44 protein-coding genes, 3 tRNA genes, 1 rRNA gene and 1 pseudogene are annotated in these 53,783 nt (G+C 63.0%); 30 read left to right on the plus strand and 19 right to left on the minus strand.

The genetic code is table 11. The features are described 5' to 3' along the window. The 3 genes from rrf to FHE74_RS09220 form a co-directional block, all read left to right on the plus strand. Positions 1–77, plus strand: a 5S ribosomal RNA gene (rrf, locus tag FHE74_RS10870); the annotation flags it as partial. Positions 78–273: 196 nt separating this feature from the next. Next, positions 274–1,122 carry an ABC transporter ATP-binding protein gene (locus FHE74_RS09215; protein WP_139466227.1) on the plus strand — a complete coding sequence of 283 codons (849 nt, stop codon included), beginning with the start codon at positions 274–276 and terminating at the stop codon, positions 1,120–1,122. A gap of 21 nt (positions 1,123–1,143) precedes the next feature. Further along, a complete protein-coding gene (locus FHE74_RS09220; RefSeq protein ID WP_180339734.1) occupies positions 1,144–3,681 on the plus strand; it encodes an ABC transporter permease in 2,538 nt (845 codons plus the stop codon). Here FHE74_RS09220 and FHE74_RS09225 read toward each other — a convergent pair. Genes FHE74_RS09225 through FHE74_RS09235 form a run of 3 tightly spaced genes read right to left on the minus strand, consistent with a single transcriptional unit; the run spans position 3,671 to position 5,752 of the window. Further along, positions 3,671–4,006 (minus strand): CrcB family protein, encoded by a 336-nt coding sequence (locus FHE74_RS09225; protein ID WP_139466229.1) that lies wholly within the window; start codon positions 4,004–4,006, stop codon positions 3,671–3,673. The genes FHE74_RS09220 and FHE74_RS09225 overlap by 11 nt on opposite strands. Then, on the minus strand, positions 4,003–4,308 hold the full coding sequence (locus tag FHE74_RS09230; protein ID WP_139466230.1) for a fluoride efflux transporter family protein: 306 nt from the start codon (positions 4,306–4,308) through the stop codon (positions 4,003–4,005). The genes FHE74_RS09225 and FHE74_RS09230 overlap by 4 nt, the downstream gene beginning before the upstream one ends. Before the next feature lie 13 nt (positions 4,309–4,321). Then, complete coding sequence (locus tag FHE74_RS09235) at positions 4,322–5,752, minus strand: alanine/glycine:cation symporter family protein (RefSeq protein ID WP_139466231.1); 1,431 nt, start codon at positions 5,750–5,752, stop codon at positions 4,322–4,324. Between the two features lie 194 nt (positions 5,753–5,946). On the opposite strand from FHE74_RS09235, the gene pgm reads away from it, so the two are divergent. Beyond that, positions 5,947–7,605, plus strand: a complete 1,659-nt coding sequence (pgm, locus tag FHE74_RS09240) for a phosphoglucomutase (alpha-D-glucose-1,6-bisphosphate-dependent) (RefSeq protein WP_139466232.1) — start codon at positions 5,947–5,949, stop codon at positions 7,603–7,605. Between the two features lie 4 nt (positions 7,606–7,609). On the opposite strand, the gene FHE74_RS09245 is transcribed toward pgm, so the two are convergent. Beyond that, positions 7,610–8,128 (minus strand): hypothetical protein, encoded by a 519-nt coding sequence (locus FHE74_RS09245; RefSeq protein ID WP_246049264.1) that lies wholly within the window; start codon positions 8,126–8,128, stop codon positions 7,610–7,612. A gap of 179 nt (positions 8,129–8,307) precedes the next feature. On the opposite strand from FHE74_RS09245, the gene FHE74_RS09250 reads away from it, so the two are divergent. From FHE74_RS09250 to FHE74_RS09270, 5 genes are all read left to right on the plus strand, one after another. Next, positions 8,308–8,757: a MauE/DoxX family redox-associated membrane protein gene (locus FHE74_RS09250; protein ID WP_246049270.1), complete on the plus strand. Its 450-nt coding sequence runs from the start codon at positions 8,308–8,310 to the stop codon at positions 8,755–8,757. A 108-nt stretch (positions 8,758–8,865) separates the two neighbouring features. Then, positions 8,866–9,606: a DsbA family protein gene (locus tag FHE74_RS09255; protein WP_139466234.1), complete on the plus strand. Its 741-nt coding sequence runs from the start codon at positions 8,866–8,868 to the stop codon at positions 9,604–9,606. Between the two features lie 93 nt (positions 9,607–9,699). Further along, a tRNA-Ala gene (locus FHE74_RS09260) sits at positions 9,700–9,772 on the plus strand. 24 nt (positions 9,773–9,796) lie between these two features. Continuing rightward, positions 9,797–9,869, plus strand: a tRNA-Ala gene (locus FHE74_RS09265). A 66-nt stretch (positions 9,870–9,935) separates the two neighbouring features. Continuing rightward, a complete protein-coding gene (locus FHE74_RS09270; RefSeq protein ID WP_139466235.1) occupies positions 9,936–10,682 on the plus strand; it encodes a fructosamine kinase family protein in 747 nt (248 codons plus the stop codon). A 4-nt stretch (positions 10,683–10,686) separates the two neighbouring features. On the opposite strand, the gene nadE is transcribed toward FHE74_RS09270, so the two are convergent. Then, entirely contained in the window at positions 10,687–11,502 is an 816-nt protein-coding gene (nadE, locus tag FHE74_RS09275) for an ammonia-dependent NAD(+) synthetase (RefSeq protein ID WP_425456343.1), read from the minus strand. 56 nt (positions 11,503–11,558) lie between these two features. Between nadE and FHE74_RS09280 the strand changes: the two genes are divergently transcribed. From FHE74_RS09280 to nrdE, 5 genes are all read left to right on the plus strand, one after another. Continuing rightward, positions 11,559–12,923, plus strand: a complete 1,365-nt coding sequence (locus tag FHE74_RS09280; RefSeq protein ID WP_139466237.1) for a sugar porter family MFS transporter — start codon at positions 11,559–11,561, stop codon at positions 12,921–12,923. Between the two features lie 125 nt (positions 12,924–13,048). Beyond that, positions 13,049–13,171, plus strand: a complete 123-nt coding sequence (gene ykgO / locus FHE74_RS09285; RefSeq protein ID WP_012732041.1) for a type B 50S ribosomal protein L36 — start codon at positions 13,049–13,051, stop codon at positions 13,169–13,171. A gap of 366 nt (positions 13,172–13,537) precedes the next feature. Continuing rightward, positions 13,538–13,771, plus strand: a complete 234-nt coding sequence (nrdH, locus tag FHE74_RS09290; protein WP_139466238.1) for a glutaredoxin-like protein NrdH — start codon at positions 13,538–13,540, stop codon at positions 13,769–13,771. 125 nt (positions 13,772–13,896) lie between these two features. Beyond that, a complete protein-coding gene (gene nrdI / locus FHE74_RS09295; RefSeq protein ID WP_139466239.1) occupies positions 13,897–14,325 on the plus strand; it encodes a class Ib ribonucleoside-diphosphate reductase assembly flavoprotein NrdI in 429 nt (142 codons plus the stop codon). Between the two features lie 49 nt (positions 14,326–14,374). Then, the gene (gene nrdE / locus FHE74_RS09300) at positions 14,375–16,534 is read left to right on the plus strand and encodes a class 1b ribonucleoside-diphosphate reductase subunit alpha (protein ID WP_139466240.1); all 2,160 of its coding nucleotides are present in this window, start codon (positions 14,375–14,377) and stop codon (positions 16,532–16,534) included. Here the strand turns inward: nrdE and FHE74_RS09305 are convergent. Continuing rightward, positions 16,531–17,259, minus strand: coding sequence for a FadR/GntR family transcriptional regulator (locus FHE74_RS09305; protein ID WP_139466241.1), 729 nt, complete (start codon positions 17,257–17,259; stop codon positions 16,531–16,533). The two genes, nrdE and FHE74_RS09305, sit on opposite strands and share 4 nt — an antisense overlap. Positions 17,260–17,561: 302 nt before the next feature. Here FHE74_RS09305 and nrdF point away from each other — a divergent pair, with 302 nt between their 5' ends. The 4 genes from nrdF (at position 17,562) to FHE74_RS09325 (ending at position 22,856) form a co-directional block, all read left to right on the plus strand. Further along, complete coding sequence (gene nrdF / locus FHE74_RS09310) at positions 17,562–18,566, plus strand: class 1b ribonucleoside-diphosphate reductase subunit beta (RefSeq protein WP_139466242.1); 1,005 nt, start codon at positions 17,562–17,564, stop codon at positions 18,564–18,566. Between the two features lie 373 nt (positions 18,567–18,939). Next, the gene (gene ctaD, locus FHE74_RS09315) at positions 18,940–20,688 is read left to right on the plus strand and encodes an aa3-type cytochrome oxidase subunit I (protein ID WP_139466243.1); all 1,749 of its coding nucleotides are present in this window, start codon (positions 18,940–18,942) and stop codon (positions 20,686–20,688) included. A gap of 141 nt (positions 20,689–20,829) precedes the next feature. Then, positions 20,830–22,116 carry a phosphoserine phosphatase SerB gene (gene serB, locus FHE74_RS09320; RefSeq protein WP_425456344.1) on the plus strand — a complete coding sequence of 429 codons (1,287 nt, stop codon included), beginning with the start codon at positions 20,830–20,832 and terminating at the stop codon, positions 22,114–22,116. 26 nt (positions 22,117–22,142) lie between these two features. Beyond that, positions 22,143–22,856: a peptidyl-tRNA hydrolase gene (locus FHE74_RS09325; RefSeq protein WP_139466245.1), complete on the plus strand. Its 714-nt coding sequence runs from the start codon at positions 22,143–22,145 to the stop codon at positions 22,854–22,856. Here the strand turns inward: FHE74_RS09325 and FHE74_RS09330 are convergent. From FHE74_RS09330 to FHE74_RS09340, 3 genes are read right to left on the minus strand one after another with little or no spacing between them, the layout of a single operon-like run. After that, on the minus strand, positions 22,830–23,324 hold the full coding sequence (locus FHE74_RS09330; RefSeq protein WP_139466246.1) for a GNAT family N-acetyltransferase: 495 nt from the start codon (positions 23,322–23,324) through the stop codon (positions 22,830–22,832). The two genes, FHE74_RS09325 and FHE74_RS09330, sit on opposite strands and share 27 nt — an antisense overlap. A gap of 11 nt (positions 23,325–23,335) precedes the next feature. Then, complete coding sequence (locus tag FHE74_RS09335) at positions 23,336–25,303, minus strand: ATP-dependent DNA helicase (protein ID WP_246049265.1); 1,968 nt, start codon at positions 25,301–25,303, stop codon at positions 23,336–23,338. Between the two features lie 10 nt (positions 25,304–25,313). Then, the gene (locus FHE74_RS09340) at positions 25,314–26,642 is read right to left on the minus strand and encodes a nicotinate phosphoribosyltransferase (protein WP_281279423.1); all 1,329 of its coding nucleotides are present in this window, start codon (positions 26,640–26,642) and stop codon (positions 25,314–25,316) included. A gap of 175 nt (positions 26,643–26,817) precedes the next feature. Between FHE74_RS09340 and clpS the strand changes: the two genes are divergently transcribed. Genes clpS through rdgB form a run of 7 tightly spaced genes read left to right on the plus strand, consistent with a single transcriptional unit; the run spans position 26,818 to position 31,411 of the window. Further along, positions 26,818–27,105, plus strand: a complete 288-nt coding sequence (clpS, locus tag FHE74_RS09345) for an ATP-dependent Clp protease adapter ClpS (protein WP_139466265.1) — start codon at positions 26,818–26,820, stop codon at positions 27,103–27,105. A gap of 17 nt (positions 27,106–27,122) precedes the next feature. After that, complete coding sequence (locus tag FHE74_RS09350; protein WP_139466249.1) at positions 27,123–27,686, plus strand: DUF2017 domain-containing protein; 564 nt, start codon at positions 27,123–27,125, stop codon at positions 27,684–27,686. Between the two features lie 4 nt (positions 27,687–27,690). Then, positions 27,691–28,362 (plus strand): rhomboid family intramembrane serine protease, encoded by a 672-nt coding sequence (locus FHE74_RS09355; protein ID WP_425456345.1) that lies wholly within the window; start codon positions 27,691–27,693, stop codon positions 28,360–28,362. 23 nt (positions 28,363–28,385) lie between these two features. Beyond that, a complete protein-coding gene (gene murI, locus FHE74_RS09360; RefSeq protein WP_246049267.1) occupies positions 28,386–29,180 on the plus strand; it encodes a glutamate racemase in 795 nt (264 codons plus the stop codon). A 57-nt stretch (positions 29,181–29,237) separates the two neighbouring features. Beyond that, a complete protein-coding gene (locus FHE74_RS09365) occupies positions 29,238–30,005 on the plus strand; it encodes an MBL fold metallo-hydrolase (RefSeq protein WP_139466251.1) in 768 nt (255 codons plus the stop codon). Positions 30,006–30,050: 45 nt separating this feature from the next. Continuing rightward, positions 30,051–30,794 carry a ribonuclease PH gene (gene rph / locus FHE74_RS09370; RefSeq protein ID WP_139466252.1) on the plus strand — a complete coding sequence of 248 codons (744 nt, stop codon included), beginning with the start codon at positions 30,051–30,053 and terminating at the stop codon, positions 30,792–30,794. A gap of 8 nt (positions 30,795–30,802) precedes the next feature. Further along, positions 30,803–31,411 (plus strand): RdgB/HAM1 family non-canonical purine NTP pyrophosphatase, encoded by a 609-nt coding sequence (gene rdgB / locus FHE74_RS09375; protein ID WP_139466267.1) that lies wholly within the window; start codon positions 30,803–30,805, stop codon positions 31,409–31,411. Positions 31,412–31,518: 107 nt separating this feature from the next. Here the strand turns inward: rdgB and FHE74_RS09380 are convergent. Together FHE74_RS09380 and FHE74_RS09385 are read right to left on the minus strand one after the other, a co-directional pair. Beyond that, a pseudogene (locus tag FHE74_RS09380) lies at positions 31,519–31,875 on the minus strand (DUF3817 domain-containing protein); the annotation flags it as partial. A 17-nt stretch (positions 31,876–31,892) separates the two neighbouring features. After that, positions 31,893–32,285, minus strand: a complete 393-nt coding sequence (locus FHE74_RS09385) for a hypothetical protein (RefSeq protein ID WP_139466254.1) — start codon at positions 32,283–32,285, stop codon at positions 31,893–31,895. A gap of 74 nt (positions 32,286–32,359) precedes the next feature. On the opposite strand from FHE74_RS09385, the gene FHE74_RS09390 reads away from it, so the two are divergent. The 3 genes from FHE74_RS09390 to acpS all read left to right on the plus strand — a co-directional run bounded on the left by FHE74_RS09390 (position 32,360) and on the right by acpS (position 41,977). Next, positions 32,360–32,441 (plus strand) — tRNA-Leu (locus tag FHE74_RS09390). A gap of 189 nt (positions 32,442–32,630) precedes the next feature. Then, on the plus strand, positions 32,631–41,579 hold the full coding sequence (locus FHE74_RS09395; RefSeq protein ID WP_246049268.1) for a type I polyketide synthase: 8,949 nt from the start codon (positions 32,631–32,633) through the stop codon (positions 41,577–41,579). Positions 41,580–41,599: 20 nt separating this feature from the next. Then, the gene (gene acpS / locus FHE74_RS09400) at positions 41,600–41,977 is read left to right on the plus strand and encodes a holo-ACP synthase AcpS (RefSeq protein WP_139466269.1); all 378 of its coding nucleotides are present in this window, start codon (positions 41,600–41,602) and stop codon (positions 41,975–41,977) included. Positions 41,978–41,982: 5 nt separating this feature from the next. Here the strand turns inward: acpS and bcp are convergent, their stop codons facing one another. After that, entirely contained in the window at positions 41,983–42,471 is a 489-nt protein-coding gene (gene bcp / locus FHE74_RS09405) for a thioredoxin-dependent thiol peroxidase (protein ID WP_139466255.1), read from the minus strand. 138 nt (positions 42,472–42,609) lie between these two features. Here bcp and FHE74_RS09410 point away from each other — a divergent pair, with 138 nt between their 5' ends. Beyond that, positions 42,610–42,894, plus strand: a complete 285-nt coding sequence (locus tag FHE74_RS09410; RefSeq protein ID WP_139466256.1) for a DUF3618 domain-containing protein — start codon at positions 42,610–42,612, stop codon at positions 42,892–42,894. A gap of 67 nt (positions 42,895–42,961) precedes the next feature. Here FHE74_RS09410 and FHE74_RS09415 read toward each other — a convergent pair whose 3' ends face one another. The 7 genes from FHE74_RS09415 to FHE74_RS09445 form a co-directional block, all read right to left on the minus strand. Then, positions 42,962–43,525: a nicotinamidase gene (locus FHE74_RS09415; RefSeq protein ID WP_281279424.1), complete on the minus strand. Its 564-nt coding sequence runs from the start codon at positions 43,523–43,525 to the stop codon at positions 42,962–42,964. 46 nt (positions 43,526–43,571) lie between these two features. Next, complete coding sequence (locus FHE74_RS09420) at positions 43,572–44,081, minus strand: gluconokinase (protein WP_139466258.1); 510 nt, start codon at positions 44,079–44,081, stop codon at positions 43,572–43,574. Between the two features lie 50 nt (positions 44,082–44,131). Then, positions 44,132–46,369 (minus strand): cytidylate kinase family protein, encoded by a 2,238-nt coding sequence (locus tag FHE74_RS09425; RefSeq protein WP_246049269.1) that lies wholly within the window; start codon positions 46,367–46,369, stop codon positions 44,132–44,134. Positions 46,370–46,398: 29 nt separating this feature from the next. Beyond that, on the minus strand, positions 46,399–48,225 hold the full coding sequence (gene uidA, locus FHE74_RS09430; RefSeq protein WP_139466259.1) for a beta-glucuronidase: 1,827 nt from the start codon (positions 48,223–48,225) through the stop codon (positions 46,399–46,401). A gap of 3 nt (positions 48,226–48,228) precedes the next feature. Next, positions 48,229–49,614 carry a mannitol dehydrogenase family protein gene (locus FHE74_RS09435; RefSeq protein WP_139466260.1) on the minus strand — a complete coding sequence of 462 codons (1,386 nt, stop codon included), beginning with the start codon at positions 49,612–49,614 and terminating at the stop codon, positions 48,229–48,231. After that, complete coding sequence (gene uxaC, locus FHE74_RS09440) at positions 49,611–51,017, minus strand: glucuronate isomerase (RefSeq protein ID WP_139466261.1); 1,407 nt, start codon at positions 51,015–51,017, stop codon at positions 49,611–49,613. Before uxaC ends, FHE74_RS09435 begins: the two co-directional genes overlap by 4 nt. A gap of 278 nt (positions 51,018–51,295) precedes the next feature. Beyond that, positions 51,296–52,354, minus strand: a complete 1,059-nt coding sequence (locus FHE74_RS09445) for a LacI family DNA-binding transcriptional regulator (protein ID WP_139466262.1) — start codon at positions 52,352–52,354, stop codon at positions 51,296–51,298. Positions 52,355–52,388: 34 nt separating this feature from the next. On the opposite strand from FHE74_RS09445, the gene FHE74_RS09450 reads away from it, so the two are divergent. Continuing rightward, on the plus strand, positions 52,389–53,633 hold the full coding sequence (locus tag FHE74_RS09450; protein ID WP_139466263.1) for a glutaminase: 1,245 nt from the start codon (positions 52,389–52,391) through the stop codon (positions 53,631–53,633). The last annotated feature ends 150 nt before the right edge of the window (positions 53,634–53,783 follow it).

Consider the following 53,783-nt stretch of genomic DNA (forward strand, 5'->3'; position numbering starts at 1 on the left):
CGAACCCGGAAGCTAAGCCTGTCCACGCTGATGGTACTGCACTCGGGAGGGTGTGGGAGAGTAGGTTACCGCCGACCAAAAAAGAAAGATAAGTAAATATGATGTGGGGTGTGTTACCTGGACTTGTAGGTCTTGGTGGCACACCCCACTTGCGCGTCTGAAGGTAGGGAAACATTCCCTTCATACAAATAGGTAGAACCCCTGATGCGTGAACCAGAGTCAGCCAAGTACGGTTGATAAGGAAAAGTTTAAGGTTCACAGAGGAGCGCCATTATGGGATCATCGCCCGCATCGGGGAATCAGGACCGTTCAGAAGGCGATTCTCGGCCGCGCCACGCATTGAGTGGCGACGTCACTGGTGCCGCCACTCAGGTGGACAGCCCCGCAACGCCCGTAAAGAGCGTGGCGGCCCGCGCAGTCCAGCTCTACAAGAGCTACGGCTCAGGCGACACCGCAGTGACTGCCCTCGATCACGTCAACGTCGAGTTTGCTGCACATGAGTTCACGGCGATCATGGGGCCGTCGGGAAGCGGAAAGTCCACTCTGATGCACACGATGGCAGGGCTGGATTCGGCCACCTCCGGCGACGCGATCATCGGCGAGACCAATCTCTCCGGAATGGGGGACAAGCAGATCACTGCGCTGCGCCGTGACCGCCTGGGATTCATCTTCCAATCCTTCAATCTCGTGCCCACGCTTACTGCGGCTGAGAACATTACGTTGCCCAGCGATATTGCTGGCAAGAGCGTCGATAAGCAGTGGTTTGAAGAAGTAACGACTCGCCTGGGCTTGTCTAAGCGCCTGAGCCACCGCCCGGCGGAGCTCTCGGGTGGTCAGCAACAGCGCGTGGCCTGTGCTCGTGCGCTGGTCTCTCGCCCGGACATCATCTTCGGCGACGAGCCCACGGGCAACCTGGATTCCAACTCGTCGGCGGAGGTGCTGAGCATCCTGCGCACGGCGGTGGACCACGACGGCCAGACCGTGGTGATCGTTACGCACGATCCCCGCGCGGCGTCCTACGCGGACCGGGTGATCTTCCTCGCTGATGGACGCATCGTCGACGAGTTGCGTGAGCCCACCACTGAGAAGATCCTGGCCAAAATGAGCAGCATCGAGGGATAGACGGTGGCTAAGAAATCAACAATGCGCAGGGTCTCTCTGCGCAACATTGCAGCGCACAAGCTGCGCCTGGCCCTGACAGTGCTGGCCGTGGTGCTGGGCACTGCGTTCATTTCTGGTGCCTTCATGTTCACCAACTCGCTCAAGAGCAGTTTCGACGCGGCCGTCAATAATGCGTTTACTGGCGTCGATGCGGTGGTGTCCAAGGAAGCAACCGTCGAGGACCGCGAAACGGTCGAGGCGAACCCAGACGTCGCCGGCACGAACGTGTCCACCAGCCAGACGATCGTGCTTGCTCGCGACGGCGCGGAGCCGGAACCGATCCAAACTGGTTCGGGAACGGCGTCGCTTGGCGTGTGGTACGAGCCGGATGAGCAGGTAGGCGACACTAAGACGATCGTTGAGGGCAATGCACCGACCAACGCTCAAGAAGTGATCATCAACGAGAAGGCCGCCAAGGAGAAGAACCTTCACCCCGGCGACAAGCTCATCGTGGTCGACCCGCAGGCTCGGCATCAGGTCACCCTGACCGGACTCTTTGATAGCCCGATCGATCAAGCGGGCCAGCTCAAGGTTCTCATCCCGGAGCAGGATTATCTGGCCTCCTACGCCAAGGACGGCGTGGTGGACCAGTTCATCGTGGATGCTGCCGAAGGCGTTGCGCCCCAGAAGGTCGTTGATGAGCTCAAGCAGGCCCTGCCAGAGCGTGACGTAGAGACTGGCCAGAAGCTCGCCGATGACACCTCTAAGGCCGTCACCAGCGCTCTGAGCTTCATTAATTACTTCCTGGTCGCCTTCGGCCTGGTGGGTCTGCTGGTGGGCACGTTCCTGATCGCTAATACCTTCTCAATGATCGTCGCGCAGCGCACCAAGGAATTCGCGTTGTTGCGCGCGCTAGGTGCTTCGCGGGGACAGATCACTCGGTCGGTTGTTTTGGAGTCAGTCATCATCGGCGTTCTGGGCTCCGCCATCGGTGTTCTCGTGGGCATGGGCCTGGTCGCAGCGATCAAGGCAGTGATGACCTCCCGCGGCATGGCTCTCCCTGATTCCGGGTTGGGGTTGAGCCCGACGGCAGTCCTCGTCCCCATTTTGCTGGGCACCGCGGTGACTGTCGTATCTGCTTGGGCACCTGCTCGTCGTGCCGGCGACGTGGAGCCGGTGGAAGCTATGCGGGCGAACGAGTCGTCGACAAGCCAACCTCTCCTGGGGCGCACCACTGCGGGTGTGATCCTGTTGGCATTGGGTGTTCTGGCTGCACTCGCGGGTGTGTTCTGGGACGAGCAGGAAACCAAGACGCGCGCGATCGCTGTGGGGGTGGGCGCCGTACTTTTGGTGATCGGATTCTTCTTGGCGGCGCCAGCGCTCTCGCTGCCGGTGGTGCCCACCTTTGGCCGGCTTCTGGGGCTGCCCTTTGGCGCGGTGGGCCGGCTGGCGTCGACGAATACTCGGCGCAATCCGCGTCGGACCGCCACAACCTCGTTTGCACTGGCGCTGGGGGTGGCGCTGGTAACGGTGATCGGCATGTTGGGCGCCACGATGAAGCAGTCGGTTGCGGACCAGATGGAGTCCAACCTGGAAGCTGACTTCGCGCTGACGGCTCCGGCGGCCGGTGGTTTCCCCGTCCCGGCAGAGGTTCCCGATGCCGTACGCGGGGTCGAAGGCGTTGAACGGGCAACCACGCACATGGTGGCTCCGGTGTCCCTCGACGGGGTATTTTCCTCCCAGCTGGGACCGCACGGTGGGTTTACGGACGTGGTTGATGGGGACCCGGGGAATATCGGCAAGCTGACGGTAGCCGAGGGGACGAGTGACCTCAGCAATGGCGGCGCCCTGGCGACGCGCTCACTTGCCGACGCTCACGGCTGGCGGGTTGGTCAACAGCTGCAGCTCGCAGGGCCAAATCCGGCCGCGCCCACCAAGCCAGTCGAGCTCGTGGGAATCCTCGATGACAGTCAGATGTTCCGCTCCATCGTGGTGTCGCACGCCGAGGTCACAGACGTCGTCCCCGCAGACGCCCTGCGCATACGCATGGTGGGTGTTCAAGTTGCCGAGGGAGTCAATCCCGACGACGTGCGTCCCCGCCTTGAGCAGGCAGTCAAGCCGTTCCTCGTGGTTCAGGTTATGAGTAGCGAGGACATGGCGGGCATGGTGGCTGGTCTGATCAACCAGATCCTCTCGCTGCTGTATGGGTTGCTCGCGCTCGCGGTGATCATCGCGATCCTGGGCATCGTGAATACGCTGACGCTGTCGGTCATCGAGCGCCGCCAGGAAATCGGCATGCTACGCGCGGTGGGTAGCTACCGCGGGCAGATCCGCCAACTGATCACCCTGGAGTCGGTCCAGATCGCGCTCTTTGGTGGCCTGGCTGGTGTGTTGCTGGGGCTGGGCATCGGTTATGCCTTCATCACGTCCCTGGACGGTCAGGGACTAGGGGATCCGGTTATCCCGTGGCCGTTGGTCGCGGCCATGCTGGCTGGTTCTGTACTCATCGGACTGTTCGCTGCCATTTGGCCAGCCCAGCGGGCGGCAAAGACTCCGCCCCTCGATGCGATCAGCGACTAAGTAGGATCACAATCAATTCGGACAAACCCACCGTGGCGCCCAAGTACAGCAGCGCCGCGGGGGTTTTTCGCTTTTCGACGTCCTCCGCAACCTGATTGGCCACAGTCGACAGCGTGGAGCACGCACCCGCGAATCCCACGCCGATAGCGGTTTCCACCAGCCCGGACAGGTGCACGATTGCCCAAGCAAGGACGGCGCAGGCCAACAAGTTTGCAAGCAATAGACCGACCTTGGGCCACAAAATGCGGGTGAGTGCCCAACGGGTTAGGCCACCGAGCATGGCTGCACCAAAGACCGCCGCGGTAGGAAGAAGTGCGCCGATCATGCGGACAACCTACGACCGAGGAGTGCGGCGGCCACGCTGCCCACCATCGTCAGCAAAACATAGAAGATTGCCGTGCCTGTGGGCAGGTCTGCGGCCAGCAGGGCAAAAGTGCTCAGGGTGGTAAAACCGCCAAGCACCCCGGACCCCCAGAAGGGGCCGGGGCGAAATAGTCCGAAGGCAAAGCATCCGACCAGGTTGATGGCCAGAGTGATGGATAGAGGGGCGTCGAGAAGCGAACTCAACCAAAAGCGTGCGGTGGCGCCGAGACCCGCGCCGAGAGCAACGACCAACCCATCTTTCACAAGTCTTTAGATTTTAGCGCCACTGCATTTCTTGGCGATCCACGAACTCTCGGACGGTGGCTGCCGGCTTGTTCAAGCCCGGATCGAAGCGGAGGTACTCGCGTGTCTCACGAGCAACGAGGCCGGAGAGCAGAAGCAGACCAATGAGGTTGGGCAGCGCCATCAGGCCGTTGGCCAGGTCAGAGAAGGTCCAGGCGAGTTTGATCTCGGAGATTGCACCGACGAACACGATGACCGTGAACAGCATGCGGTAGGGGACCGAGGCCCACTGTCCCACGAGCGAGGTGAGTGCGCGCTCTCCGTAGTAGGACCACCCGATGATGGTGGAGAAGGCGAAGAAGATCAGAGAAACCGAGACGATCGTTCCGCCCCAGTGGCCAGGCAGGCCGGCGCTGAAGCCGTCGGCGGTCATGGTGGCTGCGGACTCTTCACCCTGGGTCCATACGCCCGAGGTGACGATCACCAGGCCGGTGATGGAGACGACGATGATGGTGTCGATGAACGTCTGCGTCATGGAGACCAGCGCCTGGCGGGCCGGGTGCGAGGTGCGGGCGGCGGCCGCGGCGATGGCAGCCGAACCCATGCCAGACTCGTTAGAGAAGATGCCGCGGGCCACGCCATAACGCACGGCCAGCATGATGGTGGAGCCGAGGAACCCGCCGCCAGCTGCGGTGCCAGTGAAGGCGTCAGAGAAGATGGTGGCCAGAGCCGCCGGGATGTCCTCGGCCAGCAGGATGAGGACCACGATGCCGCCGACGACGTAGAGAACCACCATGAGCGGAACAAAGGCACTGGTGATGCGACCGATTCCCTGGATGCCGCCGAGGAGGACGGCGCCGACGCCGACGAACATCAACACGCCGGAGAGAACCGGGGAGATGCCAAAGGTGTCTTCCATTCCGGCAGCTACCGAGTTGGCCTGCGTGAGGTTGCCGATGCCGAAGGACGCGAAGAAGGCGAAAAGCGCGAAGAGGAAGGCCAACACGCTGCCGACGGGGCCGGGGATGCCGCGCTTGAGGTAGATCTGCGGGCCACCCATCTGGTTGCCCTTCTCGTCGGTAACGCGGAAGCGGACACCGAGGTAGGCCTCGGCGTACTTGGAGGCCATGCCGAGCAGGCCGGTGACCCAGATCCAGAAGAGTGCGCCGGGGCCGCCGACGGAGATTGCCGTGGCCACGCCCACGATGTTTCCGGTTCCCACCGTGGCTGCCAAGGCAGTAGTCAGCGCCTGGTAGTTCGAGATGTCTCCGGCGCCAGCCTCGTTGTCTCTCTCGGAGGTATCGAAGAAGGCGTGTCGGAGGGCCCGACCGAGGGTACGAAACTGGATGCCACCCAGGCGGATCGTGAGGTAGACGCCGGTGCCTAGCAAGAGGGGGATGAGGACGAACGGTCCCCAGACGACGGAGGATATCGCGCTCAGCGTGTTATTTAGGGTCTCGACCATGGACTGAATTTAAGTGGCAACTGTGGCGAAAGTAACTATTTCTAGCCAATAGGCTGATAGGTATTACAAATGATTCCCCCGAGCGGGGGTAGAGCCGGGGTGGGTTGCTCCGTGAACCCGCTGCAGGTAATAGACCGCCGGACAACAATGGAGCGTGGAAAACGCCCACATTCATCCCGCTTCTTAGGAGTTCCATGGCACACGAGCGCGCCGGGCAACCCGCCCGCGAGTCCGACCTCATCGACGTTCCGGCGCTGGTGAGTGCCTATTACACGCGGGAGATCGACCCGAGCGATGTGGCACAGCAAGTCAGCTTTGGCACCTCAGGCCACCGAGGATCTTCCTTGGACAACGCGTTCAACGAGGCCCACATTCTGGCCACCACCCAGGCGATCGTGGACTACCGCCGTGAGCAGTCGATCGGTGGCCCGGTGTTCATCGGTCGCGATACGCACGCGTTGAGCGAGCCGGCAATGATTTCCGCGCTGGAGGTATTGCTGGCTGCCGACGTGACGGTGCTTGTCGACGCCGCCGGGCGCTACACGCCCACGCCCGCTGTGTCTCACGCGATCCTGCGTCACAATGCCGAACTCGACGAGGGGACTGCAGGCAGTGCACCTGGCTGGGCAGATGGCATTGTGATCACCCCCTCGCATAACCCGCCGCGCGACGGCGGCTTTAAGTACAACCCGCCGACTGGTGGACCCGCTGGTGCAGACGCCACGGATTGGATTGCCGAACGCGCTAACGAGTATTTGCGCGCCGGTCTCGAGGGCGTGGGACGCGTATCGGTGAACGGCGTCCTGGACGAGCGCGCGCAACGATATGACTACCTCAACACGTATGTGGCGGATCTGAAGAATGTGGTGGATATGGATGCCATCGCATCGTCCGGCCTGCACATCGGCGCCGACCCGATGGGTGGAGCCTCGGTCGACTACTGGGGTGCGATTGCTGAGGCCTACGGCCTGAACCTCGAGGTGGTCAACCCCCGCGTTGACCCCACCTGGCGCTTCATGACCCTCGACACCGACGGTGCCATCCGCATGGATTGCTCCTCGGCCAACGCGATGGCGAGCCTGATCCACAACGTGTCCCGCTTCGACCTGGCCACCGGAAATGACGCCGACGCCGACCGGCACGGAATCGTCACCCCGGATGCGGGCCTGATGAACCCCAACCACTACCTCGCCGTCGCGATCGAGTACCTGTTCTCGCATCGCGAGGGCTGGCCCGAGAGCGCGGCCGTGGGCAAGACGCTCGTGTCCTCCTCGATGATCGACCGAGTCGTCTCCTCGCTGGGACGAAAGCTCGTGGAAGTCCCCGTTGGGTTCAAGTGGTTCGTGCTCGGGCTTGTCGACGGCTCCCTGGGATTCGGAGGAGAAGAATCCGCCGGTGCGTCATTCTTGCGTCGCGACGGCTCGGTGTGGTCGACCGACAAGGACGGCCTGATCATGGATCTCTTGGCCGCGGAGATCACCGCGGTCACGGGTGAGACTCCCTCCCAGCGCTACGCCAAGCTGGCAGACCGCTTCGGAGCCCCGGCCTATGCCCGTACCGATGCTCCAGCTAACCGGGAGCAAAAGGCCCTGCTGAAGAATCTGAGCGCCGACTCGGTCAGTGCGAGCGAGCTTGCTGGAGAGGCAATCGTCGACAAGCTCACCGAAGCTCCTGGAAACGGTGCTCGCATTGGCGGTCTGAAGGTGACTACCGAGAATGCGTGGTTCGCCGCGCGCCCCTCGGGTACGGAAGACAAGTACAAGATCTACGCCGAAAGCTTCCGTGGGCCCGAGCACCTCAAGCAGGTGCAGGAGGAGGCACGGGAACTCGTGGAGCGTGTGCTGGGGCAGTAGCTGTTTACTGCTCCAAGGCTGCGCACTGAGAAGGGCTAGCGGTTCCGTTCTCACACGCGTGGCGCAGTTGAATTTCCCCACTGCTGGGGCGCGGGTTCCCGTTTTCGTCGTATCCGTAACCACAGAGGAAGGCAGGACACGAGACTGTCGTCGGAATTTCTGACGGGTCCAGGCCGGCGGCCGCCTCAGCTGCGAGGTAATCCTTTGCCCAGGGCTGATTGAGGCAATACTCCGTGGTTTGAGTGGTTCCGTCGGACATAAGCGATGGGCCTGGCGTGCCCACTAGGCACTCTACGACGTAGGGCTCGGTAGCTGCCTGGTCGGTAGCAAGCGTGGGCGCCGCGGGAACGGGTGACGGCTCGGAGGTAGTCGATATGCGGGGACTGGTTGTGGTAACCGTTGTGCTCGATGGCTCAGAGCTCACCGAGCTAGGGGTGGGCTCGGGCGTGGGTGGTTGGCCGCAAGAGTTTAAGGCAATTAGCGGCAGGGTGGTGCACACCAGCCAGATGCGGAACTTGTGCATGGGCCATCTCCTCTTAACAGGTTGTGTTCAGCAAATTGACTGGAAATGACCATAGTTGGCAAGGTGGCAATACCCGTCGGCCTAAATCGCACATGTGTTGCATAGAGAATTGGCGACCGGCGCTTCTTTTCCGTCGGCCTCAAGTAGCATCACCAAGGGTGAGCACTTCCACAGTCAGCATGAAGACCCGCATTCTCGACGGAGTGAGCTTTGTCGCACGCTTCTTCATGGCATACATCTGGATTACCGCGGGACTGCACAAGATTGGCAACAATCTCAACGTCACGCAGTCGATCCAGGCCTACGACATTTTCACTCCAGCCTGGAATCACATCCTCGCCCAGCTCATTGGCCCGTTGGAGCTGGCAGGTGGCCTGATGCTGTTGATGGGCTTGTATCTGCGCAAGAGTTCCCTGGTTAGCACGATCGTCCTGGTGCTGTTCATTATCGGCATCTCCCAGGCGTGGATCCGCGGCCTCGAACTCAACTGTGGTTGTTTCGGGCCAGAGGAAGCAACCACCAATTACCCGAAGCAGTACTTCGAGACGATCGTGCGTGACCTGGTGTTCATCGCGCTTTCTGTGTGGACGATGGTTCGACCGTTTACGCGTTGGGCTGTGCGTCCGTAGTCGGATCGCACCTCGGCTGATACCTTTGGGCACAGTGCCCGTCCACCTTTCGTAGGGGGAGTGGGCGGTGTAGCTCATCAAATACCTACTGTGAAAGGACGAGCGCTTATGTCGAGTACCAAGACTCGCTCAGTCTCTGATCCCAACAAGAAGTCCTCGGCTAATTTCCTCTGGGTGCTGCTGGCGCTGCTGCTCGTTGCTGCGCTGGTTATCGGCCTGGTGGTGTGGCAGTCGCAGGGCAAGCGCACCTCCCACCTCGCGGAGCGTGACAACACCGAAGTCAATGCGGTGATGGAATACAACCCGGCCGATGGGGCAATCACCCTGAAGTCGCAGAGCGCTGGGGAGAACGCCGAGGAAGTTGGGTTGTACGAGGATTACTCGTGCCCTCACTGTGGAGAGCTCGCTAATGCTACCGACGAGCGCATGCTGCAGGAGATTGATAACGGCAAGCTCGTTGTCAACGTGCACCCGCTGAACTTCCTGGATCGTAACGCCGAAGGACACTCCACCGCCTCGCTGGCGGCGCTGTTGGCATTGGCCGACAAGGGTGAGACCAACGCCTGGTGGAACCTGCGCGAAGTTATTTTTGAAGAGCAGCAGGACATCTACAACCAGTGGAGTGATGACGACTTCGCTAATGCAGCCAAGGAACTCGGAGCCTCGGAGGATGCCGTGAAGGCCATCCGCGACGGTGCTTACATCGATGAGGCCAAGAAGATCGCCGAGACCAACGCCAACTACCTGCAGGAGAAGACCGGCAACGTGTCTTCCCCGCGCATCCTGCAAGACGGCAAGGATGTTGAGGTACAGGATCCGGCCCAGTGGATCGATAAGGTCCTGAGCTAGCCTTTAGCTTGCTGTTTGACGCCTCCAAATCGCTACCTGCTGATTTGGAGGCGTTCGCTTGCCCGGTGTAGGTTTAAACGAGTCGCATGACGCGGGGCTATGGCGCAGCTGGTAGCGCACCACACTGGCAGTGTGGGGGTCACGGGTTCGAGTCCCGTTAGCTCCACTCCACAATTCAATATTTTCCTAAGGGGCTATGGCGCAGCTGGTAGCGCACCACACTGGCAGTGTGGGGGTCACGGGTTCGAGTCCCGTTAGCTCCACGTCTAAAAAGGCCATCACATTACCGTGATGGCCTTTTTCATGCCTAGGGCCGTACCGTTAAGCCCATGGACACTCTGACGAAGCGACCTCCAGGAGACCGAGCAGCACTAGCGGAGGCCGCAGGCCTGCGTTGGTTGCGGGAGGGCAGTGACATCGTCGTAAAAGTCATAGCCGCGGACGAGCACAGCCTGACGATTGAAAGGATCGCGTCGTCACGCCCCACCCCCGAACACGCGCGGATTGCTGGGCGGGAGCTAGCCAAGATTCACGATTGCCCAGTAGCTGGCTTCGGGGCGCCACCCGAGGGGTGGGACGGTCCCAATTACATCGGGCGTCGGCAGCAACAATGCCAGCTGACAGAGGAGTGGGCGCCGTTTTACGCCGAACAGCGAGTTTTGCCTTTCGCCCAGGTAGCAGTGGACAACGGAAATCTGGATCAAGCAGGGATGCGCACCGTCGAGAAGGCGCTAGAAGCGCTGTGCGCAGCCGACATGAAAGCCGAACCCGCGCGAATCCACGGCGACCTCTGGGCAGGAAACCTACTCTTCGGTCCCCAAGGGCCCGCACTCATCGACCCGGCGGCACATGGCGGGCATCGCGAAACTGACCTGGCAATGCTGGCGCTATTCGGTGCGCCTTACCTGGAGGAAATTCGCGCCGGTTATCAGGAAGTCCACCCGCTAGAACCGGGGTGGCTGGAGAACACCCCCATTCACCAGTTGCACCCACTAGCGGTTCACGCCGCTGGCCATGGACCGTCGTACGGGCACGAGTTGGTCCAGGCCGCAGAGGCGACCTTGCACCTGGTCTAGGGTGCTATCGCCACCACGAGCTGTGGGGGCCAGGCGGGAGGTGGCGCTTGTGCTGGCCTACCCGCCAGAGGTGCTCGATGCGTTCCTTCGCCTCCTGGGGAACATCTGCCCCCTCCAGGTAGTCGTCGATGTGCTGGTAACGCACGCCGAGCGCTTCTTCGTCGGGAAGCGACGGGCGATCGTCCTCTAGGTCCGCGGTGGGGACCTTCTGCCAGGTGGACTCAGGTGCATCTAATGCTTGGAGCATCTGTGCGCCTTGGCGCTTGTTCAGTCCCTCCAGCGGTAAGACGTCCGCGGCGCCATCGCCGTGTTTGGTGAAGAACCCGGTGACGTTCTCGGCAGCATGGTCGGTTCCAATTACCAAGAGACCCCGCTCGCCGGCCAACGCGTATTGCGTGGTCATGCGCATGCGTGCCTTGAGATTCCCGCGGTTGAAATCGCCGAGGTCGGAGTTGCCCAGTGCTTGGGCGCAGGCGTCGTCAAGCGCGTCGACCGCGTCCTTGATGTTGACCGTTACTGACTCGTCGGGTCGGATGAAAGAAAGAGCGATCTGCGCGTCAGCCTCATCCGCCTGCACCCCATATGGCAAACGAACCGCAAGAAAGTGCGCTGAGTCTCCTTCAGCTCGGACTCGCTCGACTGCCAGCTGGGCGAGGCGACCGGCCAGCGTGGAGTCCTGCCCACCGGAAATTCCCAGGACAAAGCCCTTGGCTCGGCTAGCGCGGAGATAGTCCACGAGGAAATCGACGCGCGAGCGGACTTCAGCTTCTGGATCGATAAAGGGGCGAACATGCAGGGAGTTTCGGATCTCGTCTTGCATGTTTCTCGAGGTTTCAACCATGTGAGTCATCGTAGTGTCAGGCACTATCTCTTCTCATGGCAACTGCAGCACAATCGCGGCGCTACGTCCGCCTCGTCTCCTGGATCGCCGCCTTGGGCGGTCTTCTTTTTGGCTATGACACCGGAGTGATGTCCGGAGCATTGCTCTTTATTGGCCCAGAGTTTGGCATGACCCCAACCCAGGAAGGCTGGGTTACTTCCATGCTCCTGGTAGGCGCAGCAATAGGAGCGATGAGCGGCGGGCGTGTAGCTGATGCAATTGGGCGCCGCACCACACTCATCATTGGAGGCGTGGTCTTCGTGCTGGGCTCCCTGTGGTGTGCAGTGGCTGGTTCGGTAGCGTCCCTCGGCGCAGCTCGCACCCTGCTCGGCGTAGCGGTGGGTGCCGTGAGCATCGTGGTGCCGATGTACCTGTCGGAGCAGGTACCCGCCGCAGTGCGCGGGCGCATGGTGTCGCTGAACACCCTCATGATCGTCGTGGGGCAGTTGGTGGCGTACCTGGTCAACTCGGCCTTGGCGCACACGGGAAACTGGCATCTCATGCTGGGGCTGGCCGCTGTACCGGGAGCGATGCTGGCGATCGGCATGGCGTTCTTGCCGGATACCCCGGTGTTCTACGCGCGCACCCACCGGTCCAACAAAGCTAGCGCGGTTGCCTCACGAGCAGGAATGAGCCAACAGGAAGTCGACGAGATTATTGCTGATCATGCTGCGGCCGAGGGGCGTGGGCAGTGGCAAGCTCTGCGTTCCTCGCGGTGGTTGTACCTGACGGTGGCGGTGGCAGCGGTGATCGGAGTGATTCAGCAGGTTACAGGCGTGAATGCGATCGTTTACTTCGCCCCGACGCTGATGAATCAGGTGGGGATGTCTACGACCAATTCCGTATACACCTCAATCGTGATCGGACTGGTCAGCGTGGTTGCCTGCTGGGTGGGTCTGCAGATCATCGACCGAGTGGGGCGCCGTCGCCTGCTCCTGGGCGGGCTGATGATTAACGTGATCTCCCTGGTGGTGCTGGCGGTGGTCTACGGCCAGGCCAAGGGCCATCCGGGGTTGGCTCTGCTCTCGTTGGTGGTTATGGCCATCTTCATTGCTTCCCAGCAGGCGGCTGTCTCACCCACCACCTGGCTGTTGATTTCGGAGATCGTGCCCATGCGCGTTCGGGGTGTGGGCATGGGGTTGGCTGGACTGGCGCTTTGGGGAGCCAACTGGGCAGTGGCGCAATTCTTCCTCCCACTCGTGTCGCTGCTGAGCGCGGGGGCGACGTTCCTGATCTTTGCCACGTTGGGTCTGGCAGCCTTCGCCTTTGTGCGCGTGATGGTGCCGGAGACCAAGGGGCGGAGCCTGGAAGCAGTAGGGGAGCAGTTCAGGCAGCGCTTCGAGCGGGCCACCCGCAGCTAGCTGCCACGCCGGTTTGGAGTACTGCGCCACGCCGGGGTATCTTTATCTTTCGTGTTCTGGCTACCCGCGTGTAGTCAGTGTGTTTTTTACTCGCTAGTTACAGCGCAATCAGAAAGGAGCGCCCGATGAAGGTTCGCAAGTCGCTTCGGTCGCTGAAGAACAAGCCGGGCGCCCAGGTTGTCCGTCGCCACGGCAAGGTCTTTGTGATCAACAAGAAGGACCCGCGCTTCAAGGCTCGCCAGGGCTAAGCGTCGCGGTTACCGCTTGCTTAAAAGCCGGCTGTTTCTTCCCATGGGAAGGGCAGCCGGCTTTTGCTTTGGGGGAAGATTACAACGTTGTAGTTTCTCGATCCCTACATCTGGGGTTGCGGGATTTCCTGTCCTGGGAATTTCAGGGGTGTAACTACTATATGTAGTATCTGTTGCACATTTCGGCCACAACGTATAGTGTCTTTGGTGTTGCCGCGAGACGCGGTGAACGCTTTTGAAACTCGTTATAAACGTGTCTCGCTTCAGCGCCGGACTGATCCCCTTTTTGGCATGGCATGCCCGGTTCGCTGCTTGCAGCCATTGACCAACAAAACGTTCCAGCTTTAGTTCCAAGGAGTCTGTGCCATGGCCATCACCGTCTACACCAAGCCCGCTTGTGTTCAGTGCAACGCTACGAAGAAGGCCCTGGATCGTGCTGGGCTGGAGTACACCATGGTGGACGTCTCTGTGGACACCGAGGCTCGCGATTACGTCATGGCACTGGGCTACCTGCAGGCTCCGGTCGTAGAGGTTGACGGCGAGCACTGGTCCGGCTTCCGCCCGGACCGCATCCGCGAGATCGCCGCCAAGGCAGCCTAAGCATCTCCTATAGCCGTACCTAGTCGCCGTGATCATCTGAACTCGGCGGCTTTCTCTTTTTCCTGGACACACGCTTCCAGGGGTTAAGAAACACCACTTCACTCAGCTTGCATAAGGGGCGGGCCATGCTCATCGTCTACTTCTCCTCCGTCACGGAAAACACCCGACGTTTCGTGGACAAGCTCGGGTTTCCGTCCAAGCGCATCCCACTCCAGCGCACAGACGAACCCCTCGTAGTGGATGAGCCCTATGTGCTTGTCTGCCCCACGTACGGAGGAGGGGCGTCGATAAGCCGACAGGAGTCACGTCCGGTTCCGCCGCAGGTGATCAAGTTTCTCAATAACGAGCACAACCGCGCACTTCTGCGTGCAGTAATCTCCGGGGGTAACACGAACTTCGGGGCCGACTACGGTAAAGCAGGTGACGTCATCGCTGCGAAGTGCAAGGTGCCGTATGTGTATCGCTACGAGCTCATGGGTACTGAAGAGGACGTCGCCATCGTTCGTTCCGGTCTCACCGATAACGCCCACAAACTGGGCCTCATATCCGCTTAAAAACTTAAGTTCCACGTCAGCAGTCATCTAGAAAGGCATTGATTTCGCCGTGACCACAACTGTTTTGGGCCAGTCCAGCTCCGAGCACTCGCCACACGACCAGCTTGACTACCACGCACTCAACGCGCTGCTGAACCTGTACGACGATCAGGGGCGCATCCAGTTTGATAAGGACCGCGAGGCGGCCAACCAGTACTTCCTGCAGCACGTCAACCAGAACACCGTCTACTTCCACGACCTGGAAGAAAAGATCAAGTACCTGGTAGACAACAAGTACTACGAGCCGCACGTGCTCAAGCAGTACAGCTTTGAGTTCGTCAAGACCCTGTACAAGCGCGCTTACTCCTACAAGTTCCGCTTCAAGTCCTTCCTGGGCGCGTACAAGTACTACACCTCCTACACGCTCAAGACCTTCGACGGAAAGCGCTACCTGGAGCGCTTCGAAGATCGCGTGTCCATGACCGCTCTGTTCCTCGCGCGTGGCGACGAAAAGCTCGCTGAGAACCTGGTTGACGAGATCATGGGCGGACGCTTCCAGCCGGCCACCCCGACCTTCCTTAACGCGGGCAAGGCGCAACGTGGCGAGCTGGTCTCCTGCTTCCTGCTGCGCATCGAGGACAACATGGAGTCCATCGGGCGTTCCATCAACTCCGCCCTGCAGCTGTCCAAGCGCGGCGGCGGCGTGGCATTGCTGCTGAGCAACATCCGTGAGTCGGGCGCGCCGATCAAGCACATCGAGAATCAGTCTTCCGGTGTCATCCCGGTGATGAAGCTTCTGGAGGACTCCTTCTCTTACGCCAACCAGCTGGGTGCTCGCCAGGGTGCCGGTGCGGTGTACCTCAGCGCTCATCACCCGGACATCATGCGCTTCCTGGACACTAAGCGCGAGAACGCGGATGAGAAGATCCGCATCAAGACGCTCTCACTGGGTGTGGTCATCCCCGACATCACCTTCGAGCTGGCTAAGAACAACGACGACATGTACCTGTTCAGCCCGTACGACGTCGAGCGCGTCTACGGCAAGGCCTTCTCCGACATCTCCGTGACCGAGCACTACTGGGAGATGGTCGAGGACGATCGCATCCGCAAGGCCAAGATCAACGCCCGGCACTTCTTCCAGACCCTGGCTGAGATCCAGTTCGAGTCCGGTTACCCGTACATCATGTTCGAGGACACCGTTAACCGCTCGAACCCGATCGCCGGGCGCGTGAACATGTCCAACCTGTGCTCGGAGATCCTCCAGGTCAACTCCCCGTCGGTGCTCAACGATGATCTGACCTACGACACCATCGGTCACGACATCTCCTGCAACCTGGGATCCTTGAACATCGCGATGACGATGGATTCCCCGGACTTTGCCCAGACCGTCGAGACCGCTGTGCGTGGCCTGACCTCGGTGGCAGACCAGACGGCCATCCACTCCGTGCCGAGCGTGCGCGAAGGTAACGACTCCGCTCACGCCATCGGCCTGGGCCAGATGAACCTGCACGGTTACCTCGGTCGCGAGCACATCGAGTACGGATCCGAGGAGGGATTGGACTTCACCAACGCCTACTTCGCTGCCATCATGTACGCGGCCATCAAGGCCTCGAACAAGATCGCGCGTGAGCGAGGGGAGACCTTCGGCGACTTCGCTGACTCCGAGTACGCCTCGGGTGCATTCTTCGACCGTTATGACCCGGCAGACTTTGCTCCAAAGACGCAGAAGGTCAAGGACCTCTTCGCTGCTTCGTCGATCACGACTCCGAACGCGGAGGACTGGGCACAGCTCAAGGCTGATGTGCAGGAGCACGGACTGTACAACCGGTACCTGCAGGCGGTGCCACCGACCGGTTCCATCTCCTACATCAACAACTCCACGTCCTCTATCCATCCGATCGCCTCCAAGATCGAGATCCGCAAGGAAGGCAAGATCGGCCGCGTCTACTACCCGGCGCCGCACATGGATAACGAGAACCTGGAGTACTTCAAGGACTCCTACGAGATCGGCTACGAGAAGATCATCGACACGTACGCCGAGGCCACCAAGTATGTTGACCAGGGCCTGTCGCTGACCCTGTTCTTCAAGGACACGGTGACCACCCGCGACATCAACCGCGCCCAGATCTACGCCTGGCGCAAGGGCATCAAGACGCTGTACTACATCCGTCTGCGTCAGATGGCGCTGGCCGGCACCGAGGTCGACGGCTGCGTGAGCTGCATGCTCTAAGCGGATTGATTAGGCACCAGCGCCGTACGCACCTCACCAATGAGGGCGCGTGCGGCGCTTTCTGCTGCCTGTGCTTCTCCGCGTGCGATAGCTTGGGCGAGCTCCTCGTGGGCGTCTAGGGCCTCGGACGCCGGCGTCTCCGGCTGCAAGCCAAATTCGGTGCGTCCGTACAGAGCGCGCATCAGCGACGGGGCGAGCATGGCAAACATTTCGTTGCCGCTGGCCTCGAGCAGCAGGGAGTGGAAGCGCATATCCGCCTCCAGGAAGTCCTGCGTAGCGCCATGTGTGTGCTCGCCGAGCTCACGCATCGTCGTGGCCAGCTCCTTGAGCTCCGCGCGCTGCTCCGGGGTAGCCGCGGTGGCGGCGTTGTAGGCGGCAATCGGCTCTACCGCCACGCGCAGCTCCGTCAACGAGTTGAGCTGACGGGCACGCTCGCTCTCGGTCTGCAGGCGCCACGTAATCACAGTGGGGTTAAACACAGACCAGCGTTGGCGGGGCAGGACCGTGATGCCGACGCGCCGCGAGGAACTGACCAGGCCCAGCTGTTCGAGTGCGCGCATAGCCTCGCGGGCCACTGTGCGCGAGATCTGGAAGCGCTCGCCGATGCTTTGCAGCGTGAAGGTCTGGCCGGTCTCTAGACGGCCAGAGATGATATCGCGCCCCAGTTCGTCCAGCACGGACGTCAACAGTGGTTCGGTTGAGGCAGCGGTCTTGTCGTGTGCCATCTGACCGGCACGTCCTTTCCTCATTCATCGCAGGAGCAAACACGGTGGTCAACCTCCTGGGTCCACAGTGCGCTGCGGGATTGATAAATGAAAGTATTTTACATCGAACTCCCAGGTATCCCGCCTCTAGTGGGAAAGATTGTCCCTGTTAAGGGGTGAGGTGTGGGAAAGGAGGGCGTCGAAAAGCGAGAAATCTCATCTTCCGGCGCGGATTGGAGCTGCCCGGTGCATCGGTAGGATAGGGCGCATTCGTAAGAACGATTTTTCCCATTTCCATTCCTCTATCTCTAGGGAGCACGTCCTTGACTGCGTTCGATGAGTCGCATGACTATGACGCCTACATTGCAGACCACACCCGCCCGGTGAAGGCCATCAACTGGAACACGATTCCGGATGAGAAGGACCTCGAGGTGTGGGATCGTCTGACGGGCAACTTCTGGCTGCCGGAGAAGATCCCGGTATCCAACGACATCCCCACGTGGAACAAGCTCACCGACAAGGAGCGCGAGACCACGATGCGGGTGTTCACGGGTCTGACGCTGCTGGACACGATCCAGGGAACCGTCGGTGCGGTGTCGCTTCTCGACGACGCCAAGACCCTGCACGAAGAGGCAGTGCTCACCAACATTGCCTTCATGGAGTCAGTGCACGCTAAGAGCTACTCCAACATCTTTATGACCCTGGCCAGCACTCCGATGATCAACGATGCCTTCCGTTGGTCGGAGGAGAATGACAATCTGCAGCGCAAGGCCAAGATCGTCATGAGCTACTACGAGGGTGCGGATCCGCTGAAGAAGAAGGTGGCCTCCACGCTTCTGGAGTCCTTCCTCTTCTACTCCGGCTTCTACCTGCCTATGCACTTCTCTTCGCGCGCGAAGCTGACCAATACCGCGGACATCATTCGCCTCATCATCCGCGACGAGGCCGTCCACGGGTACTACATTGGCTACAAGTACCAGCGGGGTCTGCGCGAGGAGTCCCAGCAGCGTCAGGACGAGCTCAAGGAGTACACGTTCGATCTGCTTTACGACCTCTACGACAACGAGATCCAGTACACCGAGGACCTCTACGACGAGCTCGGCTGGTCCGAGGACGTCAAGCGCTTCCTGCGTTACAACGCCAACAAGGCCCTGAACAACCTCGGCTACGAGGGTCTGTTCCCGGCCGATGAGACCAAGGTCGCGCCCGCAATCCTCTCGGCACTGAGCCCGAACGCCGATGAGAACCACGACTTCTTCTCCGGCTCCGGATCCTCCTACGTGATTGGCAAGGCGGAGGACACCACGGACGAAGACTGGGACTTCTAGTCACCAACCCCCATCAACCTTTTGAGCTACCCCGAGGTGGGGGTGAGAAAGGTCCGGGCCCGGGGCATCCTGAACTTGGGAACGCTCCGGGCTTTGTGGCATCGGTCACCGTCAGAGTTGCCGGGGCCCCGATTGCTGGCCGTGTGCTGGGATATCGGTGAGGATTCGGAGGCTACGCCTGTGACCAATGGGGATCTTTGGACTTGGCTTAGGCCGGTAACGGGCTAAACTACTCATGTCTCCAGTCTGTTGACAGGCTGGACGTGTGTCAGGGCACCGTTTTCAAGGTGCGGTGTCCTGGGGAAAACACTTTTGCGACGTGTCATGACACGCCACTGGCGGGGAATGAGCGTTTTGTAGTCAGGAGGAAAGAATGACCGCTGTGGCGCCAAGGCTCGACAATTACGTCGCGCCGGAACGTCCAGAGCCGACGGGATACGCCAAAAAGGGTTCCAAGGCCTGGATGATGCTGACCACCACCGACCACAAGCAGCTGGGCATCATGTACATCATCATGTCGTTCAGCTTCTTTTTCCTGGGCGGCCTGATGGCCCTGTTGATCCGTGCTGAGCTGTTCACGCCGGGTCTGCAGTTCTTGTCCAACGAGCAGTTCAACCAGCTGTTCACCATGCACGGCACCGTCATGCTGCTGCTGTTTGGTACCCCGATTGTGTGGGGCTTTGCCAACTACATTCTGCCGCTGCAGATCGGCGCACCCGACGTGGCCTTCCCGCGTCTGAACGCCTTCGGCTTCTGGATCACCACCATCGGTGGTGTGGCCATGCTGTCCGGCTTCCTTACCCCGGGCGGTGCAGCCGACTTCGGCTGGACCATGTACATGCCGCTGGCTGACTCCGTTCACACCCCCGGCATCGGCGCAGACATGTGGATCGTCGGTGTTGGTGCTACCGGTGTGGGTACCGTGGCTTCCGCCATCAACATGCTCACCACCGTGCTGACCCTGCGCGCTCCGGGTATGACCATGTTCCGTCTGCCGGTGTTCGCTTGGTCCATCTTCGCTACCTCCGTCATCGCTCTGATGATCTTCCCGCTGCTGCTCGCCGCCGCACTGGGCATCCTGTACGACCGCAAGCTCGGCGGCCACATCTACGACTCCGCTAACGGTGGCGCAATCCTGTGGCAGCACCTCTTCTGGTTCTTCGGCCACCCCGAGGTGTACGTCCTGGCTCTGCCGTTCTTCGGTGTGATTTCCGAGATCATCCCGGTCTTCTCCCGCAAGCCGGTCTTCGGCTACATCGGCCTGGTCTTCGCGACTCTGTCCATCGCCTCCCTGTCCATGGCTGTGTGGGCTCACCACATGTTCGTCACCGGCGCCATCCTGCTGCCGTTCTTCTCGTTCATGACCTTCCTGATCGCCGTGCCGACCGGTATGAAGTTCTTCAACTGGGTGGGCACCATGTGGAAGGGCCACATCACCTGGCAGACCCCGATGATCTTCGCGGTCGGCTTCATGAGCACCTTCCTCTTCGGTGGTCTGACCGGCATCATGCTGGCCTCCCCGCCGCTGGACTTCCACCTGGCTGAGTCCTACTTCCTCATCGCTCACTTCCACTACACCCTCTTCGGCACCGTGGTGTTCGCATCCTTCGCGGCTGTGTACTTCTGGTTCCCGAAGATGACCGGTCGCATGCTGGACGAGCGTCTGGGCAAGATCCATTTCTGGATGACCTTCGTTGGCTTCCACGGCACCTTCCTGGTCCAGCACTGGCTGGGCAACATGGGCATGCCGCGTCGTTACGCCGACTACCTGGACTCCGATGGATTTACCACGCTGAACCAGATCTCCACGATCTTCTCCTTCATCCTCGGTGCCTCCGTCATCCCGTTCATTTGGAACGCCTTCAAGTCCTGGCGCTACGGCGAGGTCGTCACGGTTGACGATCCGTGGGGATACGGCAACTCTCTGGAGTGGGCAACCTCCTGCCCACCGCCGCGCCACAACTTCATCTCCCTGCCGCGTATCCGCTCCGAGCGCCCGGCCTTCGAGCTGCACTACCCGCACATGGTGGAGCGCATGCGCCGTGAGGCGCACTCCGGCCACCACGCGGATCCGCGCGAGGAAGTTACCCGCACGAACCCGGAGGGCAAGATCGAGCGCTAACACCGCGTCGATAGAGGCGCGCACCTCCTGACGCCGCCTCAACCTCTCAGGCCCGTCACCGCACATCCGCGGTGGCGGGTCTTTTTGTGCTCGGTGAAAACTATCTACTCATAGGTATGAGAACGTGGAACAATGAGGGACGTGACCGAGCCAGCATTGAACCCTGACCTGCCTGCAACCCCCCAGCGCCCGACAGTGGAGCTCCAGCCCGGACTGGATCACGCAGTGATCACCTCTATTGGGCCCGACCAGCCCGGAGTTTCGGCGACATTCTTTCGCGTGCTCGCCGCCAACGGAGTTCAACTACTGGATGTTGAGCAAGCACTCTTCCGCGGCCGGATTTCTTTGGCCGCGTTCGTGGGAATCGACGCTGTGAGCAAGGACGCTCTGCAGCAGGAGCTCAGCGAGGAGCTCGCGAGCTTTGGGCAGGTCGTCAGCGTAGAGACCGGCAGTGGAGCCCCGACGGGTTCGCGGGGACGATCCACGCACACCGTGGTCCTGCTGGGCGATCCAGTCACCGCCCAGCACCTGCACCAGGTCGGTCAGACGTTGGCGAATTTTGGAGCAAACATCGACCGCATCCGCGGGATCGCGGATTACCCCATTACGGGATTGGAACTGTTCATCACAGTGGCCGATCCGACGCCGGGAGCCGCAAACTCGCTGCGTGCCGCGCTGGCAGAGGTGGCCCATGCTCAGAATGTTGATATTGCTATCGAGCGTGCGGGGCTGGCGCGGCGCTCCAAGCGTTTGGTTTGCTTTGACTGCGACTCGACCCTGATTACCGGCGAGGTCATTGAGATGCTGGCTCGCCATGCCGGCCGGGAGAGGGAAGTCGCCGACGTGACTGAGCGCGCTATGCGCGGTGAGCTCGACTTCGCACAGTCTCTGCACGAGCGCGTGCGAGCACTGGCTGGTTTGGATGCGACAGTCATCGAGGAGGTGGCACAGGCGGTCGAGCTCACTCCTGGCGCGCGAACCACGCTGCGCACACTCAACAAGATGGGATACCGCACGGCGGTGGTCTCCGGTGGCTTCACCCAGGTGCTCGACGCCTTCGTAGGCGACCTCGAGGTGGACTACGTGCGCGCGAACACCCTCGAGATTGAAGACGGGAAGCTCACAGGTCGAGTGGTCGGGGAGGTCGTCGACCGTGCAGCTAAGGCCCGGTTGCTTGAGGAGTTCGCCCGCGACTCGCACCTGCGCATGGACCAGACGGTGGCAGTGGGTGACGGCGCTAACGATATTGACATGATCTCGGCAGCGGGCCTCGGCATCGCGTTTAACGCCAAGCCGGCGCTCAAGGAGCACGCTGATGCTTCGGTCAATCACCCGTTCCTCGATGAAGTCCTGTACATGCTGGGTATTCCTCGAGAGGACATTGACCAGGCTGAGCGAATGACGGGGGAGACCCAGCGGCTGTTCTAGGGGAGTGGTTCGTAGAATCTAGCGCTATGGAGGCACTAGAGACGCTGGCGCAATCTCTGCAGACTGCTGGGCACGAGGACCCGGACGACCCCGCGACCGTGCAGGCGATGCAGATCGTTCTGCACATCCCCAAGAGCGATCCGCCGCAGCGTCACAGCGCACTGGCTGCAGCTGCTCAGGCTTGCATGCGGGTGTGCCTCGCAGATGACTTCGCTCGCCAGCTCAAGCCCTGGTACGACCACCGAATCCGCAAGGTCACCCGTCGTGCCCGCAATAGTGGGTGGGACAACGCCCAGCGAGTTCCGGGTGTCACGGTTGAGGTGGACGGTGCCCAAGCCCGGGCCTTCGCGCCCTCCGCGGTGCATGAGGTTCCGGCGCCGATCTCTAAGCTGCAAGTCAAGGGCACGGACCTGGAAATGGATTCGCCCGACCCGGCACCGTCTTCACTGCCGTTGTTGCTTATCGACGCCCGGCTGACCATGAGCGCAGGAAAAGCCGCCGCCCAGGCTGGCCACGCCGCAATGCTGCTGGCAGCCCAGTGGTATCGGTCCGATCCGTCGGCCGCGACAGCATGGGCACTGGCAGGCTGCTCTCTAAGCGTGCGCGAAGTGGGTGGTGAGCTGTTCGACCGCGCAGCCGCACTGCCGGAGGCAGCCGTGGTACAGGATGCAGGTTTCACCGAGGTCGTCCCCGGATCCCTTACTGCCCTGGGGTTACCTTCCGCTAGCCTCCTGCGATAGCTGCAGCTCATAAGTTATGAGCTGGAACTCCGGGGCGCGCTCGTCTGGGCGGCTTCCGGTTTGTGTAAAACCACACTTTTCGGCGACCCGACGGCTTGCCAGGTTATCCTCCCGAGCCTCTAGCTCAAGGTGGGTTAGCCCCAGCTCACGGGCGCGTTCTTTGACTAATTCCAGCGCGGCGCTTGCTCTGCCTCGACCGCGGGCCCACGGGCTGACGTGGTATCCGATATTGCCCCGGTGCGAATCAATTACGCGGATATCGATGGCGCCCTGGAAACTCGCATCTTGGGAATCGCAAATGACCCACCTGTGCGTGTTAGGGCGCGGTGAGGCAATCCAATCGTGCGCCATCTTTTCCGTGTAATTGGCGGGAATCGTGGTAAAGCGCTGGGTGAGCGGGTCTTCGGAGCAACGCACCAGTGCCGGGGCGTCCGCGATGGTGGGATCGCGAAGAATCACACGTTCCATGCGGTGCGATTCTAGCTAGCCACCAACCGCTTCAGGGCGCCTTTGACTACTTCTGGGTCGGTGGTGTTCCAAAAAGCCGGCAGGGAAGCGCGCAGGAAGTTTCCATAGCGCTTGGTGGTCAGTCGATTATCCAGCATCGCCACTACCCCGCGGTCGGTCACCGAGCGCAACAGTCGCCCTGCTCCCTGCGCCAGAAGCAGGGCAGCATGCGTCGCTGCGACCTCCATGAATCCGTTGCGGCCGGCAGCCTCGGCGGCCTCCTTGCGGGCCTGCAGGAGCGGATCGTCGGGACGCGGGAAGGGGATCCTGTCGATGAGTACCAGCGACAAAGAACGCCCCGGCACGTCAACACCTTGCCACAGAGTCAGGGTGCCGAATAGGCAGGTGTTTTCGTTCTTGCTAAATGTGTCCACGAGCGCAGAGATCGAGTCGTCCCCCTGCAGCAAGATGTCAAAAGGCAGGCGAGGGCGCAGGGCTTCGGCTGCTTGTTGCGCGGCTCGCCGCGAGGAAAACAGGCCCAGGGTGCGCCCGCCGGCGGCCAGGATGAGCTCGGCCATCTCGTCGAGTGTCTCCGGGGCTAGACCTTCCCGCCCAGGGGTGGGCAAATGCTCGGCGGTGTAGAGGATTCCGGCCTTCTTGGGGTCGAAAGGTGTTCCCGCGTTGAGAGAATCCCATGTGCCCTTGGGCATGCCCCAGGAGGCGGCGAGGATGTCAAAGCGGCCGCCGACCGTAAGCGTGGCCGAGGTGAGCACCACGGTGTTCTCGCCGAAGAGTCGGTCGTGCAGCAGCCCAGCGATCGACAGGGGAGCGGCTGCCAGCACGTCCCCGTTGCGCTCGGATCGGTCCAGCCACACGACGTCGTCTTGCGAGCCGGACTCGACCACCTCGAGGATGCGCACGAGGGTGTCGTGCTGCTCGCTGAGGTGATTCGACAAATTCTGGCGCTCGGCGGCTCGCTCGGGATCGTTGGCGGCCTCTCCGTCAGGTCCGTGCGAGATCGCTGTGTGCAGGGAGGACAGCTTGTCCTTCACCCCGGTGATCGCACCGGTAACCGTCGGGTCGACGGAGACTACTCGCCCGTCATCCATGGTCGCCAAGGCTGCCGCGAGGTCGTCAGCGGCATCCTCCAGGGCTGAGTCGGCGCCGTCGGCATTGAGCTTGCCTCCGCGCTTGGCCGCCATGGTGACGGTGCGAGGAGAAATCTCGGCGGTGGCCACCGAGGTGATGCGACCATCCAGCTCGTGGGCCTCGTCAATGATGACGACGTCATGCTCTGGCAGGATATCCACGTCCGAGAGCGCGTCGATGGCAAGCATGGCGTGGTTGGTTACCACGATGTCCACCTCGCGAGCCGCCGCGCGCGCGATCTCGGCAAAGCACTCCTCGCCATGCGGGCACCGCGTTGCGCCCACGCACTCGGCGGAGGTCACCGACATGTGCTTCCAGGCTAGGTCGTGGACCCCGGGTTTGAGCTCATCGCGGTCACCGGTTTCCGTCTCATCTGCCCAGTCCCACACCCGCCGGATGTGCTTTTCCATCCAGCTGAGATCGCCTTCGTCGATAAGCGCCTCCTCCTGCGGGGTGTCCTCGGCGCGCGCGAGCTTGTTGAGGCAGAGGTAGTTCGAGCGGCCCTTGAGGATGGAGAACGTGGGGCGTCGGGTGAGCTCGGGTTCGAGTGCGTCGGCCAGGCGCGGAAGGTCTCGCTCCACCAGCTGGCTTTGCAAGGCGATCGTAGCCGTGGAGATGATCACCGTGGAGTCCGTTAGCTGGGCGTGCCGGATCGCCGGCACCAGGTAGGCCAAAGACTTACCGGTGCCCGTTCCCGCCTGCACGGCAAGATGTCGCTCGGAGTCCAGGGCCTTGGTCACGGCCTTGGCCATGGCGGTTTGCCCGTCGCGCGGTGCCCCGCCGATAGCGGTTACGGCTGCGCTGAGCAGCTCCTCGGTGGAGCGGTTGAGACGTTCTTCGGTGCCTGACACGTTCGGCAGGCTACTGGGTGGCGGCGGAATCGGTGAAACCGGTGAACCGGGTGGCAATCGCCGGTTCATCACGCGACAAGGCCAGGCCCTCCCAGGGCAGGGTGGTCAGCTGGTGCGCGAGGTGGTCGCGAGATTGCTCGAGGGTGGGGCAGTCATCGACCAGGGCGCCATCGCGCATGAGGGCGATGGTCAGGTCGGTGGTGTCCAGTCGGCTGGTATCTGGCCGCTCACCGTGGAAGGGGTAGACGACTTCCTCTACCGCCACACCGGTTCCGCGGTAGGCGCGCAGGGCTCGCTTGGCGCCGCCGGTCATGGCCTTTCCGGAGGAGCGCTTGGCGACGGGGTGCCCCTCGACCTCCACGAGCTTGTACACCATGCTGGCGGTGGGCGCACCCGAACCTGTGACCACCGAGGTGCCCACGCCAAAGGCATCAACCGGATCACCGCGCAGGCCCGCGATGGCAAACTCGTCCAGGTCGGAGGAGACGACGATCTTGGTGTTGTATGCGCCCAGGTCATCAAGCTGCTTACGCACGCGCCGGGTCAGAGCTGCGAGATCGCCGGAGTCGATGCGCACGCCTCCGAGCTCGGGGCCGGCAACCTTGATAGCCGTCTCCACGCCCTTGGTGATGTCGAAGGTGTCGACGAGCAGGGTGGTGTCTATGCCCAAAGTCTCCACCTGGGCGCGGAAGGCCGCCTCCTCGTCTGGGCGTCCGTTCTCGTCGACGTGGAGCAGGGTCCACGCATGCGCGGAGGTGCCCGAGGCGGGAATACCGTAGCGGTGCGAGGCCTCCAGGTTGCTGGTGGCCACGAATCCGGCGAGGTAGGCGGCGCGTGCTGCCGTGACCGCGGAGTATTCATGCGTGCGTCGCGAGCCCATCTCGATGATGGGGCGGCCGTCGGCCGCAGTCACCATTCGCGCGGCAGCCGAAGCCACCGCCGAGTCCGAGTTCATGATGGAGAGGATGACCGTCTCTAGGATCACGCACTCAGCAAAGGTGCCGCGCACGGTCAGAATCGGCGAATACGGGAAGTACAGCTCGCCCTCGCGGTAGCCATCGATGTGGCCGGTGAAGCGATAGTTGCGCAGGAAGTCCAGCGTCTGCTCATCGAGGAAGTCGAGGTGCGCGAGCTGCTCTTCCGTAAAGACGAAGTCTTGGATGGCGCGCAGTACACGCCCGGTGCCGGCGACGACGCCGTAGCGACGTTCATTGGACAGCCGGCGCGCGAACACCTCGAAGGTGACCTGGCGGTGGGCAGTGCCGTCGCGTAGTGCTGCCTGCAGCATGGTCAGCTCGTACTTGTCCGTCAAGAGGGACGTCGAGCGGCCCTCCGGAATGGAAGAGGCGGGAAGCTTGCGAGCGGCCGAGTGGTCCGCGGAGAGATCATCAGTCACGAGATACCACCTTAGTGACCGAAAAGCATCAGCGGGGCTAAGGTGGGGTGCCATGATGGATCTCAGCTCACGCAGGCTTGCCCGCCTGACGTCCGCACCAGTGCAGGCCAGCTCGCCCATGGCCACGCCTGAGCTCGATGAACAACTCGACGTAGACATGGCCACCGCCGAGAACCTCCCGTGGATGTGCATCGTGTGGGACGACCCCGTCAACCTCATGAGCTACGTGACTTATGTTTTCCAGACTGTCCTGGGATACGACAAGAAGCGTGCCAACGAGCTGATGATGCAGGTCCACACCGAGGGCAAAGCCGTCGTCTCCTCTGGGGAACGTGACAAGGTAGAGGGCGACGTGAAGAAGCTGCACACCGCGGGCCTGTGGGCCACCATGCAGCAGGCCGGATAGGAAAAGGTGCTCCCAGGATGACCCCGTGGACTAAAAAGAAGCAGCTCATGCGCGCGGCCAAGTACGTGTGCACCTACGACCCGTTGGAACGCGAGGTCCTGGGCAACCTCGCAGCCGCCGTAGCCAATGAACTCATGCTGCGTGCTCGCTCCGCCCCCAAGGATGAGCTGGCGGAGATGATGGATATGCCCACCGGTCACACGGAGGCTCCGCAGGATCCTGCCCTGGCCCGCTTGCTGCCCAATTTCGAGCGCGAGGGCGACGAGGAGTTTGATGGGGATAACGCTCTGCTACGCAGCCTGCACGAAGCCGACATCATTACGGGCAAGCTGACCAACCTACAGGTCATCAGCAACGCCCTGGGCCCGGATGGGAACGTGGCCGTCTCTTTGGACGAGTCCGAGGCGCACGCGTTCATCGCGGCTCTCAACGATCTGCGCCTCTACCTCGCTGCCAGCGACCTGACTAGCGACGCAGGCAGCGCAGTGATCAAGGAGCTGCCGGGGGCCGATCGCGATAACCTCGTTGAGTGGCTCGCCTTCAACCAGGACAGCCTGCTGACCGCCCTGATGGGCGAGTAACCCGATGAGCTACTACAACACGCCTGGACACTTCCCGGTGCCTGCACACCCGACCAGCCAACCGCCCGTGCGCCGACGCGGCGGAATGGGCACAGGAATCCGCCACGCGCTGGGTTACATCGTGGTGATCTGGGCCGTCTTCTTCATCAACCTGATCTTCTTCAATGGCGATCTGAACCTGTGGGGGATCCATCCCACCGACCCCGCAAGCCTTCCCGGCATCCTCTTCGCGCCGTTCCTGCACGCCAATCTGGAGCACCTAATCTCCAACACCATTCCCGGGGCCGTGTTCGCCTTCTTTGTGGCGTATTCGGGAAAGCGAGTGTTCTGGGAAGTCACGGTGATCGCGGTGCTCGTCGCAGGGGCCGGAACCTGGCTGCTGGGTGGAGCGGGAACCAACCACATTGGCGCCTCTGGCCTGCTCTACGGATGGTTGTCCTACCTGGTTATCCGCGGCATCTTCAACCGTTCGCTGAGCCAGACCATGCTGGGCCTCGTGCTGGGCTTTATGTACTCCGGCCTCATCTTTGGGGTGCTCCCGGGGACTCCCGGGGTGTCCTGGCAGGGGCACCTCTTCGGCGCCATCGGCGGCATCTTGGCCGGCATGACGATTACTTCTGACGACCCGCCGGCGCTGCAGCGCAAACGTCAACAGCAGCAGCTGGGGCGTCGATAAGCACAAGCGCTACCATGACCCACGTGAACTCCAACTCTTCCGACTCAAGCGCCCCCATCGGTATCTTCGATTCCGGAGTCGGTGGGCTCACCGTCGCACGTACCATGATCGACCAGCTACCGAACGAGTCCATCATGTACGTGGGAGACACGCGCAACGGCCCCTACGGACCGCAAAGTATTGCTGCCGTGCGTGCGCACGCCATGAACATCGCCGACGACCTCGTCGAGCGCGGATGCAAGATGATCGTCATTGCGTGCAACACCGCCACGGCGGCGTTTCTCCACGACGCTCGCGAGCGCTACTCCGTGCCGGTGGTCGAGGTGATTCGCCCCGCCGTGCGACGTGCCATGGCCACCACGCGCAACGGCAAGGTGGGCGTGATCGGAACGATCGGCACGATCAACTCCGGTGCATACCAGGATCTGTTCTCGCTTAATCCCTCCTTGCAGGTTTCGGCGGTTGCCTGCCCGCGCTTCGTGGAATTCGTGGAAAAGGGAATTACCAGCGGGCCAGAAATCCTCGAGGTCGCAGAGGAATACCTGGAGCCGCTGCGCCGAGCGGAGGTGGACACGCTTGTGCTCGGGTGCACGCACTACCCGCATCTGTCGGGTGTGATTCAGCTGGTCATGGGGGACCAGGTCACCCTCGTTTCGTCCGCGGAGGAAACCGCCAAGGACGTGCTGCGCGAACTGACGGAGCGCGATCTTTTGGCAGATCCGGACAGCCCGACCACGCGGACCTTCGAATCCACCGGTGATCCGGAAACCTTCGCTCGCTTGGCTTCTCGTTTTCTGGGGCCCAGCATCGTTGCGTAACGCACGTTTCTGCAGCCGAGATAGAAACGGCGCGGTGATCGTGGCAGAGTATGACGCATGAAGCTGACTGTTCTCGGATGTTCCGGAAGCCTTGGCGCGCCGGGCAATCCCGCGTCCGGTTACCTAGTGACCTCCGCGGACTCCACGCACGCCGTTATGGACTTGGGGCCGGGAACGCTGGCAGCTTTGCAGCAAGTAATCAATCCTTCCCAGGCTCACGTGCTCCTGAGCCATTTGCACGCAGATCACTGCCTGGATTTTCCCTCGCTGATGGTCTGGCGCCGCTTTCATCCGCAGCTGGCCGCGCAGGGGCGCCACTTCTGCATTGGCCCTGCTAACACCGCTGATCAGATGGGGCGCTTGAGCTCGGATGAGGTGGGTGGCATTGACGATATGTCTGACACCTTTGCCCTGCTCACCTGGCAGGATGGTCGGGCAGAGCGGGTGGAGTCCCTCACGGTGACGCCCTTTGCCATGCACCACCCCGTGGAGGCCTACGCCCTGCGGGTGACCGAGACAGATTCGGGGCGCACGCTGGTCTACTCCGGCGATACGGGTTTCACCGAGTCCTTGGTGGAAGCAGCCCGCGGCGCTCAGGTGCTGCTGTGCGAGGCCGGCTGGGGTCCGGATTCGGCGGGTGCTCCGGAGGGGATGCACATGTCTGGGGCAGAGGCCGGACGGATTGCCGCACTGGCTGGGGTAGAGACGCTGGTGCTTACCCACATTCCGCCGTGGTCGGATGCCCAAGCAACAGCAGAGGCTGCGCGCAAGGAGTTTTCCGGCGCCATCCTGCTGGCGCGCCCGGGGCTCGAGCTCGAGGTCTAGCACCAGCCTCGCGCGGTAGATAGGCGCGCGGTTAGGGTGGAGCGCATGACCACCCCAGATTCCCAAAATTTTGTTCGTGCCGACGGCCGCGCCGTCGATCAGCTGCGCCCCGTGCGCATCACCCGCGGTTTTACCTCCAACCCGGCCGGTAGCGTGCTGGTGGAGTTTGGCAACACCCGCGTGATGTGTACCGCCTCGGTGGAGGAAGGCGTGCCGCGCTTCAAGCGCGATTCCGGCGAGGGCTGGTTGACCGCCGAGTACTCCATGTTGCCGGCCGCCACCCACGAGCGCATGCCGCGTGAATCGTTCAAGGGCAAGGTGAAGGGACGCACTCACGAGATCTCGCGGCTGATCGGTCGCTCGCTGCGTGCCGCGGTGGATCTGTCCCAGCTGGGGGAGAACACCATCAACCTGGACTGCGACGTTTTGCAGGCCGACGGCGGAACCCGCACGGCGGCCATCACGGGCGCATACGTCGCGCTGGCGGATGCCATCGCCGTACTGCAGGATCGCGGTGTGGTGCCGGGGGCGCCGCTGAAGGCGCCGGTGGCGGCGGTATCGGTGGGGCTTATCGACGGCCGCGTCCTCCTCGACCTGCCCTATGAGGAGGACTCTCGTGCCGAGGTCGACCTCAACGTGGTGATGACCGCCCACGGAAAGTTCGTCGAGGTGCAGGGCACCGGCGAGCACGGAGACTTCGGGCGCGAGGAGCTTAACGCCATGCTCGATAGCGCGGAGCGCGGCATCGCGCAGCTGCATGCGGCCCAGCGAGAGGCGCTGGCCCGATGAGCGAAAGTGTGAAGATCCTGGTGGCCTCGAATAACGCCAAGAAGCTTAAGGAGCTGGAGCGCATCCTCGAGCGCGCCGGGATTCACGGCATAGAGCTTGTTCCGCTGCGCGATGTTGAGCCGTATGAGGAACCAGTCGAGGACGGGCGCACGTTCGCCGACAACGCGCTGCTGAAGGCGCGGGCCGGTGTGCAGGCGACGGGCTTGCCGACGGTCGCCGACGACTCTGGCATTACCATCGAGGAGCTCGGCGGGATGCCGGGCGTGCTTTCCGCCCGCTGGAGCGGGGAGCATGGCAACGATCGTGCTAATAACGACTTAGTGCTGGCGCAGATGTCGCATGCTGGGGAGGGGCGTCGTAACGCCGCGTTCGTCTCCGTGTGCGCGCTGGTTACCCCGGAGGGACATGAGACCGTGTCCGAGGGGCGCTGGAACGGGGAGCTGCTCACCGAGCCGCGCGGCGAGGGTGGTTTTGGATACGACCCGTTGTTCAAGCCCGAGGGACAGGATTGCTCGGCGGCAGAGCTTACGCCCGAGGCCAAGGACGCGGTGTCGCACCGTGGAAAGGCGTTAGCAGGGCTGGTATCGGCGATCGCCGCGCTCAGCCCGCAGAGTTAGAGCGCAGCAGCAAACACTGCGGCGATCAGCGCGGTCACCACGGTGACCGCGACCACCAGGCCGGCGAACCACACCAGGCGGGTTCCCATGCTGATGGATTCCGGTGCGAGCTGGAATTGCTCCCGCACTTCCTTATGGCGCTTTTCTTCCACGAAGAAGCTCAGCAGAGGTACCACGCCGCCGAGGGCGGTTAGCAGCCACTCGATGGGCTTCCAGCGTGCGGTGGTGCCCAGGTTGACGGTGGCCAGCAGGAATCCGCCGTAGACCCAACCGTGGACGCGGCCGATCCATTCGGCCCACACGGGGATGTCCATGCCCAGCAGGTACTCGCAGATCATGCGGGTGACCAGGGCCAGGAGCAAAATACCGGTCAGCCAGGCAAAAGCGGAGAAGATCAGGAATGCGGTGCGCACGCGGCGCTGGCGCTCGGGATGGACTCGGCGCGGGGCTTGGGAAGTGGTCATCTGCGTGTGGGTCCTCCTCACGACTGCGACCCGCGACGCGGGGTGTTCAGCCGGTTGAATTCTTCAATGTCGATCTGCGGGCGCTCAGGGAGAAAGTCCTGGTCGATTTCGGTCGGCTGGGAGTCGAAGCGCTGGGCATCGGCCTCGTACAGGGCGTCCGGGTTGTCTTCGGCTGCTTCAGCCGCCTCCCGCTCGTACTTCATGCCCATGCGGTAGGCGTAGACGAAAAATGCACCGAACAACGGCCACTGCAGGGCATACCCCAAGTTTTGGAAGGAACCCGACCCTGATTGGAATCGGGTCCACTGCCACCAGGCCAACGCAATCGTGGAGGCGACGGCGATGGCCAGGAAGACAATGTGCCAGGCCTTAACCTGGCCACGCTTCTTCTTTTCCTGCTGCTCGCTCACACCCTGATGGTAACGGACGTGCCCTCATTTCCGGCCATTCCGGCCGCTGGGCTACACTTGGCAATCACGTTCACGCGCCCGTGGCGGAATTGGCAGACGCGCTGGATTTAGGTTCCAGTGTCTTATGACGTGAGGGTTCAAGTCCCTCCGGGCGCACGATGACAGGCAAGCCCCACGCAACGGATTTTCGTTGTGTGGGGTTTCTTGTCGTACCGGGCTACTAAAATTTGCCAGAAATGATGGGATCTCCGCGATCTATGGCATTATTTTGTGCACCGAACTAGTTTGGTTGCTTTATCCAGACCACGCCGTGTGCGTGCGAAAACCAAGGAGCTGAAAGCCGCTGTGACTGATCGCCTGATCTCCCACCTTGACCCTTCATCCGAGAAGCCCGCACGCTTTGCGTTGGTTTTTGCAGGTCAGGGAAATGACTGGCGCGTAACCCTGTCCGAGGCTCTGACGGCAGGAGTGAGCTTTCCGGTTCGTGCCCACCTGGAGCGTTCGCAGGAGATGCTTCGTCCGGTTACCCGGGAGCTGCTGTCCGTGCGGCCCCATGGATTCTTGCCTCTGGAGTGGGCCACCGACGCAGACAAGGCCGCGCGTATCGACGCGGCTTCGCCCGAGATTTCTGTCCCCGCCATCACGCTGGCGCAGCTGGCTACCTGTATTTCTTTGCAGAACCAGGGTTTACAGCTGCAGCACTCTCAGGCCTACCTGGGGCATTCGCAGGGCGTGCTGGGAGCGCGTATCGCGCAGGCCCTGGCTGCCAATGATGAGGATGCAGTAGCCGAGGTACTGGCGATTGCCCAACTGATTGGCGCTGCTGTGCACCGCCGAGCGCGGGAGACCGGGCTGATCAATACGGGTGGATCAGCCCCGATGATGTCAGTTCAGGGGATGCCACCAGCGGCGGTTGCCGCTGCTATTGACGAGCTCGAGTTCAGCGAGCAGGACGCTCACCTCCGGCCGGTCGTGGGGCTGATTAATGGGAGCCAACAGGTTGTGGCCGTAGGCCGCCCGGCGGATCTTGCCCGCCTTGCTGCCCGTCTAAGTGATGCCACCGTCAGCGACCTTCCGGTGCGCGCCGGGTTCCATCACCCGCTGATGAACCCTGGCGTCGACTACGTCACCGGTTGGGCTAAGGAATGCGGCCTGGATGCTGAGCTCGCCTATGAGCTTGCAGACGCAGTGATGGTTCGCGCCGTCGAATGGCCCGCCGCAGTTAGTGCCGTGGCGCAGGATGTGGACTGGTTCTTGGAAGTGGGGCCGGGCCGGGGCGTCGAGAAGCTCACGGCGCAGGCAACACGCGGAACCGGCACCGGAGTCCTGTCAGTTGCGCACGCTGCTGGCCAAGAGGCGCTTTTTGACCTCGGCAAGGCGCCGCAACGACCGCGTGCCTACAGCGAGTTTGCCCCGCGCTTGAGCCCCCGCGGGCTGGAGACGGCCTTTACCCGCCTGACCGGGCGCAGCCCGATCTTGTTGGCCGGCATGACGCCAACCACTGTCGACCCGGCCATCGTGGCAGCGGCAGCGAACGCGGGACACTGGGCTGAGTTGGCCGGCGGCGGGCAGATTACCCAGGAGATCTTTGATCGCAATGTTGAGGCTCTGACCGCGCAGCTCCAGGAGGGGGTTTCTGCGCAGTTCAACGCGATGTTCCTGGATCCTAAGCTGTGGGGTCGCCACTTTGGCACCGAGCGCTGGGTGCCCAAGGCACGAGCCGCGGGCGCTCCCATCGATGGTGTGGTTATCTCCGCGGGCGTCCCCGAGCGGGATCAGGCTGTAGAGCTGATCGCCGCGTTGCAGGCCGATGGCTTTGCTTACGTTTGTTTCAAGCCGGGCTCCCGCTCCCAGATCTCCCAGGTTCTGGCCATCGCGGACGCTACTGATGCGCAGATCATTATGCAGGTCGAAGGCGGAATCGCGGGTGGCCACCACTCGTGGGAAAACCTCGATGAGCTGCTGCTGGAGACCTACGATCAGATCCGTGCGCGGACCAACGTGGTGCTCACCGTGGGCGGCGGGCTGGGTACTCCGGCGCGCGCCGCCGAATACCTGGTGGGCACGTGGGCCACTGCGTACGGGCTACCCGCCATGCCCGTCGACGGCGTGCTGGTGGGCACCGCGGCGATGGCGACCAGGGAATCGACGGCCACCGAAGCCGTCAAGCGTGCCCTGGTTGACGCGGAGGGCTCGCAGGAGGTGGTTCCGGCCGGAGCAGCCCGCGGGGGAGTCGCCTCGGGGCTGAGCCAACTGGGCGCAGACATTCACGAGCTAGACAACGCTTTCACGCGCGCCGGCCGGCTGCTCGATGAAGTGGCCGGTGACGCCGATCAGGTCGCGGCCCGGCGCGAGGAAATCATCGCGGCGCTGAATTCCACCTGCAAGCCGTACTTTGGCGATACCGCCACCATGACGTACGCACAGTGGCTCAAGCGCTACCTGGAACTGTCCGGCCCGGATCACCGCGGCTGGTTGGATCCGTCCTGGCGCCAGCGATTTGTGCAGATGTGCGAGCGCACCCAGGCCCGACTGGATCCCCGCGACCACGGGGAGATCGAGCTGCTTGAGTTGGACTACGAGGATGCGCAGGCGGCCGTCGACAAGCTCACCCACGCTTACAGCGGTGCCGAGCGCACCCTGCTCACGGCCGCGGATCAGGCCTGGTTCATCCGCTTGTGCCGCCAGCCGGGCAAGCCCGTGAACTTTGTCCCCGTCATCGACGCTGGGGTGCGCGGCTGGTTCCGTGCCGACTCGCTGTGGCAGGCTCACGATGAGGTCTACGGCGCTGACGCGGATCGCGTGAGCATCATCCCGGGGCCGGCTGCGGTTCAAGGAATCTCGCGTATCGACGAGCCCGTTGCCGAGCTGCTCGGCCGTTTCCACTCCGTTGCTATCGAGCGAGCGCGTGCCCTGGGCGTGGAGGAATCCGCACACCGGCCAGACCTGCTCGAGCGACTCCTGGCAGCGCCGATGGTGTCATGGGCAGGCCGGCAGCAGGCCAACCCGCTGCGTGCGTTAGGGGGAGAGTGGACGATCCAGCAGGACGGCGCCCGGCACAGCTCGGGAGCGACCCTGCAGGCGCAGGGGGAGGAATCCGCCGAGCTCAGTATCGCCTTGCCGGAGTCCGCATCTACCGAGCAAACTCCGCAGCTGCGTTTGTTGTTGACGCTGCCACAAACTGCGCCTGCCGGAGCGGTCCCGAAAGTGCTCGTAGCCGATGCCGAGTCCGCCATGACGGACCTGGTCACCATCGCTGCCGGGGGAGGCCTGGTGCCGGTACAGGAGGGCCGGGCACACACGACGTGCGAGCTGACTTCCGAATACCTGGCGGACTACCAGGGAGTAACCGGCGGATTCGTGCCGGCGGGAGAGGGCATCGTGAGCCAGCCGAGCGTCGTGCCGGATGCCCTGGTTGGCCTGGCCTGGCCGGCAATCTTCTCCTGCTTGGCCTCGGCACGGGTGCCAGGCGAGCAGGAGGCACGCGTCGTCGAGGGCATGCTCTCGTTGGTGCACCTAACGCATCGCATCCAGGTATTCGCTGAGCTCAGCGAGCTTGCTGGAGAGCGGTTGGACATCAGCGCGGGCGTCGAGAGCGTGCGCGATACCCAGGTGGGCCGCGTGGTGGAGATCTCCGCGCAGATCTCGCACCAGGGAGAGCATGTGGCGGACCTAGTGGAGCGCTTTGCCATTCGTACCCGCCGTGGAGCAGATCCCGCTCCCAGCGACTCCCTGCCGGACAGTGTGGTCGAGACCCCGCAGTCCGCGCGGGCGCAGATAAGCCTGCACGCACCGGAGACGATGGAGCCCTTTGCGGTGGTGAGCGGGGATCGCAACCCCATCCATGTCAACGAGTCCGCCGCGCGCCTGGCGGGGCTAGAAGGCGTCATCGTCCACGGCATGTGGACGTCCGCTCTGGCGGAAGTTGCTGCTAGCTCCGGATTTGATGCGGCAGGCGTGCGCACCTCACCTGCCGAGATTCGCGAGTTCACCACCACGATGCTCGCGCCGATCCTGCCGGGGGCACGCCTTGATATTGAGGTCTCGCGCGTGGGCCGGGACACTCGACCTGGTTTTGGCGAGGTGCGTGCCATCACCGTGAAAGCTGATGGGCAGCTCGCGCTGAGCGCTCATGCCATCATGGCAGCCGAGACCGTGTTCTACGCGTTCCCCGGGCAGGGCATCCAGTCCCCGGGAATGGGCATGCAGGCCTACGCACAGTCGGCAGCGGCCCGGGAGATTTGGGATCGAGCAGATGCCCATACTCGCAGCCACCTGGGCTTTTCTATCCTGCACATCGTGCGGGAGAACCCGCGCGAGGTCGTAGTCGACGGAGTGCGCTACACCCACCCGGACGGCGTGCTCTTTTTGACCCAGTTCACCCAGGTCGCCATGGCCACGCTGGGGTGTGCGCAGATCGCCGAGCTGACCGAGGCCGGGGCCCTGCAGCGACCCGCCTACTTCGCCGGCCACTCCGTTGGCGAGTACAACGCGCTTGCCGCCTACGCGCAGGTGCTCTCCCTCGAGGCCGTCGTGGAGATCGTCTACCGGCGCGGCCGGACCATGCATCACCTAGTGGAGCGCGATCAGCACGGCATGTCGGCGTACGGCTTGGCAGCGCTGCGCCCCTACAAGATGGGCCTTTCTGCCGATAACGTCGCTGACTTTGTTGCACAGGTGGCACAGGCCAGCGGGCAGTTCCTGGAGATCGTGAACTACAACATCGCGGGCCGCCAGTACGCGGTTGCCGGTACGCGGGAGGGTTTGGCCGCCCTGAATGCCGAGGCTGAACGACGCGCGCCGGGTGCCAAGGCCCTGGTGATGATCCCGGGTATTGACGTGCCCTTCCACTCCTCGCACCTGCTGGACGGCGTGGGGGACTTCCGCGCTCACCTGGACGAGCTCATCCCAGAGCACATCGACCTCACGGCCCTGGAGGGGTACTACATCCCCAACTTGGTCGCGCGGCCCTTCGAGCTCACCGAAGAATTCATCGCCTCCATCGCGGAGGTCGTCGAATCTGACGCCATTGCCGCGCTGTTGGCGGATGTTCCTGCGGCTCTCCAGGATCGCCAGCGCACGGGTCGCACCCTCCTGATTGAGCTGCTGGCCTGGCAATTCGCCTCGCCGGTGCGTTGGATCGAAACGCAGGATCTATTGCTGACCCGCCTCGGGGTGGATCACTTCGTCGAGGTCGGCGTTGGTGCTTCCCCGACCCTGGTGAACATGCTGGGGCAAACCCTCAACCTGCCCCAATACGCTGACAGCGCGGTCACTGCCCTGAACCTGGAGCGGGACCGCAAGCAGGTCTTCGCCGAGGACGCGGTGTCCTTTGCCGCCGACGAAGACCACAGCGAGGATGAGCCCGCCGCGGCAACCGAGCCCGCTGCAGAGCCCGTACCCGCCGCGCCGGTACCTGCACCTGCGACTTCCGCGGCCGCAGCTTCTGGCGCAGAGACCGCGGATATCCCTCTGACCACTGCAGATGCCCTGGACATGCTGCTGGCTCTGTGGACTTCGGTGCGACCGGGGGACATGGCGCCCACGGACACCATCGAGACTCTGGTGGAGGGCGTCTCCTCCCGCCGCAACCAGGTATTGCTCGACCTGGGCAACGAGTTCGCCCTCGGTTCGATCGATGGCGCCGCGGACGCCCCGCTGGATGCACTGCGGGACACGGTCAGCGCCTCCGCCCGTGGTTATAAGCCCTTTGGCCCCGTGCTCAAGGACGCAGTTGCTGATGCTTTGCGACGCCTCACCGGCCCGGCCGGAAAGAAACCCACCTACATCGCGGAACGAGTGCTTAACCACTGGCAGCTTGGGCAGGGGTGGGCCGATCACGTCGTGGCCACGGTAGTGATGGGCACCCGCGAGGGGATGAGCCTGCGCGGCGGGCCACTGGCGTACCTCGAACCGGTATCCCCGCAAAAGGCCAGCGAGCTCGATGCGCTTATCGACGCCGCAATCGCCCACGTCGCCCAGTCCCACGGCATCACGGTCGCGCCGCCCAGCGCAGGAGCTGGCGTCGAGTCGATGGTCGACTCGCAGGCGCTTAACCAGTTCGCCGAGCACATCACCGGCGAGAACGGCGTGCTGGCCACCACCGCGCGCACGCTGTTGGATGCGCTCGGCCTGGCTCAGCACGCCGAGGACCGGACCGAAGATCCGGAGCCTGCCCGAGTCATGGATCTGGTCAGCCGCGAGTTGGGGCCGGAGTGGCCACGTGCGGTTGCCTCCAGCTTTGATCCCCGCAAGGCAGTGCTTTTCGACGATCGCTGGGCCACCGCCCGCGAAGACATCTCCCGTGTGCACCACGGCCTGCTGGCAGCGGCAGACGTCGACGTTACTGGCGCCGGTGAGGCGGCCGCCCAACATGCGGAGTACTTTGGCCTGAACGATCTTGCCGCTCAGGCCCGCGATAACCAGACCCTGGAATTTTCCGAGGACGTCGCTGTTGTGACCGGCGCCTCGCCGAATTCCATCGCAGCCGATGTGGTGGCTGGCCTGCTGCGCGGCGGGGCAGTGGTCGTGGCTACGGCCTCCCGTCTGAATCACGACCGTATTGAGTTCTATCGCCGCTTGTATTCCACCCACGCACGTGGGGGAGCTGCGCTGTGGATTGTGCCGGCAAATATGGCGTCGTTTAGCGACGTCGACGCACTTGCCACCTGGATATCCCAGCGCCAGACAGTCACCGTCGGAGCGAGCGTGAAGGAGACCAAGCCGGCGCTGGTTCCCACCCTGTTGTTCCCCTTCGCCGCGCCGCGCGTGAGCGGCACGCTAGCCGACGCTGGTGCCACGGCAGAGAGCCAAATGCGCCTGCTGCTGTGGTCGGTGGAGCGACTGATCGCGCAGCTCAGTGGCATCGGGGCGGATACCCATGTGAACAACCGACTTCATGTGGTGCTGCCCGGCTCTCCCAACCGGGGTCGCTTCGGCGGCGACGGAGCATACGGCGAGGCCAAGGCCGCTCTCGACGCGCTGGTCACCCGCTGGCACGCAGAACCGGTGTGGGCTCGTCGCACGAGCCTGGTGCACGCCCTCATCGGCTGGGTACGCGGCACGGGGCTCATGGGAGGAAACGACCCGCTCGTGGCTGCAGTCGAGGATGCCGGGGTAACGACCTTCTCTACCGCAGAGATGTCCGAGAAACTGCTGGGTCAGACGAACGCACAGGTCCGCCAGCGTGCCGCCGCCGCTCCGGTCACCGCTGACTTCACCGGCGGCTTGGGCAACGCGGACATCAACCTGGCCGAGCTGGCCAGCCAGCGCGACACTGCACCCCAGCCGCAGCACAACATCAGCCCGGCACAGGTGCCCGCGCTGCCCACTCCCCGGCAGCCCCTGGAATGGTCCCCGGGCGAGTGGGGGAGTGTGGCCACCTCTCTGGACCAGATGGTGGTGTTGGCCGGCATCGGCGAGCTGGGCCCGTATGGCAGCTCTCGTACCCGCTTCGAGGCAGAGCTGTCCGATACGCTGAGCGCCGCAGGAGTGCTGGAGCTTGCCTGGTCGACCGGTCTCATCCGGTCCGAGGACGGTGTGTTGCTGGATGCCGAGGGCGCTGAAATTGATGAATCGGAGGTCTACGAGCGCTACCACGACGAGGTCCTCGCCCGTTGCGGAGTACGCCGCTACAACGACGAGTTGGGCAGCGTCGAGGGGCTGGCTCCCGAGCTGACCACCATCTACCTCGAGCGTGATCTGACCTTCCGCGTGGACAGCGCCGAGGAGGCGCAGACCTACGTGGAGTCAGACCCGGAGCGCACGCGTGTTCAGGAAGATGCTGACGCCGGGGACTTCGTGATCACCCGGCTGGCAGGATCGCCGATCCAGGTGCCGCGGCGCACGGTGATGTCGCGGTTTGTCGGCGGCCAGATTCCCACCGGGTTCGATCCGGCCGTTTACGGCATTCCCGCCGACATGCTCACCTCGATTGATCGCGTGGCCGTCTGGAACTTGGTGTGCGCTGTCGAGGCCTTCCTCTCGGCTGGATTTAGCCCCGCTGAACTGCTGGAACACGTCCACCCGGCGCGGGTGTCCTCCACCATGGGCACCGGAATGGGCGGCTCGCGCTCGCTGCGCTCGATCTACGTGGAACGCCTGTTGGGCCAGCCGCGCGCGAACGACGTGCTGCAGGAGGCGCTGCCCAACGTCGTCGCCGCGCACGTCATGCAGTCCTACGTGGGCGGATACGGCCAGATGGTGCATCCGGTGGCCGCGTGTGCCACGGCGGCGGTGTCTGTGGAAGAGGCCGTGGACAAAATCCGCCTGGGCAAGGCCGACGCCGTGGTAGCCGGCGGAATCGATGACCTCTCGATTGAGGGGGTGACGGGCTTTGGCAACATGAACGCCACCGCCAACACGTCTGACCTGGAGGAGCAGGGAATCGAGCATCGCTTTGTCTCCCGCCCGAACGACCGGCGGCGCGGAGGCTTTGTCGAGTCCGAGGGCGGAGGTGTGGCCCTTCTGGTCCGCGGTAGCCTTGCCCTCAAGCTCGGCCTGCCGGTGCAGGCTGTGGTGGCGTTCGCGGAGTCCTTTGCCGACGGCGCCCACACCTCGATCCCGGCACCGGGTCTGGGCGCCCTGTCCGCAGCTCAGGGGGGAACTGACTCCCGCCTAGCCGTAGCGCTTCGGGAACACGGCGTAGAGGCTGACGAGATCGCGGTGGTGTCCAAGCACGACACCTCGACCAACGCCAACGACCCCAACGAGTCCGACCTGCATGAGCGCATCGCGCGTGCCCTGGGCCGCAGCGCAGGCAACCCGCTTTACGTGGTGAGCCAAAAGTCCCTGACGGGCCATGCCAAGGGAGGCGCGGCTGCCTTCCAGCTCGCGGGCCTGACCCAGGTCTTGCGCACTGGGCTCATTCCGGCCAACCGCAGCCTAGACTGCGTCGATGCTGAGCTGGCACAGCACCCCAGCCTGGTCTGGCCGCGCTCGGTGCTGCGTTCCTCCACGATGCTGAAGGCGGGCCTGCTCACTTCCCTGGGCTTTGGCCACGTTTCGGCGCTGGTTGCCGTGGTCCACCCGGCGGCGTTCTTTGCGGCGATTGCCGCCGAGCGCGGACTAGAGGCCGCCCAGGATTGGTTCGAGGCGGCACGCAGGCGCGAGACCGCAGCGTTGCAGCGTCTCGACCAGGCGATCTTTGCCGGGGCCTCCCTCTACGAGCGCCCCGCCGAGCGCAATCTGGGGCCGGGTTCGGCGGCACAGGTCAAGGAGCGCGAGGCAGAGGTGTTGCTCGATGCCGGTGCTCGGCTTATCGACGCCCGCCTGCGCAGCACAGAAGGGAAGTAGGCCACGTGAAGGTTCCAGCCATGGGCATCGACCTGGTGCATATCCCGAGCTTTAGGGAGCAACTTGAGCTATCGGGATCGCGCTTTGAGCGCGTGTTCAGCAGCGCCGAGCTGCGCGTGGCGGGAACCAAGATCGATCGCGCCGAACATCTGGCTGGACGGTGGGCGGCCAAAGAGGCCTTCATCAAGGCCTGGTCGCAGGCTCTTTTTGGCACCCCGCCCCCGTTGGGGCCCGATGAGGTGGATATTTCCGAGATCGAGGTCGTCGCCGATCGCTGGGGGCGGGTGGCTTTTCGGTTGCGGGGAAGCGTCGACAAGCACGTGGGTGCAGCCCAGACCAGTCTCTCGATCTCGCACGACGGAGAGTACGCCACCGCCGTGTGCGCATTCGCGCTCTAAAACCTTTAGAGCTCCTTGATGATGCGCGCGACGTGTCCGGTGGCCTTGACGTTGTACTTGGCCAGCTCGATCGTGCCGTCTTCGGCGACTACAAAGGTGGAACGGATGACGCCCTGGACGACCTTGCCGTAGTTCTTCTTCTCGCCGAAGGCACCCCACTCTTGGAGCGTGGTCTTGTCGGGATCAGACAGCAACGGGAAGTTCAGGTCGTGATCCTGCTTGAACTTAGCCAACTTCTCCGGGGTGTCCGGGGAAATGCCCACCACCTGGACGCCCTGGTCATTGAGCTGGGCAAGCGAATCACGGAAGTCGCAGGCCTCGGTGGTGCAGCCCGGGGTGTTGGCGCGCGGGTAGAAGTACACCACGACCTTCTGGCCGGCAAAGTCGCTCAGCGAGACCGGGGAGTTGTCCTCATTAGGCAGCGTGAAAGCTGGGGCCTTATCGCCCGGCTGAAGGCGGATCGGTTCATTGGAGGCAGCAGAAGTCTCAGACATGGCAGCCAGTCTAACGACGTTTGCCTGCCTGCTATTGCCCGTGCAAGAACCTGGCCGTGCACGTATGCGACGCAGTGCAGTAATCTGGAGCGAAAGACATAACCCTCGAGTCAATCGTTTTTAAGGGAGAGCATTTTCGTGGCACGCAACATCGACGACATCCAGCGCGACATCGAGCGCACCCGCCGCCAGCTGGCCAGCACGCTCGATGAGCTTGCCGATCGCAGCAAGCCGGCCAACGTAGTAGCAGACGCCAAGCGCGAGGCCACCACCAAGCTGCAGGACCCGACCGTGCAGAAGATCCTGGCTGGCGTGGGCGTGGCAGTTGTCGGCCTGATTGCCCTGAGCGTTGCTCGTAGCAACAAGAAGAAGAACGACATCAAGGAGATCCAGCGCCTGCTGTCCTCCCGCCTGGAGCGTTAATCGCTTAACCCAGCGCAACGGCCCGGAATCCACACACTTGGTGGGGATCCGGGCCGATTTTCTTGGTCTAGATGAGCTGCGCTCCGGCAGCTTCCATCTCCGCCAGGGCGGCGTCACCGCGCTGCGGATCAACCGCTGAGCACATTCCCGTGAGCACGCGGACCTCGAAGTTTTCCTTCAGCCCGTCGAGGACGGTTGCGCGCACGCAGAAGTCGGTGGCGATTCCTGCCACGTCAATGGCGGTGATCCCGCTGGAGCGCAGCCAGTGTGCCAGCGACTCGCCCTCGAAGGTGCCCTCAAAGCCGCTGTAGGCCGCCTCATACTGTCCCTTCTTGAACAGCGCGTCGAAATCCACGTCGCGCAGCGCCGGGTGCAGCTCCGCACCCTCGGTATGCGCCACGCAGTGGCGCGGCCAGGAGTCCACAAAGTCCGGCTCATCGGAGAAGTGGGAGCCGGGATCGATGTGCCAGTCCTGGGTAGCCACCACGGCCGCGTAGTTGGTGGCCTGGGCGACATCGGAATCGACAAAACCCCCGATCAGGCGAGCGACGTGATCACCGCGCTCGGTGGCAAGAGAGCCCCCGGGGCAGAAATCGGGTTGGACATCGACGATGACGAGTGCTCGCATGATGGGGAATACGCCTTTCCGGTTACAGGACCAGCAATTTTGGCTTAGCTTAGTTGCTTTGCTGGGAGTTTATCCAGGAAACGGCGTTATCAGCGACCGTCGCGGGGGGCTGGGCGACGTCGAAGACTGCGCCCTGCTCGTCCTCGTCGAGCTGCTCCAAAGTAGCCATCTGAGAATCCAACAGGCTGGCTGGCATGAAGTGCCCAGGGCGGGTTTCCATGCGTGAGTACAGCAGGTCATAGTCCCCGTGGACGTGGATAAAAACAGCATCGGGAGCCACAGCCCGGATGCGATCCCGATAGGAGCGCTTAAGTGCGCTACAGCCGATGATCCCACCCTCGGGGCGCTCGGCCAGCCAGTCGCCGACCTTTTCTAGCCAGGGCCAACGATCCTCGTCGGTCAGCGGAGAACCCTGCGACATCTTGTCGATGTTCGCCTGCGGGTGCAGATCATCTCCGTCGCGGTAGGGCAGCCCCAGGCGCTCCGAGATCAGCTCACCCACGGTGGACTTTCCGGAGCCCGAGACTCCCATGACAACAATGTGCAAACCTGACGCCATAGGGGCCGTCTCACTTTCCGTTGCTTCTGTCGCGTGCGTATCCAGTGCCGTCATCGATCCGCCTCAGGGGAGGTGGGGTCGGCGTCGGTGACGTCCACGTCGACCGGTGGGGCCGCCGTTCCCGGCTCGGTGCCGCGTGCCTTCTCTTCTCGGTTTGGCTCGTTCTCCGGGTCCGCCAGGGCGTCAATCGAGGCCGGTTCCTGGGGAGCTGCGGCGATATTATCCGGGTATTTGGAGCGGTACAGCGCGACGATCGTTTCCGCCACCTGCTTGTAGGTGACCGACGCGGTGTTAATAGTCAGGTCGTAATACTCGTCCTGGTTCGGGTCGAAGCGGTAGAGCTTGTGCGCCATCTCGGCGCGGATCCGGTCCTCCATGCGGCACTGGGCCAGGGCAGCGGAGCGGTCGAGACCGGTCTGGTATTCCACGCGCTCGGCCCGCTTATCCTCTGGAGCAATGAGGCGGATGTGCATAGTGCCCACTGCACGTCCCAGCACCAGGGCACCATTGCGGCCCAGGATCACGCCACCGTTGGATACCTTTTCCAGCACCTCGCGGGTGTTGGTCTGCGCGGCTTTGTGGTTGGCCGAGAGCTCAGTCGCCACCGCCAGGTCGGTTTCCTGGGAGCCACTGTAGGAAACAGCACGTAGCCAGCGGTCGAATCCGGAGTCGGAGATGAGCTGGGATTCATCGACCTGGGCTAGCTCAGCAGAGCTGAATTTCTGCTCGATGTAGGGCACGCCCAGCATCTGGGCGACCATCGGGGAGATCGAGGTGGCTCCTGATCCGCGCTGGCCAAAGATGGTCACGATCGGCGGGTTCACCCCACCGGGCTTGCGCAGCAGCGTGGTACGGCCATCACCTTTTTGCTCGCTGATGACGCGCGCGCGGTCAACGCCGGCAGTCGAGGCCACCGAGTCCTGGGTGCGGCGCTCGTTGAGCTGTGCGATGACGTTCTCGTGCGCCTCTCCCGAGAGCGGGTAAGCCAGCATGATCACGATCGCGATGACGGCGAGCACGGCCGGTACGACGCCGGCTGCCACGTGAATGCCGCGGATAGCTTCCTCGGTTTGCTCGTGAGCACCGGAGACGTAGCCGAACAGGCCCATAACGAACAGTCCGAGCCAGCCACCGAGGCCCTGGCCGCACTTACGAATGAAGGACAGGATGGAGTAGGAGCCACCCTCGGCGCGGATGCCCGAGACGTATTCTCCGTAGTCGACGGTGTCGGCCTGCATGGAGAACATCAGAGAGTTGGTGCCGCCGGTGCCAATGCCGATGAGTAGCCACGCCACGATCGCGATGACCAGGTTGTTCTCGGGCATGAGAAAGACCAGTACGTAGCCGAGTGCCAGGATGATGCCGCTGAGCACGTAGCCATAGCGCTTGCCAAAGCGCACGGTGATCGTGGGGACCAGGGAGGCGATGGCGATCGTGCCGACGGTCTGCGCAGCCATCAGCCACGACATCCACGAGGCGTTACCCAGGATGTAGATGGCCACATACATGCCGATGGCGTTGGCGGTGAAGATTGCGCCCAGCAGGAAGAACGCGCCGGAGCACAGGATCAGCAGCGGGCGGTTCTTGCGCAGCATGGCAAAGGTGGACTTGAACGAGATCTTGCCGGTTCCGCGCGGGACGTTCTCGCGAGCGTTGACAAAGCAGATGAAGTACAGCACGAGTGCGACGACGGCGAGCGCAATCATGATCAGGGTGAAGCGCAGGCGGATGCCGTCGGCCGCCGTGTCCTTAAACTGCGGCGCGATGAAGATGGTCAGGGCCACGCCGGTGATCGCCGAGGCGATCGAGCGCGCGCCGGAGAGCTTGGAGCGATCCACCGGGTCCTGCGTCATGGCTGCGGATAGCGAGCCATACGGGATGTTGGTGAAGGAGTAGGCCAGCTGGAAGGCTGCGTCCAAGAGCACGATCCACACCAGCGTCATCGTGGGGTTCAGGCCTGCCGGTACGGAGAAGAGCAGGACAAACACGATGACCAGCGGCGTTGATCCCATGAGCAACCAGGGGCGCAGGTGGCCGAAACGGGTATTCACACGGTCCACGGTCTGGCCGGCGATGAGGTCGGCAACACCGGCCCAAATCTTGGTCAAGCCGTAGACAAGTCCGGCCACTCCGGCCGAGAGCCCCACGATTTCGGTCATGTAAACCGTGAGGAACATCGAGGTCATCATGAAGGTGAGGTTGTTGGCGACGTCGCCAAGCGAGTACGCAATCACCTTGCTGCGCGGCATCCGGCCAAGGGAGTTGTTGGCCACCGCTGTAGTAGTCATCGTTAGTCGTCCTTCTTACATTCCGGTGATTATTCGGCTCGGGGATCGCGGCGGCCGTAGCTGGCGGCTTCGAGTTCGGTCCAGCGCTGGCGCAGGAAGCGCGCGGCAGCCTTCGGGCGGCGATCGCGGGTGAAGGCACCCTTCTTGTTGCCGTCGACGCGGACGATGCCGAACTTGGTCTGGAAGTCTGCGAAGTTCCACATCTGCTCGCCGATGATCTCGTCGAACTCGTCGAAGATGCGGGCGTACATCTTCAAGAACTCCACCTGGTAGTCCTCGGTGAAGGGCTGGTTGTAGATGGAGTGCATGCCGGCCACGGTGTCGGCGCCGAACTCGGTGAAGATGATCGGGGTGTCCGGGAATCGCTCTACCCAGCCGCGCACCTCGGCACGCAGCCCCTCCTCAGCGCGGGCCAGGTCTCCGGTGTTGACGTACCAGCCGTAGTAGCGGTTGAGCATGAGCACATCGAAGAGGTCAGAGATCTGGCACTTGTCGTAGGGAGCCAGCATCACGTTGACAAATCCCACCGGACGCGTGGGATCGGCCTGGCGTGTGGCCTCGACCAGCGGGAGGAAGTATTCGCGGGCCTCGGGGGTCTCGGACTCCGGCTCGTTGGCGATCGACCACAGCACCACGCTCGGGCGGTTCTTGTCGCGGGTAATCAGGCGCTCGATCTCCAGGCGATGCTGCTCCTGGGCAGCCTTTCCGATGGTCTCCTCGCTGAAGGTCGCACGTGTCTCTGTTCCACCCAGGATTCCGCCGGCCACGCCCAGGTTCAGCCCCACGGCCGGGGTCTCGTCGATGACCACGATGCCGTGACGATCGCAGTAATCCATCCACTCCTCGGAGTAGGGGTAGTGGGCGGTGCGCAGGGAATTCGCGCCGATCCAGCTCAGCAGCTCCATATCCTGCATGAGGTGGGCATCGGAGTGCGCCTTGCCCAGGGTTTCGTGGTCCTCGTGCATGCCAAAGCCAGTGAAGTAGAACGGCTTGCCGTTGATCAGGAACTGCGCTCCCTTGACTTCCACGGTGCGCACACCAAAGTGCTGGCGGTAGACGTCCAGGACGGCACCGGAGGCGTCGAGAAGCGATACCTCCAGGTCGTAGAGCCCGCCCTTGCCGGGCTCCCACAGACGCACGTTCGGAATCTCCGCGGTGCCCTGATCGCCCTCGCCGCTCGCCACGACCTCGCCGGTGCGCTGGTCGAGGATGCGTACGGTGGTTTGGGCTTCGCCCTGCTTTACGACGTCCCATTCCACCCGGCCGGTCGAGCCCTCGTAGTCGGTGGTGATGGTGATGTCAGCGACGTGGACCTGTGGTCGAGCCACCAGGTACACGCTGCGGTGGATGCCCGAGTAGTTGTAGAAGTCGTGAAGGTACTCCTGCTCGCGGGTGCCGTCGGCATGCTCGATGACCTTTCCGGGCGGGATGGTCGTGTAATCCAGACGGTTATCCACCACGACGGTCAGCTGCACGCGCTCGCCGGCACGAGCATGCTCGGTGATGTCGGCCTCGAAGGGCAGGTAGCCACCCTTAAATCGGGTGATCTCCTGACCGTTGGCAAAGACTATGGCGTGGTGGGTTACCGAGCCAAAGCGCACGAGGATCTGCTTGCCGTCCCACTCGCTGGGCACCTGGATGGTGCGCTGGTAGAAGTAACGGCCCACGTGGTTGCGCACACGCTCGTCGGCCACCACGTCATTGATGGAGGCCGGGACTGCCATCTCGCGGGTGGTCTCCAGGGAGGCGTTTTGCCAGCCAGCTTCGACGCCGTCGTTGTTCCAATCGACCTTAAAGTCCCAGAAGCCGTCGAGGCTGATGCGGGAGCGAGTCGGAGTTTCTTGTGGGTAGAGCATGGTTTAGAGCTCCTTCAGCTGATTGGTGATGGCGTCGATGACCTCGGCGTCCTGCGCCAGCTCCGAATCCAGGAGTGCGAGCATGGCGGGGACGGGGTTTTCGGCGCTGAGTGCTTCGGTGACCTCGTCGGCGCGGGAGTCCTTGAGCTCCTGGTCTTGCTGCAGGGCCTGCTGAGCGAAGGCAATCCACGACGCGATCGAGAACGCGGCGGCCTCACCCGAGCGGCCAGCGGAGCGCTCGGCCTTGAGGATCGCGGCGGCGCGCATGCGTTGCTTGGTCGCACCGTCAATGGCGATCTGCGCCAGATTGTGGCGAATCCGCGGGTTGGTGAAGCGCTCGATGAGTGCGGTGCGGTACTCGGGCACGTTGAGCTCCGGGCGGGTCAGGTGCGCTGCGGCCTCGTCCCACAGGTCCTCGACGCGGGCCCGCACCTCCTCATCGTTGATGGCCTCCGCCACGGTGGTGTGGCCACGGAGCTGGCCGAAGTAGGCCATGAGCGAGTGGGATCCGTTGAGCAGCCACAGTTTGCGGTTTTCAAACTGTTCGATGTCGTCGACGAACTCCACGCCAGCGCGCTCCCACTCGGGCCGGCCTGCCGGGAACTCGCCCTCGATGACCCAGCTGAAGAATGGCTCGGTGACCACCGGGGAGTTGTCGTGGTAGCCGGTCATCTCGGCTACCTCATTCTTGAGCTCGTCCGTGGTGGCCGGGGTGATGCGGTCGATGGAGCTCGACGGGAAGGTGACGTTGTTTTCGATCCACTGGGCGAGCTCCGCGTCGACCTCGCGGGCCAGACCCAGGACTGCGGCGCGGGTAGTGGCGCCGTTGGCAGCGATGTTGTCGCAGCTCATCACTGCGAGCCCAGAGAGCCCGGCGGCCCGTCGGTGAGCCAGGCCCACCAGGAGCTTGCCGGCAGCGGTCTGTGCCTGCGGGGTACCTTCCAGGCCCTGCCGCAGCAGTTCGATGTCTGCGGCCACGGTCTCGTTGTCGGTGTCCAGCTGGAAGCCATCGGCCAGGTAGTAACCCGCCTCGGTGATGGTCATGGTGACCACGCACACCTCCGGCGAGGCCAAGAGCTCGACCAGGCGCTCGACGTTGTCGGCGGGCTGGGCCTCCACCAGGGTGTCGATGACCTGGCACTCGTCTCCATCACCCGAGCGGGTCACCAGCGTGTAGAGCCCATCCTGCGGCTGCAGCTCAAGAGCCGCACCGGCACTGCGGCCGGTAAAGGACGCGTAGCCAAACTCCGGGTTAGCGGACTCTTGCTCTGCCTGGCGGGTGAGAAAAACCTGGTGAGCTCGGTGGAAGGCGCCCAGACCCAGGTGGACCAGGCGGACCGGTGGGGTCTTGGCCTCGGCGTGGGTAGAACGATTCAGCGGTTGATTCACAGCTTGAACACCTTTCGGGGAGAAGCGTCAATGAGCTCGACGATGGCCTCGGCGGCGCGGTCCTCGGAGATACGGTGCTCCGCGACCAGGCGGGCCAGGTAGGCGGCCTCCACGCGGCGAGAGGTGTTGTGGCGCACCGGGATCGAGCAGTAGGCGCGGGTGTCGTCGATAAAGCCCGAGTAGCGGCTGAAGCCGGTGGTTCCGGTGGTGTACTGGCGGAAGCGGTTCATCGCGTCGATCTCGTCGATGAACCACCACGGGGCGCCCGCGTAAGCGGCGGGGTAGTAGCCGGCCAGCGGGGCGATCTCGCGGGAGAACACGGTCTCGTCGATGGTGAACATGACAAAGTGGAAATCCGGGTTCTCGCCGAAAGCACTGAGCAGGGGCTGCAGGCCGCGGGTGTAGTCGAGCTGGAACGGGATGTCCGCTCCCACATCCGCGCCGAATCGCTCGAAAGCGCTTGCCGAGTGGTTGCGGTACACACCCGGGTGCAGCGTCATCACCAGGCCATCGTCCTGGCTCATCTCCGCGAAGCGGTAGGTCATGTTCGCCTCGAACGCCAGTGCCTCCTCGAAGGTGGCCTCGCCACGCATGCCCTTGTCCAGCAGTCGTTGGGCCTCGGCGTCGCTGAGCGGGGTGGAGTCGGTGTTGTGGGTGCCGTGGTCAGCGGAGGTTGCACCGGCCTCGATGAAGTACGCGCGGCGGTTGCGCATGGCTTCGAGGTACCCGGCGTATCCAGTCTTGCCGCCGCCGGCGGTCTGAATGAGCTTCTCGACGCCCTCCGCAAACCCGTCCTTGTACATCTTCGTGTAGGCGTCGGGGCGGAAGGTGGGGAGCACGCGGGTGGTGAAGCTGGCATCGTCGCGCAACTGCTTGTGCGCAGCCAGATCGTCCAGCGGGTCGTCGGTGGTGGCCAGAACCTCGAGGTTGAACTCCTCGGCGAGTGCGCGCGGGCGGAAGTCCGGGCGCGAGAGGATCTCGTTGAGCTCGTCGTAGATGGTGTCGGCGTTCTCGGCGCTGATACGGGTGGGATCGATGCCGAAGACGTGCTCAAACTCCTGCTCGACCCAGTAACCAGTAGCGGTGCCGGCGTAGAGGTGCCAGTTGGAACAGAAGATGCGCCAGGCTGCCTTCGGGTCTACCTCGTGCCCACCTACGCCTAGGTCTGCCAGGCTGTGACCGGCCGAGTGCAGCACGCGAGTGAGGTAGTGATCCGGGCTAATTAGCAGCTCAGTGGGGTTAGGGAAGGCCTCGTCCGTGGTGAACATCGTCGGGTCGAGGTGACCATGGGGGGAAATGATGGGCAGATCCTCGACCGAGGCCAGCAGGCGACGAGCGATGTCGCGGGTCGCCGGGTCCGCTGGAAGCAGACGATCGGGGTGTGCGGCATGTGACTTACTCATATGACCATTGGAACGCACGCCTGGGGCGGTGGCCAAAGAGTTGCCAAAAGTTGCACCAATGGTGCTACCCAGGGCTCGCTCGCCCTCCGCTGCTGGCCGGAGGCTTAGCTGGTCTAAACCTCTAAAGGAATAGGACCAAAGGAGGTGCCCTTTAGAGGTTTAGGGCGGAAAACTGAGCCCTTTGGTCCGATTCCTTTAGAGGTAAGCAGGCACATGCCTGCGAGTAGGGCCCGTGGATACAGCGCGGCCCCGGTGTAACTGCTCACCCGGCGCGAGCTTTAGACCCGGCGAACTGTTGACTCGCGCACCACCAGGCGGGTCGGCAAGACGCGCGGAGCACTCATCGCCGGGCCAGCACTACGCGCCATAGCCAAAGCATTGGCGGCAGCGACCCGGCCGACGGCGCGCAGGGGAGCGGCCACACTGGTCAACGATGGCTTGACTAACCCAGTCAGGTCCGTGGCGTCGTAGCCTGCGACCAGGACGTGTTCGGGTACGCGCACGCCTTCGCGGGCGGCTTGATCGATGAACCCGATGGCGACGAGGTCGTTGAAGCACACCACCGCGTCGGTCGGTTGATCCCGCCAGGCCTCGAAGGCGCGCCTGCCGCCGCGAATGTTGGGCTGGTCGGCCTGCATCTGCCGCACATCGATCAGGCCCGCCAGCTGTTGAGCCTGCACGTAGGCGTCCTTGGCAAAGCGACCCAGATCGGTGGGGGGATCCTCTTTGGGGCCTTGCGAGACGTCGATAAGCGCGCGCCAGCGGATCGAATCCGCCCAGGAATTGCGGGGCCCGGAGATGTAGGTCACCGTGCGCGCCCCCTGCTCGACTAGGTGCGCCACGATGCGCAGCGTGCCGGTGTAGGAGTCCACGATCACGCTGGGCACTCCAGGGACCGGGCGGTTGATCACCACGGTGGGGATGCGGCGGGCGACCTTGATCACGTCGGCGTTGTCGAGGCGGGAGGAGGCGAGCAGGAGGGCGTCGACAAGCGGAACCAGCCGTTCGACCGCGCGCATGGCCTCGGGCAGCGACTCGCGAATATCCGCCGTAAGCACCACAGAACCCACCACCTTGGCGGCATGGTCGGCGCCGGCGCGAATGTCTTGGAAGAACGGGTTCGAGCCGTCGGCCACCACCAACCCGATGGCGCCGGTGTTGTGGCCCGTGCCGGAGCGGGTGGTTACGTCCTGGCGGTACCCCACTTCGGCGGCAGCCGCGCGCACCCTCTCAGCGGTGGCAAAGGAGACACGTTCGGGCCGCGCGAACACCCGAGACACCGTGGACGCGCTGACGCCGGCTCTTTCGGCGACCTGATAAATCGTGGCACCCGACATAGGCAGCCACGGTAGTCGTTTAAGGTGCGTAGACGTGAATAGTCTCATCACTGATTACCTGGCCGAAGTTCTCGACGAAGTCCGCGATGACACCGCCGGTGAGGTCCCCACCTATATTCCTGCCCTGCAGAAGGCGGATCCGAATTGGTTGGGGGTCGCGCTGTGCACTGTGTCTGGAAACGTGTACTCGACCGGTGACAGCTCACCGGAGTTCACCATCCAATCGGTGTCCAAGCCGTTCGCGTATGCCTTGGCGCTGCAGGAGTTTGGCATCGATAAGGTGCGTGAGCACGTGGGTATGGAGCCCTCTGGTGAGGCGTTTAACGAGCTCTCGCTCGAAGAAGAGGACAAGCGCCCGCTCAACGCGATGATCAACGTCGGTGCCATCACAATCAACCAGCTGCTCAACGGCACCGATTCGACCGTGGAAGACCGCGTGGAATACATCCGGAAGTACTTTTCGGAGCTTGCTGGCCGAGACCTGCGCATCGATGAGGATGCCGTCGAAGGTGAGCTCGAAGGCGCAGACCGTAACCTGTCTATCGCCCACATGCTGCGCAGCTACGGCATCATCCACGATGAGGCTCACGACGCCGTCTTGAGCTACACGCAGCAGTGCTCAATCCTGGTGACCATCGAGGACTTGGCTGTCATGTCCGCCACCCTGGCCAACGGCGGTGTGAACCCCAAGACGGGCAAGAAGATCCTGGATGCTGACGTTTGCCGGCACACAATGGCAGTCATGGCGTCCTGCGGCATGTACGACGCAGCTGGGCGCTGGCTGGCCAAGGTCGGCATTCCCGCAAAGTCCGGCGTGTCGGGTGGCTTGATCGGTGCGCTTCCGGGCCAGCTCGGCATCGCGTCCTTGTCACCTCGCCTGGACGAGGTGGGCAATTCGGTGCGCGGAGTGACCGTGTTTGAGCATCTCTCGGATGACATGGGCATGCACCTGATGAACACCGAGAATCGCGCAGGCAGCCACGCCGTTCGTTCGATTACCCGCGAAGGGGACTGCACGACCGTCCACATTCAGGGAATCGTCAACTTTGTGGCCGCCGAGGCGATCGTTCAGGTACTCAACCAGCACGACTTCACCACTGGCCGCGTGCTTCTCGACGTCTCCCGCATCGTCGAATCTCACCCCATCGCGCGTCGCATGCTGAAGGAGGGCCTGCGTCGTCTGCGCGAGGACGGCCACGAGATCGGCGTCATCGACCCCGAGGGCGAGCTCAGGTCGCGCGTGCTTGACGACGGTTCCCGCCTCCCGCTCGTGGAGTAACACCTGGTTGGGGTGCTACGGCCTGTGCTTTCGGGCGCGGGCCGGGTAGTGCCTTTCGGAGTGCAAGATTCTGCACGACGGTGGATGTCAACCTGTTTGGAGTCACTGCACCCCCACAAGATTGATACCCACCTGCTCAGCAGGCCCAGC

The sequence above is a fragment of the Corynebacterium tapiri genome (genome assembly GCF_006334925.1).
GTDB classification, from domain to species: domain Bacteria; phylum Actinomycetota; class Actinomycetes; order Mycobacteriales; family Mycobacteriaceae; genus Corynebacterium; species Corynebacterium tapiri.

What these genes read in the sequence shown, in the direction of transcription:
- FHE74_RS09215 (WP_139466227.1), top strand. Translation starts at nt 274, where the DNA reads ATGGGATCATCGCCCGCATCGGGGAATCAGGACCGTTCAGAAGGCGAT.
- FHE74_RS09220 (WP_180339734.1), top strand. Translation starts at nt 1,144, where the DNA reads ATGCGCAGGGTCTCTCTGCGCAACATTGCAGCGCACAAGCTGCGCCTG.
- FHE74_RS09225 (WP_139466229.1), bottom strand. Translation starts at nt 4,006, where the DNA reads ATGATCGGCGCACTTCTTCCTACCGCGGCGGTCTTTGGTGCAGCCATG.
- FHE74_RS09235 (WP_139466231.1), bottom strand. Translation starts at nt 5,752, where the DNA reads ATGGTCGAGACCCTAAATAACACGCTGAGCGCGATATCCTCCGTCGTC.
- pgm (WP_139466232.1), top strand. Translation starts at nt 5,947, where the DNA reads ATGGCACACGAGCGCGCCGGGCAACCCGCCCGCGAGTCCGACCTCATC.
- FHE74_RS09245 (WP_246049264.1), bottom strand. Translation starts at nt 8,128, where the DNA reads ATGCACAAGTTCCGCATCTGGCTGGTGTGCACCACCCTGCCGCTAATT.
- FHE74_RS09250 (WP_246049270.1), top strand. Translation starts at nt 8,308, where the DNA reads ATGAAGACCCGCATTCTCGACGGAGTGAGCTTTGTCGCACGCTTCTTC.
- FHE74_RS09255 (WP_139466234.1), top strand. Translation starts at nt 8,866, where the DNA reads ATGTCGAGTACCAAGACTCGCTCAGTCTCTGATCCCAACAAGAAGTCC.
- FHE74_RS09270 (WP_139466235.1), top strand. Translation starts at nt 9,936, where the DNA reads ATGGACACTCTGACGAAGCGACCTCCAGGAGACCGAGCAGCACTAGCG.
- nadE (WP_425456343.1), bottom strand. Translation starts at nt 11,502, where the DNA reads ATGCAAGACGAGATCCGAAACTCCCTGCATGTTCGCCCCTTTATCGAT.
- FHE74_RS09280 (WP_139466237.1), top strand. Translation starts at nt 11,559, where the DNA reads ATGGCAACTGCAGCACAATCGCGGCGCTACGTCCGCCTCGTCTCCTGG.
- ykgO (WP_012732041.1), top strand. Translation starts at nt 13,049, where the DNA reads ATGAAGGTTCGCAAGTCGCTTCGGTCGCTGAAGAACAAGCCGGGCGCC.
- nrdH (WP_139466238.1), top strand. Translation starts at nt 13,538, where the DNA reads ATGGCCATCACCGTCTACACCAAGCCCGCTTGTGTTCAGTGCAACGCT.
- nrdI (WP_139466239.1), top strand. Translation starts at nt 13,897, where the DNA reads ATGCTCATCGTCTACTTCTCCTCCGTCACGGAAAACACCCGACGTTTC.
- FHE74_RS09305 (WP_139466241.1), bottom strand. Translation starts at nt 17,259, where the DNA reads ATGGCACACGACAAGACCGCTGCCTCAACCGAACCACTGTTGACGTCC.
- ctaD (WP_139466243.1), top strand. Translation starts at nt 18,940, where the DNA reads ATGACCGCTGTGGCGCCAAGGCTCGACAATTACGTCGCGCCGGAACGT.
- FHE74_RS09325 (WP_139466245.1), top strand. Translation starts at nt 22,143, where the DNA reads ATGGAGGCACTAGAGACGCTGGCGCAATCTCTGCAGACTGCTGGGCAC.
- FHE74_RS09330 (WP_139466246.1), bottom strand. Translation starts at nt 23,324, where the DNA reads ATGGAACGTGTGATTCTTCGCGATCCCACCATCGCGGACGCCCCGGCA.
- clpS (WP_139466265.1), top strand. Translation starts at nt 26,818, where the DNA reads ATGGCCACGCCTGAGCTCGATGAACAACTCGACGTAGACATGGCCACC.
- FHE74_RS09350 (WP_139466249.1), top strand. Translation starts at nt 27,123, where the DNA reads ATGACCCCGTGGACTAAAAAGAAGCAGCTCATGCGCGCGGCCAAGTAC.
- FHE74_RS09355 (WP_425456345.1), top strand. Translation starts at nt 27,691, where the DNA reads ATGAGCTACTACAACACGCCTGGACACTTCCCGGTGCCTGCACACCCG.
- FHE74_RS09365 (WP_139466251.1), top strand. Translation starts at nt 29,238, where the DNA reads ATGAAGCTGACTGTTCTCGGATGTTCCGGAAGCCTTGGCGCGCCGGGC.
- rph (WP_139466252.1), top strand. Translation starts at nt 30,051, where the DNA reads ATGACCACCCCAGATTCCCAAAATTTTGTTCGTGCCGACGGCCGCGCC.
- acpS (WP_139466269.1), top strand. Translation starts at nt 41,600, where the DNA reads ATGGGCATCGACCTGGTGCATATCCCGAGCTTTAGGGAGCAACTTGAG.
- bcp (WP_139466255.1), bottom strand. Translation starts at nt 42,471, where the DNA reads ATGTCTGAGACTTCTGCTGCCTCCAATGAACCGATCCGCCTTCAGCCG.
- FHE74_RS09420 (WP_139466258.1), bottom strand. Translation starts at nt 44,081, where the DNA reads ATGGCGTCAGGTTTGCACATTGTTGTCATGGGAGTCTCGGGCTCCGGA.
- FHE74_RS09425 (WP_246049269.1), bottom strand. Translation starts at nt 46,369, where the DNA reads ATGACTACTACAGCGGTGGCCAACAACTCCCTTGGCCGGATGCCGCGC.
- uidA (WP_139466259.1), bottom strand. Translation starts at nt 48,225, where the DNA reads ATGCTCTACCCACAAGAAACTCCGACTCGCTCCCGCATCAGCCTCGAC.
- uxaC (WP_139466261.1), bottom strand. Translation starts at nt 51,017, where the DNA reads ATGAGTAAGTCACATGCCGCACACCCCGATCGTCTGCTTCCAGCGGAC.
- FHE74_RS09445 (WP_139466262.1), bottom strand. Translation starts at nt 52,354, where the DNA reads ATGTCGGGTGCCACGATTTATCAGGTCGCCGAAAGAGCCGGCGTCAGC.